This window comes from Lysobacter sp. M15, assembly GCF_022662515.1.
Lineage (GTDB): Bacteria > Pseudomonadota > Gammaproteobacteria > Xanthomonadales > Xanthomonadaceae > JAKPBU01.
Map to the genome: position 1 here is coordinate 1 of NZ_JAKPBV010000004.1, position 43,640 is coordinate 43,640.

Here is a 43,640-nt window from a genome sequence, read left to right on the forward strand (position 1 = left end):
GTGCCCGCGCGGCTTCGCCGCCCGGGGCGGGCTCGGCCGCGGCCCCCACCCGCCGCTCTACACGAAACGCGATTTCGGCAAACCCAGCCATTCCAGCGCCGTGCCGTGGTACAGCCGGGCCTGCTCCGCCTCGCCCAGCTCAAGCTTTGCGATGCCCGCGCCGGGCTCCTGCTCGCCCAGCGGGAACGGGTAATCGGTGCCCAGCATCACCTGCGATACGCCGCAGCTCTCGATCAGATAGCGCAGCGCGCGCGGATCGGCGACCCATGAATCGAAATACAGCCTGGACAGGTATTCGCGCGGATTGCGGAAGTTGTCGGTGGCCACCAGATCGGGACGCATGTTGAATCCGTGTTCGATGCGGCCGATGGTGTAGGGGAAGCTGCCGCCGCCATGGGCGAGGCAGACACGCAGGTCGGGCAGGCGCTCCAGCACGCCGCCGAAGATCAGGCTGCAGGCCGCGCGCGACTGTTCGGCGGGCATGCCCACCAGCCACGGCAGCCAGTACTTGGGCATGGTGTCGCTGCCCATCATGTCCCAGGGGTGCACCAGGATCGCCGCACCCAACTCGCTCGCCGCCTGGAAGAATTCGAACAGCTCCGGTGCATCCAGGTTCCAGTGCCCGGAGGCCTCGGTAGCGACATGCGAACCGATCTGTACGCCTTGCAGGCCGAGCTGGTCCATGCAGCGTTCGAGTTCCTGGACCGCCAGGCGTGGCGACTGCAGCGGCACGGTGCCGATCCCCGCGTAGTGCCTGGGGTAGGCGCGACAGGTCTCGGCCATGTGCTCGTTGAGCGACTGGTGAAGCTCCAGCGCATGGTGCGGCCTGGCCCAGTAACTGAACATCACCGGGACCGTGCTGATCACCTGAACCTGCACGCCGAAGCGGGCGTAGTCGTCGATGCGGATCTTCGGGTCCCAGGTCTTGGGCCAGATCTCGCGGAAGAACTTGCCGTCCTTGTAGATCCGGTGGCGACCGTCGTCGCCATGGTGGATCACCGGGAATCGCGCATCGCCGTATTTCGTCGCCAGATCGGGCCAGTCCCGCGGCAGGTGATGGGCATGGGTGTCGATCTTGAGCATGGGCCAGAGTTTACTGGTCCGTGCGTGTGGGAGCGGTTCCGCCATCGGCCGCGCCTGGCGCGCGATGGATCACGCCGTCCTTCATCACGAAACCCACCTCGTGCAGGGTCGCGACGTCTGTCGCCGGATCGCGGTCCACGGCGATCAGATCGGCCAGATAGCCGGGCAGGATGCGACCGAGCGAATCCTGCATGCCGAGCACCGCCGCGCCGTTGCGGGTGGCTGCCCGGATCGCCTCGGCCGCAGGCACGCCGCTGGCGACGTACAGGCCGATCTCATCGGCGGTCGCGGTCGGTTCGAAACTAGGGCCGCCGTCGGTTCCCAGGCCCAGCGGGATGCCCGCGCGCCATGCACGTCCGGGTCCGGCGATCCCCGCATCGGCCCAGGCGCGGAGCTCCTCACCCGACTTGCCGTCGCTGCCGCCGGCGAACATGTCGAGCTTCGAACGCACGAAGCGGGCGATGAAGGCGGTCGGCACGAGGTAGGCGTCCTGTTCGCGAAACAGCCGGGCCGACTCGTCGTCGAAGTAGGTGCCGTGCTCGATGGTGCGTACGCCCTGCGTCAGAGCCAGCTTGATCGCCGCGGTGCTGTGCGCATGCGCGGCCACCGGGCGTCCGGCCTGCTGCGCCGCGGCGGCGACCGCCTGCATTTCGTCCTCGAACAGGATGGGGGCCGCGTCGGCGCGGCCTCCTGCTTCGCGGCCCGATCCGGACACCGTCACCTTGATCCAGTCCGAGCCGCGTTCGATGTTCTCGCGTACCGCGCGCCGGCACGATTCCACGCCGTCGCACCCCGCGGGGCGATAAGGAATATCGCCGGCGACCGGCGCTTTCGCGCCGTGGCCGCCGGTGCGCGAGATGATCCGGCCTGCGGCCACGATGCGCGGCCCGGCCACGTCCCCGCGTGCGATCGCATCGCGCAAGGCGAGGGTCACACCGCTGTTGTCGCCCACGTCGCGGACCGTGGTGACGCCGGCATCGAGCAGGCGTCGCGCATAGCCGGCCGCCGCCAGTGCCAGTCGCGCCTCGGAGGCGTTGGTGGCCGCATCCGAATCCATGATGATCGCCAGGTGCATGTGCAGATCGATGAGACCCGGCAGCAGGTACTTGTCGGAGAGATCCACCAGGCGGGCTCCGGAGCCGTAAGTACCCGCAGGCCTGAATCCGGCTTCGACCGAGACGATCCTGCCGTCGCGGACCACGACGGTATGCGCTCCCACCGCCGGCTCACCCGGATTGGCGAGCACATGCCCGGCGTGGATGACGATCGCGGGCGAAGGTTCCGGGGGTTTCGGCGCCTGGGCCGAGGCGGGGAAGGCGACGGCCAGCAGGATCAGCAGCGCAGTCCGGACTACCGAGGATGTCATGCCATATCTCGCGTTGTTGCCGATTCGCAATGCCTGGCAGGCACCGCATTGGACTGCGCCATGCGATCGTTCCCGTTGGTGCAGGCCTGCGAGTTTATCCGGCTCCCGGCAACGGCCGTTGCCCGGGTGCAGGTTTCAGCGCAAGTCGCGGGATGAAGATCAGGTATCGGGCATCACATACCGGGATGGCGCCGGGTTGAGGTGCCCGCAGGCCTTGCAGGTGCGGTGTTCCCTGGAGGAGTAGAACCGGTCGAACACCGGTGGGAAATCCTTCTCGATGTCGTGCAGGTGGAAGTACTCCGCGTAGACCTGCGCGTTGCAGTTGTCGCAGAACCAGAGCAGTCCGTCGTCCTCATGGGGCAGGCGGCGGCGCTCGATCACCAGACCGATCGAATCGGGACCGCGCTGGGGCGAGTGCGGCACGCGCGGCGGCAGCAGGAAGGTTTCGCCGGCCCGGATCGGGATGTCGCGGAGCTTGCTGCTTCCATCAGGCATGGGCTCCTGGATCCGCAGCGTCATCTCGCCCTCGAGCTGGTAGAACCACTCCGCGCCTTCGTCCCAGTGGTAGTCGGTGCGCTGGTTGGGTCCGCCGACCACCATCACGATGAACTCGCCGTCGTAGATGCATTTGTTCCCGACCGGCGGCTTGAGCAGATGGCGGTGGTCTTCGATCCACTGCTGGAAGTTGATGGGATTGGGCAGCATGTCTTTTCTCCTTGCAGGCGTCCGCGGGCGTTCCCGGGCGCGCAGAGCGATTTCGCCAGGATGCGGTGGTGCCTACGTCTCCACCGGAATGACCGCCACACACTTGAGCTCGATCGCGATCGGCGTCGGCAGCGCGGTGATGCCCAGCGTGGTGCGGCAGGGCGCGGTCGCCGCGTCCGGGAAGAACTCGGCCCAGACCGCGTTGTACGCCTTGAAGTCGCGGGTCATGTCGGTGAGGTACACGGTCACGTCGACCAGGTCCTCCCAGCGCGCCCCCGCGGCCTCGAGCACGGTGCGGACGTTGGCGAATACCGCGCGCGCCTGGGCTTCGATGTCGTACTTGCGCACCCGCCCGTCGGCGAAGTATTCGTTGCCGGCGATGGCATTGGTCTGCGGGTCGCGCGGCCCGATTCCCGAGAGGAACAGCAGGCCGCCCACGCGACGCGCATGCGGATAGATGCCGACGGCTTTTGGCGCCGCACCGGCGTGGATCGCTTCACCCATCTCAGCGATCCTCCCGGTCGCTGCCGATGCGTTCGAGCGCGGCCGCATACTGGGCTTCGAGCGCCGGCGCACCGTCGATGTCCAGCCCCAGGTCGTGCACGCGGCCGTCGCGCAGGGTGTAGACCCATCCGTGCACCGACAACGGCTGCCCGCGCGCCCACGCGTCCTGGACCATCGTGGTCTGGCACACGTTCACTACTTGCTCCAGGGCGTTGAGCTCGCACAGGCGGTCGTGGCGCAGGTGCTCGCCTTCGACTCCCGCGAGCAGCGCCTCGTGCTTGTGGCCCACGTCGGCCACGTGCCGGATCCAGTTGTCCGCCAATCCCAGGCGCAGGCCGTGCAGGGCCGCCGCCACGCCGGCGCACCCGTAATGCCCGACGACCAGGATATGCTCGACCTTGAGCACGTCGACCGCGTACTGGATCACCGACAGGCAATTGAGGTCGGTATGCACCACGACATTGGCGATGTTGCGATGGACGAAAACCTCGCCCGGGGCCATGTCCACGATCTGGTTCGCCGGAACCCGGGAATCCGAGCATCCGATCCACAGGTACTTCGGCGACTGCTGGCGCGAGAGCCGTTCGAAGAAGCCCGGGTCCTCCGCCTGGATGCGGGCGGCCCAGGCACGGTTGTTGCGCAGCAGATCGTCGAGACGGCTCATGCGGGCATTATTCCAGACCTCATCCTGTGGAAGCGGCCTTGGCCGCGATTGCTTTTCCTTCAGTACTGTTTGGACGCGCGCAAAGGCATTCGCGGCCAAAGCCGCTCCCACTACATCCCATCACAGCGCGATGCCGACATTCTTCGCTTCGGTGAAGAAGCGCATCGCCTCCATGCCGCCTTCGCGTCCCATCCCCGACTGCCCCATGCCGCCGAACGGGGTGCGCAGGTCGCGCATGAGCCAGCTGTTGATCCACACGATCCCGGCCTGCAGGCGTGCGGCGAGCCCGTGCGCGCGCTGCAGGTCCCGTGTCCAGAGCGATGCGGACAGTCCGTAGTCGCCCGCATTCGCCAGGCGCAGCGCTTCCTCATCGCTGTCGAACGGCTGCAGGGTGACCACCGGGCCGAAGATCTCCTCGCGGTTGGTCGCGCACTCCGGGCCGAGGCCCTCGATCACGGTCGGCGCGACGAACCAGCCAGGGCGGGGCAGGGCGTCGCCGCCGCACAGGATCGTGCCGCCTTCCGCGCGCGCGCGCGCGATCGCGGCCACCACCTTGTCGAAATGCGCCTGCGAGACCAGCGGACCGAGTTCGGTCGCCTCGTCGAGCGGGTCGCCTTCGCGCAACACGATCGCCCGTTTCACCAGCGCATCGCGGAATTCCCCGTAAATCGCGCGCTCGACCAGGATGCGCGATCCGCACAGGCAGATCTGCCCGGAATTCTGGAACGCCGAGCGCACGATCGTGTCGAGCTGGGCGCGCCAGTCGCTGTCGGCGAACACCAGGGTGGGGTTCTTGCCGCCGAGTTCCAGCGACACCTTCTTAAGCATCGGGCCGGCGATGCCGGCGATGCGCCGTCCCACTACGGTGCTGCCGGTGAAGGACACCGCCTTGATCCGCGGATGCGCCACGATCGCCTCGCCGGCGTCGGCGCCGGGTCCGTGAACGATATTGAGCACGCCGCGGGGAAAGCCGATCTCCGCCGCGAGTTCGCCCAGCATCGTGGCGGTGTGCGGCGTGACTTCGGACGGTTTGGCGACCACCGTATTACCGGCCGCGAGCGCGGGCGCGATCTTCCAGGTGAACAGGTACAGCGGGAGGTTCCAGGGCGAGATCGTGCCGACGACGCCCAAGGGCTGGCGCAGGGTGTAGTTGAGCCCGGCCTGGCCGTGGTGCGACTCGCTGGCGAACTGGGTCGCCGCATGCGCGAAAAAGCGCAGGTTGGCCACCGCACGCGGGATTTCGATGTCGCGCGCAAGCCTGACTGGCTTGCCGCCATCGCGCGCCTCGGCGCGGGCGAAGGTTTCGGTACGCGCCTCGAGCGCGTCGGCGAGCTTCTCCAGCCAACGCGCGCGTTCCGTACTGGGCAGCGACGACCAGGCCGGAAACGCACCTTCGGCCGCGGTCACCGCCGCATCGACATCGGCCGCATCGCCGCTGGCGACCTGCGCGAACGTCGCGCCCACGGCCGGATCGGCAACGTCCAGCCAGCGGCCGCTGTGCGGCTGCGTGGCAGCGCCGTTGATCCAGTGGGGCAGGCGGTCCATGGCGCTAGCTTACCGGCCCGCGCAGCCCGGCCGTCGCGCGCGGCTTTATCGCTGACAGGCAGGGCACAGGTACAGGCGCCGGGAACCGGTTTCCAGGCGCAGGATCGACGCGGCGCAGGTGGGGCATGGCAGGCCCTCGCGGTCGAACACCGCAAAGCGGAAGCCGTCCGGAGTGTCGGTGAGGTAGTCGCTTTTCATGCCCGCAGCTGCCTCGATGCCGCGGCTACGATAGCTGCGTCGCGGCACGTCGAGCAGCGCTTTCGCCAGTCGGCGCAACTGCGCTGCATCGAGCTCGCCTGGATGCCGTTGCGGCCGCAGGCGTGCGTGGAACAGCACCTCGCTGCGCAGGTAGTTGCCCATCCCCGCAAGGAAGGCCTGGTCGAGCAGCAATGAACCGAGGCTGCGATTGCGGAAGCGCGGTTGGCGGAGTCGGTCGACGATGTGGCTGGCATCGAGCGCGGGGTCCAATAGATCCGGTCCCAGCCTGCTCAAAAAGGCATGGGTTTGAATTTCGTCATCGCGGAGGATTGCCACATCGGAGGCCGAGTACAGGCGCAGTGCGACATCTGCCGTCTCCAACTCGACCCGCAGCGAACGGCTGGCATGCGCGGCATCGCCCGGCGCCTCGATCCGCCATACGCCGTACAGCTGGTTGTGGCTGTACAGGGTCAGCCCGTTGTCGAAGCGGGTGAGCAGGGCCTTGCCGTGCGGGGTGATGGCTTCGATCCGGCTCCCGAGCAGACGTCGTTCGAATCGCTTCAGTGCCGGGAAGGCGAGCCACACGCGCACCAGCTCCCGGCCCAGTGCCGCGGCGGCGAGCCGGTCGGCGGCGCGCCGGATTTCCGGCCCCTCCGGCACCTCAGATCGAGGCCATGCGCCCGCCGTCGACGGCCAGCGAGACGCCGTTGACGTAGCCGGCGGCGGGCGCGCACAGGAAGGCGATCACCGCGCCGATCTCGGACGGCTGCGCGAAGCGCCCGGCCGGCACGCCGGCGCGCATCGCCTTGCGGACGTCCTCTTCGGACCTGCCTTCCTTGGCCATGCGCTCGCGCACGATCTGTTCGACGCGTCCGGTTTCGGTGTAGCCGGGCAGCACGTTGTTGACCGTGATGCCCTCGGGCCCGAGTTCGCGCGAGAGCGTCTTGGCCCAGCTGGCGACCGCGCCGCGCACGGTATTGGACACGCCGAGGTTGGCGATTGGCTCACGTACCGAGGTCGAAACGACATTAACGATCCGGCCCCAGGCCGCGGCGCGCATTCCGGGCAGTACCGCCTGCACCAATGCGTGGTTGGCGATGAGGTGCTTGTTGAACGCATCCAGGAAGGCCGCGATCTCGGCGCTATGCGCCGGTCCGCCGGGCGGGCCGCCGGTATTGTTGACCAGGATATGGACCGGTCGATTCGCAGCGAGCGCAGAGACCGCCTGGCTGAGCTCGAAGGTGTGCGCGACATCGGCGGCGATCAGGCCGTGCCGCTGGCGGTCGGCGCCGGGCAGGGCGGCGACCACGTCGCGCAGTGCGTCCTCGCGCCGTGCCAGCACAGTGACATCGGCGCCCAGCAGCGCCAGTTCCTGCGCGGCCGCCAGGCCGATGCCTTCCGAGGCGCCGCACACCAGGGCATGCCGGCCGTGCAGGTTCAGATCCATGCGGATGCTCGATGACCAGGTGCCCGCATTGTATCGGCGGTGGGCCCGCAGGCGCCGCGCGTCTCCAGCGTCAGGCGCGCGAGCCCAGCGACTGGACCATGCGCGCGCGCAGCATGTCGTCGTTGTCGGCGTGCGGCGGCGCGATTTCCCGCAGCGAGAACCCGCGCTCGAGCGCGTCCGCTTCGTCCAGTCCGTCCAGGGCCACGAACTCCGCGTCCATCAAGGCCGCGCGCGCGCTGTCTTCGCTGTCGTAGGCCAGGGTATTGCCGTCGCTGTCGAACACTTCCGCCGTGCCCGCTTCGCGCACGCGCAGGCGCGCCCAGACGATCGTGCGCCCGAGCGAAGCCAGCCACCACTGGGTGTCGGCTTCGGTCATGGCGCCGCCATCCCCCACAGGTAAAGCACGCCGCCGGCCAGCACGCCCAGCAGGATCGTGGCCAGCGAAATCCGCGCCGGCGTGGCCAGGCCGGTGAATGCGTGGTCGCGCACCTCGCGATAATCGCCCGCCAACAGCCACCACAGCGCCGACGGCCTGAGGAAGGCGCCGTTGCCCAGCCGCGCCTTCACCTGCGGATGCCGGTCGCGGATGTGTACCAGCGCCAGCGGCCAGAAGATCACGAACGCGCACGCGCCGGCGATGGCGATGGCGAAGAACAGCAGGGCGAGGAACAGGATCACTCAGAACTCCGCATGGCCCGGCGCGCGCGGATACGGAATCGCGTCGCGGATGTTGGACAGGCCGCACACGTACACCACCAGGCGTTCGAAACCCAGGCCGAAGCCGGCGTGCGGCACGCTGCCGTAGCGGCGGAAGTCGCGGTACCAGCCGTAATGCGCCGGATCGAGTCCGAACTGGGCCATGCGCGCGTCGAGCACGTCCAGCCGTTCCTCGCGTTGCGAACCGCCGATGATCTCGCCAATGCCCGGCGCCAGCACGTCCATCGCGGCGACGGTTTTGCCGTCGTCGTTCAGACGCATGTAGAACGCCTTGATGTGCTCGGGGTAGTTGGTCACAACCACCGGGCGGCCGACATGGGTCTCGGTCAGCCAGCGCTCGTGTTCGGTCTGCAGGTCCAGGCCCCATTCCACGGGGAAATCGAACGTCTGCCCCGACTTCTGCAGCAACGCCACCGCCTCGGTGTAATCGATGCGTTCGAACGGCGCGTTGACGAAGGCCTCCAGGCGAGCGATCGCGTCCTTCTGCACGCGCTCGGCGATGAAGGCCATGTCGTCGCTGCGCTCGTGCAGCACTGCGCGGAACAGGTATTTGAGGAAATCCTCGGCCACGCGCGCGTCCTCGGCCAGGTCGGCGAAGGCGATTTCCGGCTCCACCATCCAGAACTCGGCCAGGTGGCGGGTGGTGTTGCTGTTTTCGGCGCGGAAGGTCGGCCCGAAGGTGTAGACCTTGCTCAAGGCCAGGCAGTAACCCTCGACGTTGAGCTGGCCGGACACGGTGAGGAAGGTTTCCCGGCCGAAGAAGTCGCGGCCGAAATCGACCTCGCCGCGGTCGTCGCGCGGCAGGTTGGCCAGGTCCAGGGTCGAGACCCGGAACATCTGGCCGGCGCCTTCCGCGTCGGAGGTGGTCACGATCGGCGTGTTGATCCAGTAATAGCCGTGTTCGTGGAAGTAGCGGTGCACGGCCTTGGCCAGGCAGTCGCGGATGCGCGTCACCGCGCCGAACAGATTGGTGCGCGGGCGCAGGTGCGCGACCTCACGCAGGAATTCCAGAGAATGGGCCTTGGGCTGGATCGGATAGGTCTCCGGATCGTCCACCCAGCCCACGACCTCGACGCGATCGGCCTGGATCTCGAACGCCTGTCCCTGGCCCTGCGACCTGACCAGCGTGCCCGTAGCCACCACCGCGCATCCGGCGGTGAGCTTCTTCACTTCCTCCTCGTAGTTCGCCAGCGCGCTCGGCGCGACCACCTGGATCGGGGCGAAGCACGAGCCGTCGCTGACGTTGACGAAGCTCAGGCCGGCCTTGGAGTCGCGCCGGGTGCGCACCCAGCCCTTGACCGTGACTTCGCCCCCTTCCGGCACGTGGCCGGCTAGTGCCTGGGCGACGCTGATGGCGGTCATGGCGTGGTCCGCCTGCTGAACGATGGGGTCATGGCTTGAATTCCGGCGGATCGAATCGACATAAGACAGACAGTTTAGCCAAGGTAGAATCGCCGCATGGCCATCACCCTCGCTCCCGCCGCCCTGGAACGCATCCAGGGCTATCTCGCCGAAACACCCGGCGCAGTCGGGTTGCGATTCGGCGTGAAACGCACCGGCTGCTCCGGATGGGGCTACGTCGTGGACCTAGCCACCGAGCAGCGCGAAGGCGATACCCGGTTCGAGCAGGACGGGATCGTCGTGCTGGTCGATGCCGACAGCCTGGCGCTGGTCGACGGAACCCAGATCGATTTCCTCAAGCAGGGACTCAACGAGCAATTCGTGTTCCGCAACCCGAACGTCCAGGCCGAATGCGGCTGCGGGGAGAGCTTCACGACCAACGCCGAAGCGGCGTAAGCGCATCGGCCCAGTCACGTGGGAGCGGCCCTGGCCGCGGATGCTTCTCTTGGACCCCTTGGGCGACGCAAACAGCATCGCAGCCGAGGCCGCCGCTACAGAGCAATCGCTCGCGCTGGACTAACTTCCGGCACAGACTGTGGCAACGGCGACCCACTAGACTCACCCGGGATTGTTTTCGGGGAGTAGTGCATGAACAAGCTGTCTCTGGTGGCCCTGCTATGGCTGGTTGCCCTGTCCGCCTTCGCCCAGCAGGGTGATGAAGGCAAGCGCCTGAACGCGTTTTTCGCCCAGGAATGGGAGCGCGGGCTGCAGGAAAGCCCCGAGGCTGCCAGCGCCGAGGGCGACCGCCGCTTCAACGATCGCTGGACCGACATGAGTCCCGAGGCGATCCAGGCACGCGAAGCCGCCGACCGTGCGGCGCTGGAGCAGCTGCACGGCTTCGACCGCAACAAGCTCTCCTCTGCCGACCAGCTCAACTACGACACCTACGAGTGGCAGCTGCAGCGTGCGATCGAGCGGCAGAAGTTCCGCGAACACCTGCAGCCGATCAGCCACCAAGGCGGCCCGCAGACGCTCGATGGCATCGTCGAAGTGCTGCCGTTCGCCGATGAACGCGACTACCGCGACTGGCTCAAACGGCTGGATGCGGTGCCCGCACGCCTGGAACAGGTGCAGGCCCTCGGCCGGCAGGGCATGGCCGAAGGGCTCATGCCGCCCAAGGTGCTGATGCAGCGGGTGCCCGCGCAGATCGCCGCGCAGGTGGTCGACGATCCGGCGAAGAGCCCGTTCTACAAGCCGTTCCTGAAATTCCCTGACAGCGTTCCCGCGAACGTCCGCCAGACGCTACAGGCGGAGGCCGGGCGCCTGATCATGGAAAAAGTCGTGCCGGCCTATCGCCAGTTCGGCGCGTTCTTCAACGACGAATATCTGCCGCGGGCGCGGGCTTCCATCGCCGCGGCCGACCTGCCCGATGGCAAGGCGTATTACGACTTCCAGGCCGGCTACTACACCACCACCGACCTGACCGCCGAGCAGATCCACGCGATCGGCCTGAAGGAAGTCGCCCGGATCCGCACCGCGATGGAAAAGGTCAAGGACGAGGCCGGCTTCAAGGGCTCGATGGCCGAATTCTTCACCTTCCTGCGCAGCGATCCGCGCTTCTTCGAGAAGACCCCCGAGGCGCTGCTGCAGCGCTACCGCGCCGTCTCCAAGCTCATCGATCCCGAGCTGGTGAAAGTGTTCGGCACGATCCCGCGCCTGCCATACGGAGTACGCCCGATTCCGGACAACATCGCGCCCGATACCACGACCGCCTATTACCAGGGCGGCGCCAGCGACGGCACCCGGGCAGGCTACTACTACGTCAACCTGTACAAGCCCGAGGTGCGTCCGACCTGGGAAATGATGGCCCTGTCGCTGCATGAGGCGGTCCCAGGTCACCACTTCCAGTTCGCGCGCGGTCTGGAGCTGCCGGACGCGCCGATGTTCCGCAAGACCGCCTACTTCGTGGCGTACAGCGAGGGCTGGGGCCTGTACGCCGAGCAGCTTGGCTACGACATGGGCCTGTACTCCGATCCCTACGACCGCATGGGCCAGCTGGCCTACGAGATGTGGCGGGCAGTGCGCCTGGTGGTGGACACGGGGATGCACGCGAAAGGCTGGACCCGCGAGCGCGCGATCGAGTACTTCAGCGAAAACTCGCCCAAGACCCGCCAGGACGTGGTCAACGAGATCGACCGTTACATCGACTGGCCGGGCCAGGCTCTGGCCTACAAGATCGGCCAGCTCAAGATCTCCGAGCTGAGAGAGCGGGCGAGCCAGGCCCTGGGTCCCAAGTTCGACCTGCGGGCCTTCAACGATGCCGTCCTGGAAACCGGCTCGGTGCCGCTGGAGGTGCTCGAGCGCCATATCGACGCCTGGATCGCGGGTAGGGCGGGTCTTGACCCGCCATCGCCGAATCCACCACCCAGCAGTGGCGGCTGAGCCGGACGGCGGGTCAAGACCCGCTTCGCGTCGATTTGCCGCTAACCCCTTGAACCTGCCATAATTTCTGGCTTCCCGCGGCCCGCCGTCGGGGAGCCCTTGCTCCACCGCGCCCAAGCCCGGGCACCGGGGAGCTGCCGGTCCGGCCAGATCCGGGCATGCCGGCATCCACAAGGAAAACAACATGCGTCATTACGAAATCGTGTTCCTGGTCCATCCGGACCAGAGCGAGCAGGTGCCGGCGATGATCGAGCGCTACAAGTCGCTGATCGAAAACGGCAACGGCAAGATTCACCGGCTCGAGGACTGGGGCCGTCGTCAGCTGGCCTATCCGATCAACAACCTGGTCAAGGCCCACTACGTGCTGTTCAACGTCGAGGCCGACCAGTCGGTGCTCAACGAGCTGGTGGAGGGCTTCCGCTTCAACGATGCGGTCCTGCGCCATCTGGTCATGCGCCGCGATGACGCGGTGACCGAGCAGTCGCTGATCATGAAGAACAAGGACGAGAAGGGCGACAAGCCCGAACGTCGCCGCCGCGATGAGGACGAAAGCGTGGGCATCAGCCCTGTCGAAGCGTCCGACGACAACGCCGCCGAAGCCGCCTAAGGAACCGCTCCCATGTCCAAGTTTTTCCGCCGCCGCAAGTACTGCAAGTTCACTGCCGAGGGCGTCAAGGAGATCGATTACAAGGATCTCAACACCCTGCGCCAGAACCTCACCGAGAACGGCAAGATCGTGCCCAGCCGCATCACCGGCACCAAGTCGCGCTACCAGCGCCAGCTGGCCACCGCGGTGAAGCGTGCGCGCTTCCTGGCTCTGATCCCGTATACCGACAACCACAACGTCTGACCTTCCTTCCTCTCCCCCCGCTGGCGGAGAGGATCGAGTGGCGAACTTCCCGTCCATTCGGACAGCAACGGTTGCGGCGCGAATGCGCCGCTAACGAATGATGCTCTTCAAGAGCACGGAGCAATGAAATGGAACTGATCCTTCTGCAGAAGGTCGTGAACCTCGGCAATCTCGGCGACAAGGTCAACGTCAAGCCGGGCTACGGCCGCAACTTCCTGGTGCCACAGGGCAAGGCCGTGCCGGCCACCGCCGCCAACGTCGCCGAGTTCGAGGCCAAGCGCGCCGAGTACGAGGCCAAGGCCAAGGAAGCCCTGACCGGCGCCGAAGGCCGCAAGGCCAGGCTCGAAGGCGCGAGCGTGACCATCTACGCCAACGCCTCGACCGAAGGCAAGCTGTACGGCTCGGTCGGCCCGCGCGAGATCGCCGACGCCCTGACCAAGGCGGGCACGCCGGTCGAGAAGTCCGAAGTCGTGCTGGGCGAGGGCGCGTTCCGTCACATCGGCGAATACGAAGTCCTGCTGCATCTGCACGCGGACGTCGAAACGCCGGTGAAGGTGGTGATCGAGCCGGAAGCGGCCTGATCGCGGCCACAGCCAGAACGCATCGCACTGGAACGGGCGCCGCAAGGCGCCCGTTCTGCTTTTGCTCTTCCATCCAGCAGCCAGCTCATCCGAAAACCCGAAGGGCGGCGGCCATGGATGGCCGCCGTTTTCGGACCGAGGCAGGATGCCGAGTCCGAAAATGGCGACAGCACCGCACATTCCCTGAGCGGTGTTGATTTCACGTGTAGGTGCTTTCTTTGGTTACTTTCTTTGCACCAGCAAAGAAAGTAACTCGCCTTGAGGCGAAAGCTCTTGATCTTGAATCCGAGCCCCAGAAGGACGATCGATACGTCACGTATGCTTGGCAGTATCAGGAGCGAAGGTCAACCGCTTTCGCCTGCCGGCGAGGTACTTTCTTTTGCTGGCCCAAAAGAAAGTACCCAAAGAAAACGGCCTCCCTCGTGACGTCAAACCCGCTCACGGGATATGCGGTGCCGCAACCATTTTCGGACTCGCCATCCATGGCTCGGTCCGAAAACGCCGGCCATCCATGGCCGGCGCCCTACGGGTATCCGTATTCGTTGGCGACTCGGCGAAGATCAAGAGCGCCTGGGACTGTCGTGCTGACCGACAGGCAGCCGTGAAACACGGCAGTCGCGCCGGGTGAGACGGCGACCGTCTATCTGTGAGTCGGTTTATCCACAGCTTGTTCCGTCGCCAGTTCACAGCCATCCGACCTACGATGCCCGCTTCACACGAGCACGCTCGACAAGAACAACAACAACCGGCCGCAACGACGGTCCGTTCGAGGGAGTCGCACGACTGATGAGCGCACGCCAGGGGTTGCGTTCCGACTACGGTCGGTCCGACAGCAAGATCGAACAGCTTCGGGTACCGCCCCAATCGATCGAAGCCGAGCAGGCCGTGCTCGGCGGTCTGATGCTGGCCCCCGAAGCCTTCGACCGGGTGGCCGACCAGCTCACCGAGGGCGACTTCTACCGGCGCGACCACCAGCTCATCTACCGCGCGATCCGCGAGCTGGCCGAAAAGAGCAAGCCCTACGACGCGGTCACCCTGGGCGAGTGGTTCGAATCGCAGGGCCTGGCCGAACAGGTGGCGGGCGGCGCGTATCTGGTGGAACTGGCCAGCACCACGCCATCGGCCGCCAACATCAAGGCCTATGCCGAGATCGTGCGCGACAAGGCGATCCTGCGCCAGCTGATCGAGGTCGGCACCGGCATCGTCAACGACGGCTTCCAGCCCGAGGGCCGCGAGAGCAGCGAACTGCTGGCCAAGGCCGAGCAGGAGGTCTTCGCCATTGCAGAGGCCGGCGCCCGTGGCCGCACCGACTTCACGCCGGTCAACAAAGCGATGGCCGAGGCCTTCGACGTGCTGCAGACGCGTTATGCCAACGGCGGCGGCATCACCGGTCTGCCGACCGGCTACACCGAATTCGACGAGATGACCGCCGGCCTGCAGCCCACCGATCTGCTGATCCTGGCCGCGCGACCGTCGATGGGCAAGACCACGCTGGCGCTGAACATGGCCGAGTACGCGGCCATGAAGACCAAGAAGGCCGTGGCGGTGTTCTCGATGGAAATGTCGGCCAGCCAGCTGGCGCTGCGCCTGATTTCCTCGGTCGGCAGGGTCAACGCCACCCGCCTGCGCACGGGCCAGCTGGAGGACGAGGACTGGAGTCGCGTGACCAGTGCGATCCGGCTGATCCGCGATACCCGCATCTTCATCGACGACACGCCGGCGCTGTCGCCGGAAGTGCTGCGCGCCAAGGCCCGCCGGCTCAAGCGCGAGCACGACCTGGGCCTGATCGTGATCGATTACCTGCAGCTGATGGCGGTGCCGGGCAACCAGGAGAACCGCGCCACCGAGATCTCCGAGATCTCGCGCTCGCTCAAGGGCCTAGCGAAGGAACTCAACGTGCCGGTCATCGCGCTGAGCCAGCTCAACCGGTCGCTGGAGACGCGCACCGACAAGCGCCCGGTGATGGCCGACCTGCGCGAATCGGGCGCGATCGAGCAGGACGCCGACGTGATCGTGTTCATCTACCGCGACGAGTACTACAACAAGGACGCCTCGCCGGACAAAGGCCTGGCCGAAATCATCATCGGCAAGCAGCGTAACGGCCCGACCGGCTCGCTCAAGCTCAAGTTCTTCGGCGAATACACCCGCTTCGACAACCTGGCGCACGATTCGGTGGGCAGTTTCGAGTAGCATCCGGGCTGGTCGCAACGCATTGCAGGGAGGCGGTTCGATGCGGATATCGTCACGTCATTTCCCCGCTGGCATGCTCACGTGTGCGCTGCTCGTTGTGGCGTTGTGTCCGCAGCCCGCGCAGGCGGACTCGCCGCTCACCTCGACCGATTTCCACCAGGCCTATCTCGATCTGCCGGAAGTCCGCAAGGCAGCCCAGGCACGCGTGCTCGACGACGCTCTCGCCGATTACATCCTCAGTCCAGGCACGTCCTACGATGAAGCCGCAGCCGTGATCAACGCGCTGGGTTGGGATACGGAGGGAAAAGACAACCATGTGTGTTTGCTGCGCAGGCTCAAGGTCAGCGATCGCCGAGCGTTCGACCGCTTCAAGGCGGGAAAGGGCTCGAGCCGGGTCCTGTTTGCGGTCGGCTACCTCTGGGCGATGGACGATTACTTCGAGACCAGGCGGGCCGAAGCGCTGCTCTGGCAGGCCCGCCGGCAGGCGCCGGAATTCTTCGCCATCGCGCTGATCCATGCGCTGGTGGTCGCGCAATCGGAAGACGTGGGCCGCTGGTGCGATGTATTCCGAGGCCCCAGGGACACGCTGGCCAGGTATCCGAACGGGCTGGAGATGCGCCGGTCGGCGGTCAAGGTCGTGCTGGACTACACCGATATCTATGCCGACGAATGCAAATGACGCTGGTGACTGACTCCACGGTGCGGTTTCGCGTACGCAGCGGTGGCAGCGCTCAAAACGTCGCCCACATCGGCCTCCACCCGTAACGTGGCCAGGTCGTCGCCGCGGGTGCGCCCGCGGTTGAGTATCGCGAGCGGCAACCCTGCCTGTGCAGCCATAAGCGCGAAGCGGTAGCCCGAATAGACCATCAGCGACGAACCGGCGACCAGCATCGCGTCGCAGCCCTGCAGGGCCGACTGGGCGCGCAGGACGCGTTCGCGCGGCACGTTTTCGCCGAAAAATACCACATCCGGCTTGAGCAGGCCGTTGCAGGCTTCACATCGCGGCGGCAAGAAAGCGGCGGTGGCGGCTTCGTCGATATCCGCATCGCCGTCGGGCGCGACATCAGACATTCCAGCGCGCCACCCGGCGTTGCGCTGCACGATCGCCGTCTGCACGGCGCTGCGCGGCAGGCGCGCACTGCACCCCAGGCACGTCACGCCGTCCAGGCGTCCGTGCAGATCGATCACCTGCCTGCTGCCGGCGCGCTGATGCAGGCCGTCCACGTTCTGCGTGACCAGGATCGCCAGGCGCCCGGATGCTTCCAGCTGCGCCAGCGCCGCATGAGCGCCATTGGGCTGCGCCTGCACGAAACGTGGCCAGCCGATGCTGCTTCGCGCCCAGTAGCGGCGATACACGTCCGGATCGCCGGTGAACGCCTGCCAGGTGAGCGGCGGCGAGCGCTTCCACGCGCCACTGCGGTCGCGATAGTCCGGAATGCCCGACGCGGTGCTGCAGCCCGCGCCAGTCAGCACGAAGATGCGCTGGTGGTCCGAGATCCAGCGACGCAATGCCGCAACCGGATCGGCATCTGCGTGGGCAAGGGGTAGATCCACGCCACGATGCTAACGCCATCCGCACTCGCGCGCCGTGCCGGCCTGCGCGTAAAGCGGACGCAACATTGCACGTCCAGCATGGCCGCGCCGGCTGACAGGGGACCGGCATCCCCCTCCAGAGAAGGACGACATCATGCCCCTGCGACATGCCATCCAAGCCATTGCACTGGCCGGCTTCGGTCTGGCCGCATTCGGCGCGTGCGCGGCACAGCCACGCGCCGACGCCCACACGCAGACTGCGCCCGCCGACCGAAGCGATCACCAGGGCCTGATCGTGATCGGCCACCGCGGAGCCAGCGGCTACCGCCCGGAGCACACGCTCGAATCCTATCGGCTGGCGATCCGCCAGGGCGCCGATTTCATCGAGCCCGATCTGGTCGCCACCCGGGATGGCGTGCTGGTGGCGCGGCACGAAAACGAGATCTCCGGGACCACCGACGTCGCGACCCGCCCGCAGTTCGCCGACCGCAAGACCACCAAACTCGTCGACGGCGTGAGCATCACCGGCTGGTTCACCGAAGACTTCACCCTGGCCGAACTCAAGACCCTGCGCGCGAAGGAGCGGATTCCGGCGGTGCGCCCGCAGAACGTGCGTTACGACGGCCAGTTCCAGGTGCCGACCTTCGCCGAGGTGATCCGGCTGGCCAAGCGGGAGAGCCGTCCCGGGCGTCCGATCGGGGTCTATCCGGAGACCAAGCATCCCACCTACTTCGCGTCCGAAGGACGGCGGCTCGACGGTACGCCGATCCACGTCTCGCTCGGCGCCAAGCTGGTGGAGACGCTGGTGGCCGAGGGCTTCACCGATCCACGGCGGGTCTTCATCCAGAGTTTCGAAGTCGCCAACCTGCTCGAACTGAAGCATTCGATCATGCCCGCGCGCGGCGTGTCGTTCCCGCTGGTGCAGCTTTACGACGATTTCAACGACGCCAGCCCTTACGACGTGCGTTACCACGCCGCCCACGGCGGCGACATGCACGCCATCTATGGCGGCCTGGCGAACGTCGCCGAGGGCGGATTGGACAGCGAGACGACGTACGGCGCGCTCGCCACCGAAGCGTCGTTGAACTGGATGAAGGCCAATTACGCCAGCGGCGTCGGGCCATGGAAGGGTAGCTTGCTGCCGCGCGTGTCCCTGGACCCCAAAGTCGACGCAAACGGCGACGGCAAGGCCGAAGTCGGCAGCAGCGGCACCGGGCTGGTCCATCCCATGCTGGGCTGGGCGCTGAAGGCGGGCCTGCAGGTGCACCCGTACACGCTGCGCGCGGAGGAAAGCTACCTGGCGCAGACGCCGGGCGGCATTGCGCAGTCGGTCATGGCCGAAGCCGTGCAGCTCTACGGCCTGGGCGTGCAGGGGTTCTTCATCGACCAGCCGGACATCGGCGTGGCGGCCCGCGAGATCTTCCTCGACATCAGCAGCCCCTGACTGGATTGCCGATTCGTGCAGGGATGCTCACAAGCGACTCACGGGATGACGGGCAAACCGAGCCGTTCCGACTGGGACAAAAAACCGCCCGGATCGCTCCGGGCGGTTTCGTTCGCAAAGGGCGCGGCGCTTACTTCCCACTTTCGGCGGCAGGCTCGGTCGGCGCTTCAACCGGAGGTGCATCGTCGCTGGTGGTCGCATCCAGGCCACGCTTCTTGAGCAGGGGTTCGATCTTCGGCTCGTGCCCGGCGAAGTTGGTGAACAGCTTCGACGCCTCGATGCTGCCGCCCGGGCCGAGCACGTACTGGCGCATGCGGTCGCCGTTCTCGCGGGTCAGGCCGCCGTGCTGCTCGATCCATTCCACCGTGTTGGCGTCCAGCACTTCCGACCAGATATAAGCGTAGTACCCGGCTGCGTAGCCGCCCATGATGTGACTGAAGTAAGGCGTGCGGTAACGCGGCGGCACCGGCGGATAGTCGACACCGTCCTTCTTGAGCGCGGTCGCTTCGAACGCCATCACGCCCGATGCGTCCGGCAGCTGGTCGACCGTGGCCTGGTGCCAGTTCTGGTCGAGCAGCGCCGCGCCGAGGTATTCGGTGGTGGCGAAGCCCTGGTTGAATTTCGAAGCCGCCAGCACTTTGTCCAGCAGTTCCTTCGGCATCGCCTCGCCGGTCTGGTAGTGCTTGGCGTAGTTGGCCAGCACGCTCGGCCAGTCGGCCCACATCTCGTTGACCTGCGAGGGATACTCCACGAAATCGCGCGGCACGTTCATGGTGAAGTAGGGGTACTTCACATCCGAGAAGAAGCCGTGCAGGGCATGGCCGAACTCGTGGAACGTGGTGGTGACCTCGTCCCAGGTCAGCAGCGTCGGCTTGCCGGCCGACGGTTTCGGGATGTTGAGGTGGTTGGCGACCACCGGCTTGTTGCCGATCAGCTCGGACTGGCCCACGTAGGTGTTCATCCACGCGCCGCCGCGCTTGGACTCGCGCGCATAGGGATCGAAGATGAAGATCGACAGCTGCTTGCCGTCCTTGTCGAACACGTCGTAGGTCCAGGTGTCCGGATGGTACTTGGGCAGGTCGGTGCGTTCCTTGAAGCTGATGCCGTAGAGCTGGTTGGCCGCGTAGAACACGCCGTTCTCCAGCACGTTCTTCATCTCCAGGTACGGCTTGAGCTGCGACTCGTCGAAGTTGTACTTCGCCTGGCGCACCTTCTCGGTGTAGTAGGCCCAGTCCCACGGTTCGAGTTGGAAGGTCGGCTCGCCCTTGGCCTTCTGCTCGCTGTCGATCATCGCCTGCAGGTCGGCGGCTTCCTTCTTGGCATTGGCCACGGCCGCAGGCGCCAGCTGGCCGAGCATCTTGTTGACGTTGGCCGGCGATTTGGCGGTTTCATCGGCCAGCACGAACTCGGCCCAGGTGCCGTAGCCGAGCAGCTTGGCCTTTTCGGCGCGCAGCTTGGTGACCTTGGAGACGATCGCGGTGTTGTCCCACTGGTTGCCGCGGCTGCCGCGGGCGACCGAGGCCTTGTGGAGCTTCTCGCGCAGGGCGCGGTTCTCCAGCTGGGATTCGGGCGGCTGGCCGGTGGTGTTGAGCAGGGCGATGACGTACTTGCCTTCGAGCTTGCGGCTCTTGGCAGCTTCCGCCGCACCCGCGATCTGCTCGTCGGTCAGGCCCTTGAGCTCTTCCTTGGTGTCGACCACCACGGCCGAATCGTTCACTTCCGCCAGCACGTTCTGGCTGAACTGGGTGCCGAGCTTGGAGGCCTCGGTATTAATCTCGCGGATGCGCGTCTTGTCCGCTTCCGACAGCGCGGCGCCGGCGCGCACGAAGTCTTCGTAATAGCGTTCCACCAGGCGCAGGCCCTGGTCGTCCAGGCCCAGCCCGGCGCGACCGTCGTACAGGGTCTTGATCCGCGCGAACAGCTTGGGGTTGAGCGTGATCGCATCGCGATGGGCGGAGAACTTGGGCGAGTAGTCGGTCTGCAGCTGCTCGCGCGCGTCGTTGGTGTCGGCGCCGACCAGATTGAAGAAGACGGTGGTGGCGCGGTCCAGCGTGCGCCCGGATTTCTCCAGCGCGACGATGGTGTTGTCGAACGTCGGCTTGTCCGGGTTGTCGGCGATGGCTTCGACTTCCTTCAGTTGCGCAGCCATGCCGGCGTCGAAGGCGGGGGCGAAATCGCTGTCCTTGATCTTGTCGAACTGGGGGTAGTTGAGCGGCAGCGGACTGTCGCTGTCGAACACGCTCGTTTGAAGGGTGCTTTCGGGTGCGGAGCTGGTGGCGGTATTCACGGGCGCGGGGGACTGGTCGGATTCCTGGGCGTAAAGCGGCGAGCTGGCGGTGAGCGCGATGGCCAATGCCAGGGCGAGCGGATGCTTCATGGGATGATCCTGAACGGACAAGTCCGGCAAGGCTACCGGAACCACCCGTAGCCAGCCCATGACGAAAGGCACGGTCAGCGGCGCGTGGTCCGTGCGCCAATTCCGGGAGGGCACGGCCGGAACCGTTTCCATCGGGGATCTGATTCCGCCCTGCAAGGGAGGCGACGATCGTCAACCGTGCAGGAGGCTGGCAAACCGGACAGGCGCCACGCGCCGAGCATCGAGCTTGCTGCGCTGCACCGTTTTCGCAAAGCGGCAGGTTTCCGGTCCAGTCGCGGAGGGAGCACAATGCGCGGATGGCGGCGAGCAGCCGCCACGCGTTTCCTCCGCGGAAACGCTCCGCCTTTCGTCCTGGAGATCCTGATGAAGCGTTGTGGCATCGCGTTGCTGGCACTGGCGCTGAGCGCCCCGGCCTGGTCGGCGGAAACCCTCAAGTACGTGGCGCTGGTCGACGGCGGCAAGCAGGCCGGTCAGCAGACCGTGGTCCATGGCGACGACGGCACCACCCGTGTCGATTTCATCTTCAAGGACAACGGGCGCGGTCCGGAGCTGAAGGAAACCTACACTCTCAATCCGGACGGCACCTACCGGACCTATCAGGTCACCGGCGCGAGCACGTTCGGCGCGAAGATCGACGAAACCTTCCGGCTCGAAGGCGGCAAGGCGGTCTGGAAATCCACCTCGGACGAAGGCGAGCAGGAGATCGCGGCGGGGGCGCAGTACTCGCCGCTCGGCGGCACGCCGCAGTCCGGATCGGTCGCGATCGCTGCGCTGGCTGCGCGCGCCGACGGCAAGCTGGCGCTGATCCCGAGCGGGACCCTGACCATGCGCAAGGTCGGCGAAGCCGAGGTGATCAACGGCAACGACAAGCGCCAGGTGCAGCTGCTGGCGATCACTGGCGTGGGTTTCACGCCGCAGTTCGTCTGGGCGACCGCGGATGCCAAGCCGCGCCTGTTCGCCTTCATCTTTCCCGGATTCCTGCAGCTGATCGAAGAGGGCTGGCAGGCCAATGCCGATGTGCTTGAGGCGACCCAGAAGACCGCCGAGAGCAAGGCCCTGGTCGACCTGCAACAGCGCCTGGCGCATCCGATCAAAGGCAGCACCCTGATCCGCAACGCGCGCGTGTTCGACAGCGAAAAAGCCACCCTGGGCGCCGCGTCGGACGTGCTGATCCGCGACGGCCGCATCGTGTCTGTTGCCGCCACGAGCGGGCAGGGCACTGCCGACCACGTCATCGATGCCGGCGGCCGGGTGCTGCTGCCCGGCCTGTTCGACATGCACACGCACATGGACCGCTGGAGCGGCGGGCTGCAGCTTGCCTCCGGCGTCACCTCGGTGCGCGACATGGGCAACGACAACAAGACCCTGCAGCAGGTCATGGCCGAGGAGCGCGACGGCACCCTGCTGATGCCACGGATCGTGGCGGCCGGCTTCATCGAGGGCGAGAGCAAGCAGTCCGCGCGTAACGGCTTCGTCGTCAGCAACCTGGACGAGGCGAAGAAGGCGGTGGACTGGTATGCGGTCAACAAGTATCCGCAGATCAAGATCTACAACTCGTTTCCCAAGGACATCCTCAAGGACACGGTGGCCTACGCCCACGGGAAAGGGCTGCGCGTGAGCGGGCACGTCCCGGTGTTCCTGCGCGCCCAGGATGCGCTCGATGCCGGCTACGACGAGGTCCAGCACATCAACCAGCTGATGCTGAACTTCCTGGTCAAGCCGGACACCGACACCCGCACGCTGGAGCGTTTCTACCTGCCGGCGAAGGGAGTAGCCGACCTCGACCTCGACTCCAAGCCGGTGCAGGACTTCATCACGACGCTTGCGCAGAAGCAGATCGTGATCGATCCCACCCTGGCGACGTTCGAGTTCCTGCATCAGCGCAACGGCGAACTGTCGCCGATCTTCGCCGACGTACCCGATCACATCCCGCCGGACGTGCAGCGCAGCCGGCGTGCCGCGGAAATGGACATCCCGGACGAGGCGACCGGCGTGCGCTACCAGAAGTCCTTCGACAAGATGGTCGAGTTCGTCGGCCGCGCCTACAAGGCCGGCGTGCCGGTGGTCGCGGGCACCGACGAGGTGCCCGGGTTCACCTTGCAGCACGAGCTGGCGCTGTACGTGAAGGCGGGGCTGACCCCGGCCCAGGCGCTGCAGGTCGCTACCTGGAACGGAGCGAAATATTCGGAGGTGCTGGAAGAGCTGGGCAGCATCGCGCCGGGCAAGCGCGCCGACCTGATCCTGGTCGATGGCGATCCCACCAGCGACATCGCCGACATCCGCAAGGTGACGACGGTGATCAAGGGCGAGACGGTGTACTACCCGTCTGAAATCCATACTGAGCTCGGCATCAAGCCGTTCGCCGAGCCGGTGCGGCTGCAAGGGAGCCGGTGAGGTGACCACCGCCTACGATTTCAGCGCCACCGACATCGACGGCCACGACACTGCGCTGGCCGACTACAGCGGCAAGGTGCTGCTGATCGTCAACGTGGCGTCCAAGTGCGGCTTCACCCCCCAGTACGCCGGGCTGGAGAAGCTCTGGCAGCAGTATCGGGATCGTGGCCTGGTGGTGATGGGTTTCCCGTGCGACCAGTTCGGGCACCAGGAGCCCGGCGACGAGGCCGAGATCAGGAATTTCTGCTCGCTGACCTACGACGTGGATTTCCCCATGTTCGCCAAGGTCGAGGTGAACGGCGCCGGCGCGCACCCGCTATGGAAATGGCTGAAGGACGAGAAGGGCGGCTTCCTCGGCATCGACGCGATCAAGTGGAACTTCACCAAGTTCCTGGTCGGCCGCGATGGACGGGTGGTCAAACGCTACGCGCCGACCGATACCCCCGAATCGCTGGCCAAGGACATCGAGGCTGCCCTGGGTTGAGGTGTGGACATGGACGCTGCGGAGTACGCCATCGTTTTCGCGTTGCGCGAGGGCGTCCTGCACGCCCACGTCACCGGCGTCTCCAGCCTGGAAGCGACCATTGGCTACTGGCGCGAGATCGCGCGCGAGGCCAGGGAGCGCGACGCGAAGCTGCTGCTGCTGGTCGATGAGCTGCGCGGCGAGCCCCTGGGCGAGGCCGACTGGCTGCAGCTGGTGACCGCCTCGCAGGACGAGGGTCTGCAGCGCCTTCGCATCGCCCACGTCAAGCCGGCCGGACTGCAGGCGATCGAATACTGCGAGATCTTCGCCCGCGAGGCAGGAATGGAGGCCAAGGTGTTCGAGCACGAGGCGCTGGCCGAGATCTGGTTGCGCTACGGCGAGAGCTAGCGGCGGCTGCGGTTATTTCTCCACGAATGCCCGCTCGAACACGTACTGCCCGGGCACACCGATTCGCGGTGCGGCGGCGAAGCCACGCGCATCGAGCAGGGCGCGAAAATCGGCCAGCATCTGCGGGCTGCCGCAGACCATCGCGCGGTCGTGGTCCGGGTCCAGCGGCTCGATGCCGAGCTGTTCCATCATCCGCCCGCTCTCCATCAGGCTGGTCAGGCGCCCGCGCTGGTCGCGTCCTTCGAACTGGAAGGGCTCGCGCGATACCGCCGGGTAGTAACGCAGACTGGCCGCGATCTGCTCGCCCAGGAACTCGTGTCGTGGCAGTTCGTTGACGATGTAGTCGCGATACGCCAGGTCCCGCGCGTTGCGCACGCCGTGGCACAGCACCACACGCTGGAAGCGCTCGTAGGTGTTTGGATCCTTGATCACCGCCAGCCACGGCGCCAGCCCGGTGCCGGTGCCCAGCAGGTACAGGTTGCGTCCCGGCAGCAGGTCGTCGATGCGCAATGTGCCGGTTGGCTTGCGCCCGATCAGGATCGCGTCGCCCGGCACGATATCGCGCAGGCGCGAGGTGAGGGGCCCGTTGGGGACCTTGATACTGAAGAATTCCAGCTGCTCTTCCCAGTTGGCGCTGGCAATGGAGTACGCGCGCATCAGCGGGCGCCCATCGACTTCCAGGCCGATCATCACGAACTGGCCGTTCTCGAAGCGGAATCCGTCGTCGCGGGTGGTGGTGAAGCTGAAATAGTCGTCCGTCCAGTGACGGACGTCGAGCACCGTTTCGGTGCCGAACGGCGAGGACATGCGGCAGGGCCGAGTTGCGGGGTCGCGGAGCGGCTATTTTACAGCCCGCTACGCGCCGTATTCAGCTGGTCGCGAAGAAGGCGCCGTAGGCCAGCAACACAAAGCCGGCGACCGCAGCCAGGGCATGGGTGAGCACCAGCCAGGCAGGTAGCAGGATCCTGTTCCATTTGTAACGCAGGCTCAGGACGGCGCCGCCGACGGCCGCGATGCACAGCAGGCCGAACGCGGACGGCGCGGTGCCGTCGGCATTGTGGGCGAAGACTGCATAGCCGGTGAGCGTGAGTCCCGCCGCGGCGAGCAGACCGTGCAACATGGCGAGCCACGCGGGGGGATTGGCGCTGCGAGCGAAGCGAATCGCCGCCATGGCGACGCCGCCGAGGGCGCCGATCGCGAACAGCACCGTTGCGGTCTGCAGCAGTTGCAGTCCTGCCGTAGGCGAGACATCCATGGGTGGCCCTCCGTGCGGGGACTGCGGGAAAGCTAGCAACCGCGCGGTGACAGCCGCGTCGACAGGCGCTCCGCGCGGCTGGCGTATGCTCGCCGCATGCCGACGCTGTGGACCATCGGCCACTCGATACGTCCGTGGGACGCCTTCGTCGCCATGCTGCGCGAGGCCGAAATCACCGCGGTGGCCGACGTGCGCCGGTTCCCCGGCTCGCGTCGGCATCCGCAATATTCCGGGGAGGCAATGGCGCAGGCGCTGCCCGCGCTGGGTATCGAATACCTGTCGATGCCGGAGCTCGGCGGGCGCCGCCGCCCGCGGCCGGATTCGGCCAATACCGCCTGGCGCAGCGCGGCCTTCCGCGGCTACGCCGATTACATGCAGACGCCGCAATACGCCGCCGCGCGCGATCGCCTGATGGACGTGGCGACGGCCCGGCGCACCGCGGTCACGTGCGCCGAAGCGGTCTGGTGGCGTTGCCACCGCGCCCTGATCTCGGACGATCTCAAGGCCCATGGCTGGCACGTGATCCATCTCTCGGCGCTGGGACGCAGCGAGGAACACCCGTTCACCTCGGCGGCGCATATCGACGACGCGGGCCGGCTGGATTACGCCGCGACGTCGGCGCTGCAACCCGGGCTGTTCGAACCCCCCGGGCCTCGATGACCGCGGTCGCGTTGGTAGGCGCGCGCTACCGGTAACCTGCTGCCTGCAGCTCGAATAGCTCCGCATAGCGCCCGCCCTGCGCCAGCAGCTGTGCATGCGTGCCAGACGCCTCGAGCCTGCCTTCGGCCAGCACCAGAATCCGGTCGGCCATCCGCACACTGGAGAACCGGTGCGAGATCAGCACCGCGGTGCGTCCTTCCGAGAGTTCCTTGAACCGCTTGAACACCTCGTACTCCGCGCGTGCGTCGAGCGCCGCGGTCGGCTCATCCAGGATCATCACCTGCGCATCGCGCATGTAGGCGCGGGCGATGGCGATCTTTTGCCACTGGCCGCCGGACAGGTCCACGCCGGTCTTGAAGCGGCGCCCGATCAGCTGGTCGTAGCCGTTGGGGAGCCCGTCGATCACCTCGTCCGCCATCGCCCGATGCGCGGCGTCGCGGATGCGCTCGCGGTTGTACATGTCTTCCACCTGGCCCACGCCGATGTTCTCGCCCGCGGTCAGGTGATAGCGCACGAAGTCCTGGAAGATCACGCCGATATTGGCGCGCAGGTCCTCCAGGTCGTAGTCGCCCAGGTCGCGTCCATCAAGCAGGATCCGCCCTTCGTCCGGGTCGTACAGCCGCGCCAGCAGTTTCACCAGCGTGGTCTTGCCGGCACCGTTCTCGCCCACCAGGGCCAGCACTTCGCCAACGTTCAATTGGAAGTCCAGGCCGCGCAGCGCCCATTTGTCGGCGTCGGGATAGCGGAAGCCGACGTTTTCGAACACGAAGCCCTGTGCGATCGGCCGCGGCACCGGCAGCGCGCCGGGCCGGCTGCGGATCTCCGGCTCGATCTCGAAGAACGAGTACAGATCGTCCAGGTACAACGCCTGGCCGGCTACCTGCGAGAAGCCGATCAGCAGGCTCTCCAGCAGTTGTCGGAGGCGCCGGAAGCTGCCGGCGAGGAAGGTCAGATCGCCGATGGTGAAATCGCCTCTGACCGTTCGCCAGGCGATGTAGGCGTAGGCGATGTAGTAACCCAGTGTCCCCAACGCTGCCAGCAGCGTGCCCCAGAACGCGCGCCGGCGGGCGAGGGCGCGATTGGCGGCGAAGAACTTGGCCGAGAGTTCGCGGAAGCGGGTGATGAAAAAACGGTTGAGGTTGAAAATCTTGACCTCTTTGGCCGTCTCCACGCTCGCGCCCATCTGGCGGATGTATTCCAGCTGCCGGCGTTCGGGCGTCCACTGGAAGTTGAGCGAATAATTCATCGCATTGAAATGCGACTCGCCGATGAAGGCGGGGATCAATGCGACCGCCAGCAGTACGATCAGCCACGGCGCATAGATGAGCAGTCCCGCGGCGAAGCCCGCCACCGTTATCGCGTCCTGGGCCTGTCCGAACAGCTGGCTCATCAGGTTCATCCGGCCCATCGTCTGCCGGCGCGCCCGGTCGAGCTTGTCCTGCAGGTCCGGATCCTCGAAATCTTCCAGGTCGAGCGTGGCCGCATGCTCCATCAGCCGGATGCTGGTGGCGTTGGTGAACAGCTCCGACAGCACCGAGTCGGCGTAGCTCACCAGCCGCCCGAGCAGATCGGAAACGATCGCCAGGGCGAATTCGGCCAGCAGCAGGGCGAGCAGGTGGCTGAGCTGTCCGCCCTCCCATGCCGCCTGCAGCGAATCGAAACGCACGCCGGCCCCGACCAGGCGCACCGCCTCGTCGATGATCAGCTTGCCCACGTACAGGGTCACGATCGGAAGCAGCGCGCGCACCAGGCGCAGGCCCATGCTGGCGGTGGTCAGCGGTTTGCTGGTCGCCCAGATCTCGCGCAGGAACGGCGGCAGGTTCTTCAGCGCGCTGACCCGTTCCCTCAGACTGGGATTCTGCCGCCTGGGGTTGGACGCGGCGGCCGGGTCGGGGAACGGGCTGGGCATCGATGCATTGTGCGGTAGCCGCGCGCGAATTTCGTGTGTCGCGGCGCTGGCGGTCGAGCGCGATCAACCGGTCGGTGCGTCCTCCCTGCCGTACCGCTGGCAAGCCCGCAGGTCCGGGATTTGCAAACGCGCCGGCCGCGTGTACGCCCCTAGGCGGTGCCGGCCCCCACGTCGACTTCGCGATATGCCTGGATCACGCGCTGTTCGCCTTCGACGCCCGGCTGCGAATTGCCGTGCTCCATGCCGAAGACGAAGTCGCGGCCTTCCTTGCGCATGCGTCCGTGCACGTGCGCAAGCACGTTGCGGTAGTTGATCTCGCCGGTGCCCGGTTCGTTGCGGCCGGGTACGTCGCCGATCTGGAAATAGGCGATCTCGTCCCAGGACAGGTCGATGTGCGCGATCAGGTTTCCTTCGTTGCGCTGCATGTGATAGATGTCGTAGAGGATCTTGCAAGCGGGGCTGTTCACCGCACGCGCGATCTCGTAGGACTGCGCGGAAGTGCGCAAAAACAGTTCCGGCGTGTCGCTGAGCGGCTCCATCACCATCGCCAGCCCGTGCGGTTCGAACACTTCGGCGCCGGCACGAATCGCATCGATCACGTGCCCGGTCTGCACGCCCAGCGGCAGCTTGGTCTCGAAGAAGCCGGGCACGATCGTCATCCACTTCGCGTCGACCCGGCGTGCGACATCCAGCGCCTCGCGGCAACGCCGCACGAAGCGGTCGGCGAACTCTTTCGCGCCGGTGGCGTAGGACACCTTCCAGTTGTCGCCGGCATCGATCACGAACACGCCCATGGTCATGCCGTTCTCGCGCAGGACCTTGCCGATGCCTTCCTGCACCGCCACGGACCGGTCCATCAGCCCGTTGTCTTCGAACGCCGTGAAGCCCTGGTCGGCCATGAAGCGGACCTGGTCGACAGGGTCCTTGCCGGCGGAGGCCTCGAACATGCCGATGTGGGGCGCGAACTTGAGCCGGAACTTGCTGGCGGTTGCAGGCGCCGGGCTTTCAGCCTGCGACTGTGCGAAGACAGGCGCCAGCGGCGCGGCCGAGGCGGCGGTGAACGCGGCCAGGGATTGAAGGAAGCGACGACGTTGCATCTGGAACTCCTGCGAAATCGATTGGGGTTATCGCGCTGCGGTGGGAGCGAGCTTGCTCGCGCGTGCCTTTGCGCCTTCGACGATCAGTGCGAACAGCATTCGCGGCCAAGGCCGCTCCCACGGGCGGTCGCAGCCGAAGTCGCTGTCACGGGCACCGCTAGGTCCACCACGGCTCGTCTGGCGGTTCGCGCAGCAGTGCCTGCTTGAGCGTGGCGATGGCGGTCTGGAAACCCTGTTCCACCGACATCAGCGCATCCTCGTGTTCCAGGCTGACCACGTAGTCGTATCCGGCCATGCGCAGCGCCTCCATGATCTCCTTCCACACCAGCAGGTCGTGGCCGTGGCCCACCGAGCGGAAGCGCCAGGCGCGGTCGGCCATTTCGCGGTAGGACTTGCCGTCGATCACGCCGTTGACCGCGACGTTGCGGCGGTCGACGCTGACGTCCTTGGCATGGAAATAGAACAGCGCCGGGCCCAGCGCGCGGATCGCCTGCGGAATGTCGACCCCGCGCCAGAAATGATGGCTGGGGTCGAGATTGATGCCCAGATGGTCGCCCGCGGCCTCGCGCAGGCGCAGCATGGTCTCCACGTTGTGCACGATGAAGTTGGGGTGCGCCTCCAGCGCCACGCGCACGCCGTGCTCGCGGGAGAAGTTCGTGGCTTCCTTCCAGTAGGGAATGGCCTTCTCGTTCCACTGCCATTCCAGCGTTTCGAGCATCTCCGGTGGCCAAGGAGAGGTGATCCAGTTGGGTATCCTGGACTGGTCCGAATCGCCGGGACAGCCGGAGAAGGTCACCACCACAGGGACCTCCAGCCGCTCGGCCAGGCGCACGGTCTTGCGGAAGATTTCGTCGTCGCGACGCGCGGCCTCCTTGTTGGGATGCAGCGGATTGCCGTGGCAGGACAGCGCGCTGACGATCAGGCCATGGTCGGCGACCTTGCTGCGGAACTCGCGCGCCTTGTCCTGCGAAGCGAGCAGGCCGTCGACGTCGACGTGATCCGAGCCCGGGAACGCGCCGGTACCAAGCTCGACCGCGTCCAGGCCGGCGTCGCGAACCTTGGCCAGCACTTCGTCCAGGCTCAGCTTCGCGAACAGCGGGGTGAAAACGCCAAGTTTCATTGCAGGCTCCTCATGATGCTGGGTGCGCGCCGTCGCCTCAGGTTCCGACCCGGGTCCAGACACCGCCTTGCGCGGCGCTGGCGAGCATGGCGTCGACGATGTTCAGCGCGCGCAATCCGTCCTCGAAGGTCGCCACCGTGGGCGGAAGCGCTTCGTCGATCTTCCCGCCCTTCGGCCAGCGCGCGATGGCGGCGTAGATATCGCGCATCAGATTGCCGAACGCGTCCGCCCAGGCCTCCTGGTGTCCCCCGGGCAGGCGCGCGTAATCGCTGACCGCGGGGTCCATCAGCGACGGATCCTTCTGCAGCAGTTCGTTGGCGCGGTCGCGGTGACCGATCCACAGTTCGTTCTGGGCTTCCTGCCGCCACTTGACCGAGCTGCGGGTGCCGCACACTTCCAGCACCAGATCGTTCTTGTGCCCGGCGCAGACCTGACCCACGCTCACCACGCCGCGCGCACCGTTGTCGAAGCGCAGCAGCACGCTGGCCAGGTCCTCCATGGTCATCTCGACCCATTCGCCTTCCTGGCCGGCATTGGCGCCGAAGGTGCCGGCTCCGCCGGCGGTAGGCTTGCGACGGCGCGGAATTGCAGTACCGAGCTCGGCCAGCACCTCCACGATCCGGCAGCCTGCCACGTGCTGGGCCAGGTCGCACCAGTGCGAGCCGATGTCGGCCAGCGCCGAGGAAGGACCTGACTTGTCCGCCTCGAGCCGCCAGGACCAGTCGGTCTCGTGCAGCAGCCAGTCCTGCAGGTAGCGGCCATGGATGAACGTCGGCCGGCCCACACTGGCGTTGATCACCATCTGCCGCGCCTGCTGCACCAGCGGGTTGCCGCGGTAGTTGAAGGTGACCGCGTGGAATACGCCGGCTTCGCGCGCCGCGTCCAGCAATTCGCGACCCTGCGCGGCCGTGTTGGCCAGCGGCTTGTCGCAGACCACGTGCTTGCCGCGGGCGATCGCGGCCATGGCGACTGGATGGTGCAGGTGGTTGGGCGCGGCGATGTGGACCACGTCCACTTCGCCATCGTCCAGCAACGCCTGGTAGTCACCGTAGGCGCGGGCGATGCCCAGCTTGTCCGCGGCAGCCTGCGCGCTGTCCTGGCGGCTGCCGGCCAGGGCGACTACGTCCACGTTGCCGAGCCGGCGCAGCGCGTCGACATGCCAGGGACCGATGAAGCCGGCGCCCACCAGGCCGGCGCGGATGCGGGCACTCATGCGGCAGGCTCCTGCGCGGCAGCGAAGGCCGGGGCGCCGGTTGCTGCAGTCGAGGTCATGACCTGGAGAATGCGGCGGCGCTGCATGTGCTCAAACCTCCTCGCCCTTGTACTTGATCCTCTCGTTCTTGAAGGCAAGCAGGAACAAGACGAACACGCCGGCGGCAAAGACGGCTGGGTAGATCCAGATGCTTCGCCAATCGTGGCCACCTTCGACGACATGCATGTCGGTGATCATGCCGGCCACCCAGAACCCGATCAGCATGCCCAGGCCGTAAGTCGCCAGGGTAATCAGGCCCTGCGCCGCGCTTTGGTAGCTTTCTCCGGCTTTCGAGTCGGTATAGATCTGTCCGGATACGAAGAAGAAGTCGTAGCAGATGCCGTGCAACACGATGCCGGCAACCAGCATGAAGAACTGGGCGTCGGCATTGCCGTAGGCGAACAACACATAGCGCAGTGCCCAAGCGAGCATGCCGACCAGCAAGGTCATCTTGATGCCGTAGCGCACCAGGAAGACCGGCAGCAGCAGCATGAAGAACACCTCGGACACCTGGCCCAGCGTCATCAGCCCGGTCGGTTTGCCCACGCCGGATTCGACCAGGAAGGGATTGGTGTTCTGGTAGTAGAAGGCCAGCGGGATGCAGATCAGCACGGACGAAACGAAGAACACCAGGAAGTTGCGGTCCTTCAGCAGACCCAGCGCGCTCAGGCCCAGCTTTTCCCTGATGCCTGCATTCTCGCTGCGGGCCTTCGGGGGCGTTTTTGGCAAGGTGAAGCTGAACAAGCCCAGCGCGGCGGACGCGACGGCGGTCATGACGAACGTGTTCCGCAACAGGCCCTGGCCGATGCCTTCGGGTGAATCCCACGAGAACAGATGGCTGATGGCAAGCCCCGCCACCACCCAGCCGATCGTTCCCCACACCCGAATGAAGGGAAATTCCTTGGCCGGGTCGGCCATCTGGCGGAACGAAACGGAATTGACCAGCGCCAGGGTGGGCATGTACACGATCATGTAGCCCAGCACATACGGAAAGAACTGGCCGAAATCGGTCGCTCTCGAGAGCTGGAACATCAGGACGGCGCCGATGAGGTGCAGGATGCCGAGTATGCGTTCGGCATTGAAATACCTGTCGGCAATCAAGCCGATGATGAAGGGCGCGATGATCGCGCCCCACGATTGGGTACTGAAGGCCGCGCCGGTTTCCACGCCGCTGGCGCCGAGCGTCTCGCCCAGAAACGTACCCAGCGTTACGAACCATCCGCCCCAGATGAAGAACTGGAGAAACATCATGAGCGACAGCTGAGTTCTCGTGGTCGTTTTCATTGTGGTTGTCTTATCCGGAATTGCGGATGAGGTTGCCGGGCTTCGTTCCGGCACGCGTGGTTACGGGTACTGCAATCGCGGCCGCCTGTCACCCGAGCGGTCCGGGGTGGTCGGGCTACAGCTCCTTGATGCGGATATTGCGGTAGCTCACCTCGTCGCCGTGATCCTGCAGGCCGATGTGGCCTTTCGGCAACATCCCGTAGCGTGGCCAGTCCTTGAACTTGGTCTGCGCCACGCGCGCCTTCCACTCCGGCGTCCATAGCTCATAGTCGGTGACCTTCACCCCGTTGAGCCAGTGCTCGACATGCGCGCCGCGGGCGACGATCCGCCCTTGATTCCATTCGCCCACCGGCACCGTCCGCGCACCGTCTGGGGCGTACATGCCGTACACCGCCGCGGCGTGGCGGTCGGGTCCGTTGCGGCCGTCGGGATGGCGTTCGTTGTCGAGGATCTGGTATTCGATGCCGGTCCAGTACGCGGCTTCCTCGTCCTCGGCCGCACGGTAGAACACGCCGCTGTTGCCGCCCGGAGAGATCTTCCATTCGAAGCGCAGGTCGAAGTCGCCGAACGCGCGGTCGCTGATCAGGTCGCCACTGGCCGCCGTTCGGGTGAGGACGCCGTCCACGACCGACCAGCCCGACACCGGCGCGCCGGGTTTGCGATACAGGTGCCAGCCGGCCAAGGTGGCCCCATCGAACAGGGGCACGAAGCCGGCTTCGTCGCTGGCGGGAGCGTCAGTGCCGGCCGCGGCGTCGGGCTGTGGCGATGCGGTCTCCGGCTCTGCGGTGTCCGGTGTCGCGGTTGGCGCCGGCGAACAGGCGACCAACAGCCATGCCGAGCAGGCGAGCGACAGCAGGCTGGTGTGGATGGCGGCAGTGCGGGTCATGGGAAAGTCTCCAGTGCGGCGGCGACGGTAGCAGGGGCGGGGGAGGGCCAGTCCTTCGAGGCCAGGCGCTGCACCCGTCCGTCCGGCTCCTGCCGGACCATGAGTACGGCGCTGTCCGGCACGCCGGCTACCAGGCGCAGCCCGGCTTCGGCGCCCAGTACCGACGCCGCGGTGTCCAGGCCATCGGCCTGCAGCCCGCGCGGCGCCACGACGGTCGTGGTGCTGCGAAAGGTGAGCGGCCAGCCCGTGCGCGCATCGAGCACATGCGAATAGCGGACGCCGTCGATTTCCATCCATTGCTCGGCATCGCCGGCAGTCGAGACTGCGGCATGCTTCAGCAGCAGGATCGTGCCGGGCGGCGCTCCCGGCACGTCCAGCGGCGCCACGTCGATGCGCCAGCCGGGTTCGTTTGGCGGCGGCGCACCGACGGCGATGTCGCCGCCCAGCGCTACCAGAGCATGTTCGGCACCGGCGGCCCGAATCGCCTGCAGCGCCTGTTCGGCCACATAGCCCTTGGCGATACCCCCCACGTCGAGCTGGATGCCAGGTCTTGCCAGGGACACGGTGCGCCTTTCTGGATCGAGCTGCAGGTCGCGATAGCTGCCCGACGCCAGTGCCTGGCGTATCCGCACCGGATCGGGCATTTCATCGAGCTTGCGGGCCTGGCGCCAGATCCGGGTGACCGCCCCACGGGTGACGTCGAACGCGCCATCGCTGCGCTCGGCGAGGGATTGCGCAGCGTGCAGCACGGCGAACAGGTCCGCGCTCACGTGCACCGCGCCGGCGCCGGCGCGCGCGCCGAGGCGGCGGAGTTCGCTGTCGCTGCGATAGTCGCTGAGCACCGCGTCGAGCTGGCGGATGCGTGCGAATCCCGCGCCCGCCGCGCGCCGCGCCTGCGCTCCATCATGCGCATACACCACGATCCGCGCCTCGGTCCCCATCTGCGGCTCGGAAAACGCATGGCGCGATAACCCGCCATCCATCGATTCTGCAGGCGGAGCTGCGCCGGCCATCACGGCCAGCAGCAGCAATACCGCAGACAGGCGATGCGGGTTCATGCGTAGTGGGGCGTGCACCCGGATCCGTACGCCCCGACGACCGCACTCATGTCAGCGGCGTCTGACCGGGCATGGCCACCGCCGGAACCGGAATCGTCGATTCCAGGCTGAAGTCGGCGGGCATCAGCACTTCCTGTGACGCCATCGCCTCGTCCCAGGTCACCGCCTGCCCGGTGTAGCCAGCCATGCGTCCCATGATCGCGGTCAGGGTGGTTTCGGCGACGGCCTTGAGTTCGTTGAGCGGCTTGTTGCCGCGGATCGCCGCGATCAGGTCGGCATGTTCCTGCACGTAAGGATCCGGATCGTCGTCGCGCTCGGCACGTTTCCACGGGTTGGCGCCGGTGATGGTGTAACGGTCGACCTGGCTGTTGCCGCGGGTGCCGACCAGGGCCTCGCCGACGTTGTTGGCGCAGTTCTCGATCTGCCGGCACATGCTCATCAGGTGCACGCCGTTCTCGTATTCGAAATCGGTTGCGAAGTGGTCGTAGACGCTGCCGAACTCCGCTGCGGTGCGCACCTGGCGTCCAGCCAGGCTGACCGCACGCACCGGGTGCGCCTGCATTGCCCAGTTGATCACGTCTGGATTGTGGATGTGCTGCTCGACGATGATGTCGCCCGACAGAAACGGGAAGTAGAGCCAGTTGCGCAGCATCCACTCCGCGTCCGACCAGCCGGGCTGGCGTGGCTTGCTCCACAGCGAACCCTGGTTCCAGTACGCGCGCGCGGCCACGATGTCACCGATCGCGCCGTCGTGGATGCGGCCGATGGTCTCGATATAGCCCGCCTGGTGGCGTCGCTGGGTGCCCGCTGCGATCCGCAGGCCTTTGGCGTCGGCCACGTCGACCAGTGCGAGCACGTCGCGCACGCCCGGGCCATCCACCGCCACCGGTTTCTCGGTGAAGATGTGCTTGCCGCTTTCGACCGCGGCCTTCAGGTGCAGCGGACGGAAGCCCGGCGGCGTGGCCAGGATCACGTAATTGATGTCCTGCGCGAGGACGTTCTTGTAGGCGTCGAGTCCGGAGAACTGCCGCTCCTTCGGAACGTCCAGCGGCTTGGCCAGCTTGGCGTTGACCTGCTTGAGCGATGCGTCGATCTGATCCTGGAATACGTCGCCGATCGCAACCACGCGCACGCCTGGCGCCGCATCGAGCACATTGCGCAATGCGCCCGTGCCGCGGCCGCCGGCGCCGATCAGTCCCACCCGGATCTCGTCGCTGCCGGCGGCATGGGCCATGCCGAAGCGCCCGGCAACGCTGGCGGCGACGGCCGCGCTGGCGGTGGTGCGCAGAAAGTCGCGTCGCGTGAAGCCGGCAACGGGGGCTGCGGGGTCGTGCGTATCGCTCATCGCTGCGAATCTCCGGTTCGGGTTGTGGAACTGCCAGTGCTACTGGTCCGGGCTCGCGCGCGAGACCTTGGATTTGAGCTGTTGGAGTTTGGGCGGATCGTTGTCCACGCGCACCACCCGGAATCCGACGAAGGTGGCATCGGTATGCCACCAGATGCTGCGCGGCTCCTGCGGATCGCGCCGGCTCCAGCCGGGTTTGGAGCCGCGCCGCGCGGCGCTGCGCAGCTGCGCAGGTTCGTCCTCGAACGAGCCGCCACGCACGACGTGCGGAAAGCGCGCCGCACCGGGCAGCGCCACCGGATCGGTGGCCTTGCCGCGCAGGGCGGCATAGCGCTTGGGCAAATACTGGTCCAGCGTCCATTCCGCCACGTTGCCGTGCATGTCGTACAGGCCGAACGCGTTGGGCTTCTTGCCGCCCACTTTGTGCGGTGCGCCATTGGAATTGCCGGCGTGCCAGGCCACCGCATCGAGCGATGCGGCCTCGCCCGACGACCAGGGCGTGGCGGTGCCTGCGCGCGCGGCGTACTCCCATTCGGCTTCGGTCGGCAGCCGGTAGTGATGGCCGGTCTTCTCCGACAGCCAGCGGCAATAGGACATGGCGGCGTGCCAGGTCATGCCGATCGCCGGTTGTTTGCCCTTGCCGTAACCCCAGCTCTCATCGGCATAGGGCGGCGTGGGGCGGGTGATCGCGTCGCCGTCGCTGCCTTCGCGCCTGGAAACCGGAATGCCGGTGTCCTTGCGGTACAGATCGTATTCGGCCCAGGTCACTTCGTGCTTGCCGATCCAGAACGGTTTCACCGTGACTTCGGCCTGCGGGCCTTCGTCCGCACTGCGTCCGGTTTCCGCCGTGGCGCTGCCCATGCGGAACTTGCCGCCTGGTACCGGCACCATCTCGAAGGCAACGGTGCTGCCAGGGATCTTTTCCGCATAGGGTTGCTGCGGTGCGGCATGGATCGCGCACGGCACCAGGGCCAGGATCGCCAGCCACATGCGACGGGTTGGAAAATTCGACAGGCGGAACTGCCGGCAAGACGGTTTGCCCAGCCGGGCGGAAGCTTCCATCGGGTGCGGGGAACCTGTGATCGACCGAATCGTATGACAAATACCGTGGCGGTCCGCGCCAGTCAAGCGCGCAATCCACGCAGTCGGACCGCGTGCACGTATGCAGGCGTGCGTCAAGCCTGCGATGGCGTCTTGCATGTCGTGTGTCGCGCCCGCCATCCCCGACTTGTGCGGCGATCACATGACATCCGTCATCAGTCCGGCAATACGCGTGAGTATCGCGTTGGGCCTCAGCATTGCGGAAACGCCGGCGCTCCGGCTCGGTCGCGCCAGATATCCAAATGTTCCGCGGGTAACTGATTCGGCTGCGCATGCGCCTGCGGTGCGCTGTCTACATCTCCGGGATGGCTTCCAGCGCCTTCCGGTCCCCTGCATCGTGCTCGCGTCGTGACGATCGTTGCAGGGGCTCCTTGCTGGCCCGGTACTGCGCGCGCAGGGCGGGGTCGAGCACGTCGATCTGACGCTGCGCCTGCATCGCCGCGCGGTCGCCCGGCGCGAGCTGGCAGTTGCGACTGAGGATCTCGAGTTCGTCGCCGTTGCGCGCCGCGCTGCTCTGCAGGTTGACCACGACCGCCAGGGTATCGCCGAGCTGCTGCAACTGGTAGCAGATCTCATCGATGGTCTGGTGGCTGCGACGGGCATTGCTGTCGACCAGGGCCAGCAGATTCTCGCCGTCCACCCAGACCACCGAGCCCACGCCGGTTACCGTGCGCGCGGCGGCACGGGCGGCTTCCGGATCGATGCGACGGTCGGGATCGGGCAGCTGCGTCGACCGGCGCATGGCCTCGTGCAGGACACCGGCTTCCAGGGCGCCGACCTGGCCGCGCGCGGCTTCCTGGGCGTTGCCCGGAGCAGGCATCTTCAGGCCATGCGCCGGTGCCGGTTGCGTAGGCTTGTCCGTTTGCGCCAGTTCCCATCGCGGCGGCGGATGCGGCGGAGGAGCCTGGGTGCAGGCGGTGAAGGCCAGCAGCCATCCGGCTGCGATGCCGCACTTGCGCAATTGCGCCAAGCCGCTGCGTGGTTGCATCCGGCAAGGATACGTCAGTGGGTGTGGATGCCTCGCAAGGCCAAAGCCGAATGCAGCGCGTGACCACCGGTGTGTTGCAGCGCTGCAGACCGGTGGGCCGGCGCATGGCACTAGAATTACGCCTTTCACCAGCAGCGATTGCCCGCCTTGTCCGCTTCCCCTTCCAACACGCCTTCTGCCGGGGCCGTGGTCATCCGCCAGGATGATCTGATCCAGTCCGTGGCCGATGCCCTGCAGTACATCAGCTACTACCACCCCGTCGACTACATCCGGAACCTCGCTGCGGCCTACGAGCGCGAGCAGTCGCCCGCCGCGCGCGACGCGATCGCCCAGATCCTGATCAACTCGCGCATGTGCGCCGAAGGCCACCGGCCGATCTGCCAGGACACCGGCATCGTCACCGTGTTCCTGGCCATCGGCATGGACGTGCGCTGGGATGGCGCCACGATGGGCGTGGAAGACATGGTCAACGAAGGGGTGCGCCGCGCCTACAACCACCCCGACAACAAGCTGCGCGCCTCCGTCCTGCTCGATCCCGCCGGCAAGCGCAGGAACACCGGCGACAACACGCCGGCGGTGGTCAACGTCAAGGTGGTCCCGGGAAACACCGTGGACGTGATCGTGGCGGCCAAGGGAGGTGGCTCGGAGGCCAAGTCGAAGTTCGCCATGCTCAATCCGTCGGATTCGATCGTGGACTGGGTGCTGAAGACCGTGCCGACCATGGGGGCGGGCTGGTGCCCGCCGGGCATGCTCGGGATCGGCATCGGTGGCACCGCCGAGAAGGCGATGCTGCTGGCCAAGGAAGCGCTGATGGAACCGATCGACATCACTGACCTGCAGGCCCGCGGAGCCTCGAACCGGCTGGAAGAGCTGCGGCTGGAGTTGTACGAAAAGGTCAATGCGCTGGGCATCGGTGCGCAGGGGCTGGGCGGGCTGACGACCGTGCTGGACATCAAGATCCGCGACTACCCGACCCATGCGGCCAATCTGCCCGTTGCCATGATTCCCAATTGCGCGGCCACCCGGCATGCGCATTTCACCCTGGACGGGAGCGGACCGGTGATGCTGGAACCGCCGTCGCTGGAAGATTGGCCGAAGCTGACCTACGACGCGTCGAAGGGCCGTCGCGTGGACCTGGACAGCGTGACCCGCGAGGACGTGGCCCGCTGGAAGCCCGGCGAGGTGTTGCTGCTCAACGGCAGGCTGCTCACCGGTCGTGACGCCGCGCACAAGCGCATCGTCGACATGCTCGACAGGGGCGAGCCGCTGCCGGTCGATTTCAACGGTCGTTTCATCTATTACGTCGGGCCGGTGGATCCGGTGCGCGACGAAGCCGTGGGCCCGGCAGGGCCGACGACCGCCACGCGCATGGACAAGTTCACCGGGCAAGTGCTATCGCAGACGGGCCTGTTGGGGATGGTCGGCAAGGCAGAGCGCGGCGATGCCGCGATAGAGGCGATCCGCAAGCATCGCTCGGTCTACCTCATGGCGGTCGGAGGCGCCGCCTATCTGGTCTCGAAGGCGATCAAGGCCGCGCGCGTGCTGGCGTTCGAGGATCTGGGCATGGAGGCGATCTACGAGTTCACCGTGCAGGACATGCCGGTGACGGTGGCCGTCGATTCGACCGGTGAATCCGTGCACAAGACCGGTCCACGCGAGTGGCAGGCGAAGATCGGGCGCATCCCCGTGGTGGTGGAAGCCTGAGGTGGCGGGGCGCCTGATCCAGCACCACCGCGAGATCGACAGCCTGCTCGCCGGTCTGCGCCGGATCGCGGTGCTCGGCATCAAACCCGAGAGCCGCGCCGGCCAGCCTGCGCACATGATCCCGGCCTATCTGCTGCGCCATGGCTACGAGGTGATCCCGGTGCCCGTGTATTACCCGGAGGTCACCGAGATCCTCGGCAGGCCGGTGTTCCGCAGCTTGCGCGACGTGCCCGGGCGTATCGATCTGGTCGACGTGTTCCGCAAACCGCAGGACATTGCGCCGCACCTGGACGAGATCATCGCCGCCCGGCCGCGCGCGGTCTGGTTTCAGACTGGCATCCGCCACGACCAATGCGCGCAGGCGCTGCGCGATGCAGGCATCGACGTGGTCCAGGACGAATGCCTGATGGTCGAGCACCGCCGCTGGCGTAGCGGGCACTGATTTCCGGGCCTGCGTATCTGGTGCATCCCGCAATGGATGCGGGCAGCCGTCCGCCTCAATACCACTCCAGCAGCGAAACCCCCAGGCCGACATAGGTCGCATGGTGGTTGTAGTCGATCAGGCTCTCGCCGTAGCCGTCGAAGACCTGCAGGTGTCCGCGCAGCTGGTGAGTGAGGGGAAAGCCCCAGTCGAACTGCACCGCGCCGTGCGAGCGTTCGCCGCCGCGCAGCGAATGCCGCGCCATCAATGCGAATTCGTGCTCGCCGCGGGTATGGACCAGGGTCGCGTCGGCGCGTCCCATAAAATCCTCGATGTCCGGGTTGTCGTCGTCGTCCGACTCGGGCAGGCGGTACCAGGGCCGCAGCATCAGCGACCAGTGCTCGCGGTCCAGGCCAACGTTGAACATCAGCCGGTTCCAGCTACGCGAAAGCGCGCCCCCGCGGCCGTTGGACTGGTGGTTGATGCCGACCGCGGCCATGCGTCCTTTCCACCCGGGCAGGCTATAGCTGTTGCGGAACACCAGCAGCACTTCCGGCTCGTAGTTGGTCTCACGGAACGGACGCGACTGGTCGGCGTTGTAGACCTGCCAGCGCGAACTCTGGGTATAGCCCATCCAGACATCACCGTTGTCACCGAACAGATTCTCCAGCGCCTTGGTCTTGAAGCTGAGCTGGAACTTGGTCTCGGTATCGTCCAGCGGCTGCGGCACCGCGACGGTGTTGTCGGGGTTGGGGGAGTGCGGCGTCGTGTTCGGATCGCTGTTCCAGAACAGTGGCAGCAGGTAGACCGGCTTGTAGGCGCGCAGGTTGAACGTGCCGAGCTTGGAATCCCTGGCCAGTTCCCAGCGACTGTCCAGCAACGAACCCTTGCCGGCGTTGGCGATCGCCCGTTGCGGCTCGGAGGCATACAGGTCGCTGTGTTGGCCGCGCGTCGCCCCGGGGATCGCGCTGGCGTCGGTCGCCTTCGCCGCGGCCTCGACCTCCTGTCTGGCCCGTTGGGCGGCCGCATCGGCAGCGGCGGTGCTGGTCCGCCCTCGCCCGAGGGCGCGGTCGTAGCAGGCCAGGCGCAACTGGTCCGATTCGATCGCCAGGCAGGCGCTGGCGGCCTCGCCCGGGTCCGAGGTCGCGTGCTGGGCGGACGTGTCCAAAGCCATGAGCAGCCCGGCCGCACCGCAGGCGAGTGCTGCGCGGCGCAGGACAAATATTCTGATGTTCACAACTGCGATTTTAGCGGCAGGATGAACTTCTCGAAAAGTTTCTCGCGCAGGGGGCGCTGTTGCCACATGTCATAGGTGTAACGCTTGCATGAAACCAGGTCCTGTTCGAATACCACGGTCATGCGCTCGGCAAAGGCCTTGTCGTAGACGTTGAGGCTGGCTTCGTCGTTGAGCCGGAAGCTGCGCACGTCGAAATTGGTGGAACCCACCGAGACCATTTCGCGATCCACGATCAGCAGCTTGTTGTGCATCATCGTGGGCTTGTATTCGTGGATCTCAACGCCCGCGAGCAGCAGCTCGCCCCAGCCTGCCTTGGAAGCCAGGCGGACAGCGTCGGAATCGATGTGTTCACCTGGCAGGATCACGCGCACGCGCACGCCGCGATGGCGGGCGGCGAGCAAGGTTTTGGTGATGAGCTCGTCGGGCACGAAATAGGAGGCTTCCAGATCGATGCTCTCGGTGGCCGCTGCGATCGACAGCAGGTACATCAGGTGCATGCTCTCGCTGCCGCCTGCAGGCGAGCTGATGAACAGGTGCGCGTCCATGCTGCCGGTCGGTTCGAGGGCGGGGAAGAACTCGGGGCCGTTGAGCACGCGGCCGGTGGTCTTGATCCAGTTGTCGTTGAACGCCGCCTGCACCTGCGCCACCACCGGGCCTTCCATGCGGAAGTGCATGTCGCGCCAGTGGTCGGGGTCCTGGGCATTGCCTTTCCACTGATCGGCGATGCCGACACCGCCGGTGAAGCCGACCTTGCCGTCCACCACCAGCAGCTTGCGGTGGGTGCGGTTGTTCATGCGGCTGATGTTGTACCAGTGCAGGGGCCGGTACTGCTGCACGTCGACGCCCGCCTGCTTCATCTCGTCGAGCAGCGCATCGTCCATCTTGATGCTGCCGGCCCAGTCGATCATGACCTTGACCTTGACCCCGGCGCGCGCGCGTTCCGACAGCGCATCCGCCATCTTCTGGCCGATATCGCCCGACCAGTAGATATAGGTCTCGAAGGTGATCGTGCGCTGCGCACCACGGACGGCCTCCAGCATGGCCGGGAAGATCTCGTCGCCGTTCTGCAGGTCGGTCACGTGGTTCGACGGCGACAGCGACGGCCCCAGCATCACCCCCATCTCGCGCCGGAATTCCGGGTCCGACACCGCGTAACGGTGCTGGACCATATGTTCGAGTTTCTTTTCAGGGGTGACGAAGTTCAGCGAGATCACCACCGCGACGATGGTGAACACGATGGTGAGCAGGATCGTCCAAACCATGCGGTCTCGGCTCCAGGTCTTGCGCACGTCTTGGCTCCGGGGGAGAGGCGCGTGGCGGGGGTGCCCGCAATGTGGAGATCGCCGGCTGATCGCGATGTGAAACCGGGGTGCGAAGCCGGCGTGCGGACCGTCAGTAGAACCAGGCGAGCGCGAACAGGCCGATCATGGCGAAGGCAAGGGTCAGTTTCAGCACGACGCCGAACACGATGCCGAGCCAGGTGCCCAGGCCGATCTTTGCCGCGTCACCAAAGTCGCGCCCGCCCAGGCTGCGCCGGTGCAGCAGCTCGCCGGCAAGCGCGCCGGCGAAGGGGCCGACGAAGAGGCCGACCGGACCGAAGAAGATCCCCACCACTGTCCCGGCGACTGCGCCGAGTACAGCCTTGCGGCTGGCGCCGACCCGCTTGGCGCCGACCGCCGTCGCCCAGAAATCGATTGCCAGCGAGAACGCGGTGAGCAGGCCGAGCACGACGATGGTGAAAACGCTGATCTGTTCGAAGCCGCCTGCCCAGGCCGCCAGGAGCATGCCGCCGAATACCAACGGCAGGCCGGGCAGGGCAGGCAGCACGGTCCCGAGCAGACCGATCGCCACCAGGATGGCGGCCAGGACGTAGTAGAGCGATTGCGCTTGCATGCGGGCATCCGGAAAGGGCGGCGCGGCGATTGTGCCGGATCGGCACGCGCGGGCCGCTCACGCGGCGCTATCCGGATGCGACGGATGCCCACGTGGAAAAAGAAGCGGGCCCCGGGAGCGGGCCGCGGGGCGTGCGGGGAGGGCACCCACAGGTGTGCGTCGGGGGGTGTTGCGCGCA

General features: G+C 66.5%; 42 protein-coding genes. 14 read left to right on the plus strand and 28 right to left on the minus strand.

What is annotated here, in order from left to right; all coding sequences use genetic code 11:
* Positions 1 to 57 precede the first annotated feature (57 nt).
* From MC380_RS03360 to asnS, 11 genes are all read right to left on the minus strand, one after another.
* The gene (locus MC380_RS03360) at positions 58 to 1,083 is read right to left on the minus strand and encodes an amidohydrolase family protein (RefSeq protein ID WP_242163048.1); all 1,026 of its coding nucleotides are present in this window, start codon (positions 1,081 to 1,083) and stop codon (positions 58 to 60) included.
* A gap of 10 nt (positions 1,084 to 1,093) precedes the next feature.
* On the minus strand, positions 1,094 to 2,449 hold the full coding sequence (locus MC380_RS03365) for an amidohydrolase family protein (RefSeq protein WP_242104047.1): 1,356 nt from the start codon (positions 2,447 to 2,449) through the stop codon (positions 1,094 to 1,096).
* A 159-nt stretch (positions 2,450 to 2,608) separates the two neighbouring features.
* Positions 2,609 to 3,154: a 3-hydroxyanthranilate 3,4-dioxygenase gene (locus tag MC380_RS03370; RefSeq protein WP_242104046.1), complete on the minus strand. Its 546-nt coding sequence runs from the start codon at positions 3,152 to 3,154 to the stop codon at positions 2,609 to 2,611.
* A gap of 72 nt (positions 3,155 to 3,226) precedes the next feature.
* Complete coding sequence (locus MC380_RS03375; protein WP_242104045.1) at positions 3,227 to 3,658, minus strand: RidA family protein; 432 nt, start codon at positions 3,656 to 3,658, stop codon at positions 3,227 to 3,229.
* A 1-nt stretch (position 3,659) separates the two neighbouring features.
* A complete protein-coding gene (gene can / locus MC380_RS03380) occupies positions 3,660 to 4,322 on the minus strand; it encodes a carbonate dehydratase (protein ID WP_242104044.1) in 663 nt (220 codons plus the stop codon).
* Between the two features lie 120 nt (positions 4,323 to 4,442).
* Positions 4,443 to 5,867: an aldehyde dehydrogenase gene (locus MC380_RS03385; RefSeq protein WP_242163050.1), complete on the minus strand. Its 1,425-nt coding sequence runs from the start codon at positions 5,865 to 5,867 to the stop codon at positions 4,443 to 4,445.
* A gap of 45 nt (positions 5,868 to 5,912) precedes the next feature.
* Positions 5,913 to 6,725, minus strand: coding sequence for an endonuclease VIII (gene nei / locus MC380_RS03390; protein WP_242104042.1), 813 nt, complete (start codon positions 6,723 to 6,725; stop codon positions 5,913 to 5,915).
* Position 6,726: 1 nt separating this feature from the next.
* Complete coding sequence (locus MC380_RS03395) at positions 6,727 to 7,512, minus strand: SDR family oxidoreductase (RefSeq protein WP_242104041.1); 786 nt, start codon at positions 7,510 to 7,512, stop codon at positions 6,727 to 6,729.
* A 70-nt stretch (positions 7,513 to 7,582) separates the two neighbouring features.
* Positions 7,583 to 7,888 (minus strand): hypothetical protein, encoded by a 306-nt coding sequence (locus MC380_RS03400; protein ID WP_242163052.1) that lies wholly within the window; start codon positions 7,886 to 7,888, stop codon positions 7,583 to 7,585.
* The gene (locus tag MC380_RS03405; protein ID WP_242104039.1) at positions 7,885 to 8,190 is read right to left on the minus strand and encodes a hypothetical protein; all 306 of its coding nucleotides are present in this window, start codon (positions 8,188 to 8,190) and stop codon (positions 7,885 to 7,887) included. Before MC380_RS03405 ends, MC380_RS03400 begins: the two co-directional genes overlap by 4 nt.
* Positions 8,191 to 9,591: an asparagine--tRNA ligase gene (asnS, locus tag MC380_RS03410; RefSeq protein WP_242104038.1), complete on the minus strand. Its 1,401-nt coding sequence runs from the start codon at positions 9,589 to 9,591 to the stop codon at positions 8,191 to 8,193.
* Positions 9,592 to 9,687: 96 nt separating this feature from the next.
* Between asnS and MC380_RS03415 the strand changes: the two genes are divergently transcribed.
* The 7 genes from MC380_RS03415 to MC380_RS03445 all read left to right on the plus strand — a co-directional run bounded on the left by MC380_RS03415 (position 9,688) and on the right by MC380_RS03445 (position 16,312).
* A complete protein-coding gene (locus tag MC380_RS03415; RefSeq protein ID WP_242104037.1) occupies positions 9,688 to 10,026 on the plus strand; it encodes an iron-sulfur cluster assembly accessory protein in 339 nt (112 codons plus the stop codon).
* A gap of 192 nt (positions 10,027 to 10,218) precedes the next feature.
* A complete protein-coding gene (locus MC380_RS03420; protein ID WP_242163054.1) occupies positions 10,219 to 12,012 on the plus strand; it encodes a DUF885 domain-containing protein in 1,794 nt (597 codons plus the stop codon).
* A gap of 184 nt (positions 12,013 to 12,196) precedes the next feature.
* Complete coding sequence (gene rpsF, locus MC380_RS03425) at positions 12,197 to 12,619, plus strand: 30S ribosomal protein S6 (RefSeq protein WP_242104035.1); 423 nt, start codon at positions 12,197 to 12,199, stop codon at positions 12,617 to 12,619.
* Positions 12,620 to 12,631: 12 nt separating this feature from the next.
* Positions 12,632 to 12,862: a 30S ribosomal protein S18 gene (gene rpsR, locus MC380_RS03430; RefSeq protein ID WP_027080006.1), complete on the plus strand. Its 231-nt coding sequence runs from the start codon at positions 12,632 to 12,634 to the stop codon at positions 12,860 to 12,862.
* A gap of 128 nt (positions 12,863 to 12,990) precedes the next feature.
* Positions 12,991 to 13,443, plus strand: a complete 453-nt coding sequence (gene rplI / locus MC380_RS03435) for a 50S ribosomal protein L9 (protein WP_242163057.1) — start codon at positions 12,991 to 12,993, stop codon at positions 13,441 to 13,443.
* Between the two features lie 786 nt (positions 13,444 to 14,229).
* Positions 14,230 to 15,633, plus strand: coding sequence for a replicative DNA helicase (locus MC380_RS03440; protein WP_242104033.1), 1,404 nt, complete (start codon positions 14,230 to 14,232; stop codon positions 15,631 to 15,633).
* 40 nt (positions 15,634 to 15,673) lie between these two features.
* A complete protein-coding gene (locus MC380_RS03445; RefSeq protein ID WP_242163059.1) occupies positions 15,674 to 16,312 on the plus strand; it encodes a hypothetical protein in 639 nt (212 codons plus the stop codon).
* Here the strand turns inward: MC380_RS03445 and MC380_RS03450 are convergent.
* The gene (locus MC380_RS03450; RefSeq protein WP_242163062.1) at positions 16,291 to 17,187 is read right to left on the minus strand and encodes an NAD-dependent protein deacetylase; all 897 of its coding nucleotides are present in this window, start codon (positions 17,185 to 17,187) and stop codon (positions 16,291 to 16,293) included. The genes MC380_RS03445 and MC380_RS03450 overlap by 22 nt on opposite strands.
* 133 nt (positions 17,188 to 17,320) lie before the next feature.
* Here MC380_RS03450 and MC380_RS03455 point away from each other — a divergent pair, with 133 nt between their 5' ends.
* Complete coding sequence (locus MC380_RS03455) at positions 17,321 to 18,610, plus strand: glycerophosphodiester phosphodiesterase family protein (protein ID WP_242163066.1); 1,290 nt, start codon at positions 17,321 to 17,323, stop codon at positions 18,608 to 18,610.
* Positions 18,611 to 18,740: 130 nt separating this feature from the next.
* Here MC380_RS03455 and MC380_RS03460 read toward each other — a convergent pair whose 3' ends face one another.
* Positions 18,741 to 20,987, minus strand: coding sequence for a M3 family metallopeptidase (locus MC380_RS03460; RefSeq protein WP_242163070.1), 2,247 nt, complete (start codon positions 20,985 to 20,987; stop codon positions 18,741 to 18,743).
* 363 nt (positions 20,988 to 21,350) lie between these two features.
* Between MC380_RS03460 and MC380_RS03465 the strand changes: the two genes are divergently transcribed.
* The 3 genes from MC380_RS03465 to MC380_RS03475 are packed head-to-tail and all read left to right on the plus strand — an operon-like array spanning position 21,351 to position 24,252.
* Positions 21,351 to 23,381 carry an amidohydrolase family protein gene (locus MC380_RS03465; protein ID WP_242163075.1) on the plus strand — a complete coding sequence of 677 codons (2,031 nt, stop codon included), beginning with the start codon at positions 21,351 to 21,353 and terminating at the stop codon, positions 23,379 to 23,381.
* Between the two features lies 1 nt (position 23,382).
* Positions 23,383 to 23,865 (plus strand): glutathione peroxidase, encoded by a 483-nt coding sequence (locus MC380_RS03470; protein ID WP_242163077.1) that lies wholly within the window; start codon positions 23,383 to 23,385, stop codon positions 23,863 to 23,865.
* A gap of 9 nt (positions 23,866 to 23,874) precedes the next feature.
* Positions 23,875 to 24,252: a hypothetical protein gene (locus tag MC380_RS03475; RefSeq protein ID WP_242163079.1), complete on the plus strand. Its 378-nt coding sequence runs from the start codon at positions 23,875 to 23,877 to the stop codon at positions 24,250 to 24,252.
* A gap of 12 nt (positions 24,253 to 24,264) precedes the next feature.
* On the opposite strand, the gene MC380_RS03480 is transcribed toward MC380_RS03475, so the two are convergent.
* A complete protein-coding gene (locus MC380_RS03480; RefSeq protein ID WP_242163081.1) occupies positions 24,265 to 25,059 on the minus strand; it encodes a ferredoxin--NADP reductase in 795 nt (264 codons plus the stop codon).
* Positions 25,060 to 25,120: 61 nt separating this feature from the next.
* Positions 25,121 to 25,507, minus strand: coding sequence for a hypothetical protein (locus MC380_RS03485; protein WP_242104024.1), 387 nt, complete (start codon positions 25,505 to 25,507; stop codon positions 25,121 to 25,123).
* Between the two features lie 96 nt (positions 25,508 to 25,603).
* Between MC380_RS03485 and MC380_RS03490 the strand changes: the two genes are divergently transcribed.
* Positions 25,604 to 26,167, plus strand: a complete 564-nt coding sequence (locus tag MC380_RS03490; protein WP_242163083.1) for a DUF488 domain-containing protein — start codon at positions 25,604 to 25,606, stop codon at positions 26,165 to 26,167.
* Positions 26,168 to 26,192: 25 nt separating this feature from the next.
* Here MC380_RS03490 and MC380_RS03495 read toward each other — a convergent pair whose 3' ends face one another.
* From MC380_RS03495 to MC380_RS03540, 10 genes are all read right to left on the minus strand, one after another.
* Complete coding sequence (locus MC380_RS03495; protein ID WP_242104022.1) at positions 26,193 to 28,076, minus strand: ABC transporter ATP-binding protein; 1,884 nt, start codon at positions 28,074 to 28,076, stop codon at positions 26,193 to 26,195.
* Between the two features lie 149 nt (positions 28,077 to 28,225).
* The gene (locus MC380_RS03500; protein WP_242163085.1) at positions 28,226 to 29,173 is read right to left on the minus strand and encodes a TIM barrel protein; all 948 of its coding nucleotides are present in this window, start codon (positions 29,171 to 29,173) and stop codon (positions 28,226 to 28,228) included.
* A 157-nt stretch (positions 29,174 to 29,330) separates the two neighbouring features.
* Positions 29,331 to 30,293 carry a sugar phosphate isomerase/epimerase gene (locus MC380_RS03505; protein WP_242104020.1) on the minus strand — a complete coding sequence of 321 codons (963 nt, stop codon included), beginning with the start codon at positions 30,291 to 30,293 and terminating at the stop codon, positions 29,331 to 29,333.
* Between the two features lie 37 nt (positions 30,294 to 30,330).
* Complete coding sequence (locus MC380_RS03510; RefSeq protein ID WP_242163087.1) at positions 30,331 to 31,506, minus strand: Gfo/Idh/MocA family oxidoreductase; 1,176 nt, start codon at positions 31,504 to 31,506, stop codon at positions 30,331 to 30,333.
* 90 nt (positions 31,507 to 31,596) lie between these two features.
* The gene (locus tag MC380_RS03515) at positions 31,597 to 32,829 is read right to left on the minus strand and encodes a nucleoside permease (protein WP_242163089.1); all 1,233 of its coding nucleotides are present in this window, start codon (positions 32,827 to 32,829) and stop codon (positions 31,597 to 31,599) included.
* A gap of 115 nt (positions 32,830 to 32,944) precedes the next feature.
* On the minus strand, positions 32,945 to 33,715 hold the full coding sequence (locus MC380_RS03520; protein ID WP_242163090.1) for a DUF1080 domain-containing protein: 771 nt from the start codon (positions 33,713 to 33,715) through the stop codon (positions 32,945 to 32,947).
* Positions 33,712 to 34,773 (minus strand): FAD:protein FMN transferase, encoded by a 1,062-nt coding sequence (locus MC380_RS03525; protein ID WP_242163092.1) that lies wholly within the window; start codon positions 34,771 to 34,773, stop codon positions 33,712 to 33,714. Before MC380_RS03525 ends, MC380_RS03520 begins: the two co-directional genes overlap by 4 nt.
* A gap of 46 nt (positions 34,774 to 34,819) precedes the next feature.
* Positions 34,820 to 36,118 (minus strand): Gfo/Idh/MocA family oxidoreductase, encoded by a 1,299-nt coding sequence (locus tag MC380_RS03530; RefSeq protein ID WP_242104016.1) that lies wholly within the window; start codon positions 36,116 to 36,118, stop codon positions 34,820 to 34,822.
* 39 nt (positions 36,119 to 36,157) lie between these two features.
* Positions 36,158 to 37,180: an SUMF1/EgtB/PvdO family nonheme iron enzyme gene (locus MC380_RS03535; RefSeq protein ID WP_242163093.1), complete on the minus strand. Its 1,023-nt coding sequence runs from the start codon at positions 37,178 to 37,180 to the stop codon at positions 36,158 to 36,160.
* Positions 37,181 to 37,511: 331 nt separating this feature from the next.
* A complete protein-coding gene (locus MC380_RS03540) occupies positions 37,512 to 38,207 on the minus strand; it encodes a hypothetical protein (RefSeq protein ID WP_242163095.1) in 696 nt (231 codons plus the stop codon).
* A 186-nt stretch (positions 38,208 to 38,393) separates the two neighbouring features.
* Between MC380_RS03540 and MC380_RS03545 the strand changes: the two genes are divergently transcribed.
* Positions 38,394 to 39,911 carry a fumarate hydratase gene (locus MC380_RS03545; protein ID WP_242163098.1) on the plus strand — a complete coding sequence of 506 codons (1,518 nt, stop codon included), beginning with the start codon at positions 38,394 to 38,396 and terminating at the stop codon, positions 39,909 to 39,911.
* A gap of 1 nt (position 39,912) precedes the next feature.
* Entirely contained in the window at positions 39,913 to 40,353 is a 441-nt protein-coding gene (locus MC380_RS03550) for a CoA-binding protein (RefSeq protein ID WP_242163097.1), read from the plus strand.
* Between the two features lie 55 nt (positions 40,354 to 40,408).
* On the opposite strand, the gene MC380_RS03555 is transcribed toward MC380_RS03550, so the two are convergent.
* From MC380_RS03555 to MC380_RS03565, 3 genes are all read right to left on the minus strand, one after another.
* Positions 40,409 to 41,506, minus strand: coding sequence for a phospholipase A (locus MC380_RS03555; RefSeq protein WP_242104059.1), 1,098 nt, complete (start codon positions 41,504 to 41,506; stop codon positions 40,409 to 40,411).
* 59 nt (positions 41,507 to 41,565) lie between these two features.
* Positions 41,566 to 42,831 (minus strand): phospholipase D-like domain-containing protein, encoded by a 1,266-nt coding sequence (locus MC380_RS03560; protein ID WP_242104012.1) that lies wholly within the window; start codon positions 42,829 to 42,831, stop codon positions 41,566 to 41,568.
* Positions 42,832 to 42,961: 130 nt separating this feature from the next.
* Complete coding sequence (locus tag MC380_RS03565; protein ID WP_242104011.1) at positions 42,962 to 43,462, minus strand: DUF456 domain-containing protein; 501 nt, start codon at positions 43,460 to 43,462, stop codon at positions 42,962 to 42,964.
* Positions 43,463 to 43,640 lie beyond the last annotated feature (178 nt).

What these genes read in the sequence shown, in the direction of transcription:
- MC380_RS03530 (WP_242104016.1), bottom strand. Translation starts at nt 36,118, where the DNA reads ATGAGCGATACGCACGACCCCGCAGCCCCCGTTGCCGGCTTCACGCGA.
- MC380_RS03395 (WP_242104041.1), bottom strand. Translation starts at nt 7,512, where the DNA reads ATGGATCTGAACCTGCACGGCCGGCATGCCCTGGTGTGCGGCGCCTCG.
- MC380_RS03500 (WP_242163085.1), bottom strand. Translation starts at nt 29,173, where the DNA reads ATGCAACGTCGTCGCTTCCTTCAATCCCTGGCCGCGTTCACCGCCGCC.
- MC380_RS03445 (WP_242163059.1), top strand. Translation starts at nt 15,674, where the DNA reads ATGCGGATATCGTCACGTCATTTCCCCGCTGGCATGCTCACGTGTGCG.
- MC380_RS03375 (WP_242104045.1), bottom strand. Translation starts at nt 3,658, where the DNA reads ATGGGTGAAGCGATCCACGCCGGTGCGGCGCCAAAAGCCGTCGGCATC.
- MC380_RS03485 (WP_242104024.1), bottom strand. Translation starts at nt 25,507, where the DNA reads ATGGATGTCTCGCCTACGGCAGGACTGCAACTGCTGCAGACCGCAACG.
- MC380_RS03565 (WP_242104011.1), bottom strand. Translation starts at nt 43,462, where the DNA reads ATGCAAGCGCAATCGCTCTACTACGTCCTGGCCGCCATCCTGGTGGCG.
- MC380_RS03465 (WP_242163075.1), top strand. Translation starts at nt 21,351, where the DNA reads ATGAAGCGTTGTGGCATCGCGTTGCTGGCACTGGCGCTGAGCGCCCCG.
- MC380_RS03505 (WP_242104020.1), bottom strand. Translation starts at nt 30,293, where the DNA reads ATGAAACTTGGCGTTTTCACCCCGCTGTTCGCGAAGCTGAGCCTGGAC.
- MC380_RS03515 (WP_242163089.1), bottom strand. Translation starts at nt 32,829, where the DNA reads ATGAAAACGACCACGAGAACTCAGCTGTCGCTCATGATGTTTCTCCAG.
- rplI (WP_242163057.1), top strand. Translation starts at nt 12,991, where the DNA reads ATGGAACTGATCCTTCTGCAGAAGGTCGTGAACCTCGGCAATCTCGGC.
- MC380_RS03365 (WP_242104047.1), bottom strand. Translation starts at nt 2,449, where the DNA reads ATGACATCCTCGGTAGTCCGGACTGCGCTGCTGATCCTGCTGGCCGTC.
- MC380_RS03475 (WP_242163079.1), top strand. Translation starts at nt 23,875, where the DNA reads ATGGACGCTGCGGAGTACGCCATCGTTTTCGCGTTGCGCGAGGGCGTC.
- MC380_RS03420 (WP_242163054.1), top strand. Translation starts at nt 10,219, where the DNA reads ATGAACAAGCTGTCTCTGGTGGCCCTGCTATGGCTGGTTGCCCTGTCC.
- MC380_RS03360 (WP_242163048.1), bottom strand. Translation starts at nt 1,083, where the DNA reads ATGCTCAAGATCGACACCCATGCCCATCACCTGCCGCGGGACTGGCCC.
- MC380_RS03400 (WP_242163052.1), bottom strand. Translation starts at nt 7,888, where the DNA reads ATGACCGAAGCCGACACCCAGTGGTGGCTGGCTTCGCTCGGGCGCACG.
- asnS (WP_242104038.1), bottom strand. Translation starts at nt 9,591, where the DNA reads ATGACCGCCATCAGCGTCGCCCAGGCACTAGCCGGCCACGTGCCGGAA.
- MC380_RS03495 (WP_242104022.1), bottom strand. Translation starts at nt 28,076, where the DNA reads ATGCCCAGCCCGTTCCCCGACCCGGCCGCCGCGTCCAACCCCAGGCGG.
- MC380_RS03480 (WP_242163081.1), bottom strand. Translation starts at nt 25,059, where the DNA reads ATGTCCTCGCCGTTCGGCACCGAAACGGTGCTCGACGTCCGTCACTGG.
- can (WP_242104044.1), bottom strand. Translation starts at nt 4,322, where the DNA reads ATGAGCCGTCTCGACGATCTGCTGCGCAACAACCGTGCCTGGGCCGCC.
- MC380_RS03540 (WP_242163095.1), bottom strand. Translation starts at nt 38,207, where the DNA reads ATGCAACCACGCAGCGGCTTGGCGCAATTGCGCAAGTGCGGCATCGCA.
- MC380_RS03460 (WP_242163070.1), bottom strand. Translation starts at nt 20,987, where the DNA reads ATGAAGCATCCGCTCGCCCTGGCATTGGCCATCGCGCTCACCGCCAGC.
- MC380_RS03490 (WP_242163083.1), top strand. Translation starts at nt 25,604, where the DNA reads ATGCCGACGCTGTGGACCATCGGCCACTCGATACGTCCGTGGGACGCC.
- MC380_RS03370 (WP_242104046.1), bottom strand. Translation starts at nt 3,154, where the DNA reads ATGCTGCCCAATCCCATCAACTTCCAGCAGTGGATCGAAGACCACCGC.
- MC380_RS03440 (WP_242104033.1), top strand. Translation starts at nt 14,230, where the DNA reads ATGAGCGCACGCCAGGGGTTGCGTTCCGACTACGGTCGGTCCGACAGC.
- MC380_RS03415 (WP_242104037.1), top strand. Translation starts at nt 9,688, where the DNA reads ATGGCCATCACCCTCGCTCCCGCCGCCCTGGAACGCATCCAGGGCTAT.
- MC380_RS03510 (WP_242163087.1), bottom strand. Translation starts at nt 31,506, where the DNA reads ATGAGTGCCCGCATCCGCGCCGGCCTGGTGGGCGCCGGCTTCATCGGT.
- MC380_RS03525 (WP_242163092.1), bottom strand. Translation starts at nt 34,773, where the DNA reads ATGAACCCGCATCGCCTGTCTGCGGTATTGCTGCTGCTGGCCGTGATG.
- MC380_RS03560 (WP_242104012.1), bottom strand. Translation starts at nt 42,831, where the DNA reads ATGGTTTGGACGATCCTGCTCACCATCGTGTTCACCATCGTCGCGGTG.
- MC380_RS03520 (WP_242163090.1), bottom strand. Translation starts at nt 33,715, where the DNA reads ATGACCCGCACTGCCGCCATCCACACCAGCCTGCTGTCGCTCGCCTGC.
- MC380_RS03385 (WP_242163050.1), bottom strand. Translation starts at nt 5,867, where the DNA reads ATGGACCGCCTGCCCCACTGGATCAACGGCGCTGCCACGCAGCCGCAC.
- MC380_RS03535 (WP_242163093.1), bottom strand. Translation starts at nt 37,180, where the DNA reads ATGGAAGCTTCCGCCCGGCTGGGCAAACCGTCTTGCCGGCAGTTCCGC.
- rpsF (WP_242104035.1), top strand. Translation starts at nt 12,197, where the DNA reads ATGCGTCATTACGAAATCGTGTTCCTGGTCCATCCGGACCAGAGCGAG.
- rpsR (WP_027080006.1), top strand. Translation starts at nt 12,632, where the DNA reads ATGTCCAAGTTTTTCCGCCGCCGCAAGTACTGCAAGTTCACTGCCGAG.
- MC380_RS03555 (WP_242104059.1), bottom strand. Translation starts at nt 41,506, where the DNA reads ATGGCTTTGGACACGTCCGCCCAGCACGCGACCTCGGACCCGGGCGAG.
- MC380_RS03455 (WP_242163066.1), top strand. Translation starts at nt 17,321, where the DNA reads ATGCCCCTGCGACATGCCATCCAAGCCATTGCACTGGCCGGCTTCGGT.